53 protein-coding genes and 1 tRNA gene (2 of these 54 cut by a window edge) are annotated in these 56767 nt (G+C 65.9%); 14 read left to right on the top strand and 40 right to left on the bottom strand.

Annotated features, from left to right (window positions below; translation table 11 throughout):
• The 3 genes from speB to SBP01_RS04235 form a co-directional block, all read right to left on the bottom strand.
• Positions 1 to 650, bottom strand: the 5' portion of a protein-coding gene (gene speB, locus SBP01_RS04245) for an agmatinase (RefSeq protein WP_320537584.1). Its footprint begins 418 nt before the window's first position; 650 of the gene's 1068 nt are visible here — the first part of the coding sequence; its start codon is at positions 648 to 650; its stop codon lies off the left edge, out of view.
• A gap of 100 nt (positions 651 to 750) precedes the next feature.
• Positions 751 to 1326 (bottom strand): helix-turn-helix domain-containing protein, encoded by a 576-nt coding sequence (locus tag SBP01_RS04240; protein ID WP_275214509.1) that lies wholly within the window; start codon positions 1324 to 1326, stop codon positions 751 to 753.
• 176 nt (positions 1327 to 1502) lie between these two features.
• Positions 1503 to 1739 carry a hypothetical protein gene (locus tag SBP01_RS04235; protein ID WP_275214510.1) on the bottom strand — a complete coding sequence of 79 codons (237 nt, stop codon included), beginning with the start codon at positions 1737 to 1739 and terminating at the stop codon, positions 1503 to 1505.
• 216 nt (positions 1740 to 1955) lie between these two features.
• Between SBP01_RS04235 and SBP01_RS04230 the strand changes: the two genes are divergently transcribed.
• Positions 1956 to 3137, top strand: a complete 1182-nt coding sequence (locus tag SBP01_RS04230; RefSeq protein ID WP_414004261.1) for a VIT1/CCC1 transporter family protein — start codon at positions 1956 to 1958, stop codon at positions 3135 to 3137.
• Positions 3138 to 3149: 12 nt separating this feature from the next.
• Here SBP01_RS04230 and SBP01_RS04225 read toward each other — a convergent pair whose 3' ends face one another.
• Both SBP01_RS04225 and SBP01_RS04220 read right to left on the bottom strand, forming a co-directional pair.
• Entirely contained in the window at positions 3150 to 4283 is a 1134-nt protein-coding gene (locus tag SBP01_RS04225; RefSeq protein WP_320537582.1) for a Rossmann fold nucleotide-binding protein, read from the bottom strand.
• 9 nt (positions 4284 to 4292) lie between these two features.
• Positions 4293 to 4763, bottom strand: coding sequence for an SRPBCC family protein (locus tag SBP01_RS04220; protein ID WP_275214513.1), 471 nt, complete (start codon positions 4761 to 4763; stop codon positions 4293 to 4295).
• A gap of 266 nt (positions 4764 to 5029) precedes the next feature.
• On the opposite strand from SBP01_RS04220, the gene SBP01_RS04215 reads away from it, so the two are divergent.
• The 4 genes from SBP01_RS04215 to iolB all read left to right on the top strand — a co-directional run bounded on the left by SBP01_RS04215 (position 5030) and on the right by iolB (position 7808).
• Positions 5030 to 5389 carry a metalloregulator ArsR/SmtB family transcription factor gene (locus SBP01_RS04215; protein ID WP_320537581.1) on the top strand — a complete coding sequence of 120 codons (360 nt, stop codon included), beginning with the start codon at positions 5030 to 5032 and terminating at the stop codon, positions 5387 to 5389.
• Entirely contained in the window at positions 5386 to 5868 is a 483-nt protein-coding gene (locus SBP01_RS04210) for an SRPBCC family protein (RefSeq protein ID WP_275214517.1), read from the top strand. The genes SBP01_RS04215 and SBP01_RS04210 overlap by 4 nt, the downstream gene beginning before the upstream one ends.
• Positions 5869 to 6157: 289 nt before the next feature.
• Positions 6158 to 6898, top strand: a complete 741-nt coding sequence (locus SBP01_RS04205; protein WP_320537580.1) for a GntR family transcriptional regulator — start codon at positions 6158 to 6160, stop codon at positions 6896 to 6898.
• Positions 6899 to 6914: 16 nt separating this feature from the next.
• Positions 6915 to 7808: a 5-deoxy-glucuronate isomerase gene (gene iolB, locus SBP01_RS04200; protein ID WP_275214519.1), complete on the top strand. Its 894-nt coding sequence runs from the start codon at positions 6915 to 6917 to the stop codon at positions 7806 to 7808.
• Between the two features lie 63 nt (positions 7809 to 7871).
• On the opposite strand, the gene SBP01_RS04195 is transcribed toward iolB, so the two are convergent.
• From SBP01_RS04195 to SBP01_RS04155, 9 genes are all read right to left on the bottom strand, one after another.
• Positions 7872 to 8906 (bottom strand): Gfo/Idh/MocA family oxidoreductase, encoded by a 1035-nt coding sequence (locus SBP01_RS04195; protein WP_320537579.1) that lies wholly within the window; start codon positions 8904 to 8906, stop codon positions 7872 to 7874.
• A 24-nt stretch (positions 8907 to 8930) separates the two neighbouring features.
• Entirely contained in the window at positions 8931 to 9731 is an 801-nt protein-coding gene (locus SBP01_RS04190) for a TIM barrel protein (protein ID WP_320538282.1), read from the bottom strand.
• Complete coding sequence (locus SBP01_RS04185; protein ID WP_320537578.1) at positions 9731 to 10825, bottom strand: Gfo/Idh/MocA family oxidoreductase; 1095 nt, start codon at positions 10823 to 10825, stop codon at positions 9731 to 9733. The genes SBP01_RS04190 and SBP01_RS04185 overlap by 1 nt, the downstream gene beginning before the upstream one ends.
• 54 nt (positions 10826 to 10879) lie before the next feature.
• Positions 10880 to 11932 carry a Gfo/Idh/MocA family oxidoreductase gene (locus SBP01_RS04180; RefSeq protein ID WP_320537577.1) on the bottom strand — a complete coding sequence of 351 codons (1053 nt, stop codon included), beginning with the start codon at positions 11930 to 11932 and terminating at the stop codon, positions 10880 to 10882.
• Complete coding sequence (locus SBP01_RS04175; protein WP_320537576.1) at positions 11929 to 12927, bottom strand: Gfo/Idh/MocA family oxidoreductase; 999 nt, start codon at positions 12925 to 12927, stop codon at positions 11929 to 11931. The genes SBP01_RS04180 and SBP01_RS04175 overlap by 4 nt, the downstream gene beginning before the upstream one ends.
• Before the next feature lie 105 nt (positions 12928 to 13032).
• The gene (locus tag SBP01_RS04170; protein ID WP_275214525.1) at positions 13033 to 13959 is read right to left on the bottom strand and encodes an ATP-binding cassette domain-containing protein; all 927 of its coding nucleotides are present in this window, start codon (positions 13957 to 13959) and stop codon (positions 13033 to 13035) included.
• 14 nt (positions 13960 to 13973) lie between these two features.
• Positions 13974 to 15041: an ABC transporter permease gene (locus tag SBP01_RS04165; RefSeq protein WP_275214526.1), complete on the bottom strand. Its 1068-nt coding sequence runs from the start codon at positions 15039 to 15041 to the stop codon at positions 13974 to 13976.
• A gap of 64 nt (positions 15042 to 15105) precedes the next feature.
• Entirely contained in the window at positions 15106 to 16101 is a 996-nt protein-coding gene (locus SBP01_RS04160) for a substrate-binding domain-containing protein (RefSeq protein ID WP_320537575.1), read from the bottom strand.
• 148 nt (positions 16102 to 16249) lie between these two features.
• The gene (locus SBP01_RS04155; RefSeq protein WP_320537574.1) at positions 16250 to 17263 is read right to left on the bottom strand and encodes a LacI family DNA-binding transcriptional regulator; all 1014 of its coding nucleotides are present in this window, start codon (positions 17261 to 17263) and stop codon (positions 16250 to 16252) included.
• A gap of 147 nt (positions 17264 to 17410) precedes the next feature.
• On the opposite strand from SBP01_RS04155, the gene SBP01_RS04150 reads away from it, so the two are divergent.
• Both SBP01_RS04150 and SBP01_RS04145 read left to right on the top strand, forming a co-directional pair.
• Positions 17411 to 18589 (top strand): Gfo/Idh/MocA family oxidoreductase, encoded by a 1179-nt coding sequence (locus tag SBP01_RS04150; RefSeq protein ID WP_320537573.1) that lies wholly within the window; start codon positions 17411 to 17413, stop codon positions 18587 to 18589.
• A complete protein-coding gene (locus SBP01_RS04145) occupies positions 18586 to 19605 on the top strand; it encodes a sugar phosphate isomerase/epimerase (RefSeq protein WP_320537572.1) in 1020 nt (339 codons plus the stop codon). The genes SBP01_RS04150 and SBP01_RS04145 overlap by 4 nt, the downstream gene beginning before the upstream one ends.
• Positions 19606 to 19873: 268 nt before the next feature.
• On the opposite strand, the gene SBP01_RS04140 is transcribed toward SBP01_RS04145, so the two are convergent.
• From SBP01_RS04140 to SBP01_RS04085, 12 genes are all read right to left on the bottom strand, one after another.
• Entirely contained in the window at positions 19874 to 21340 is a 1467-nt protein-coding gene (locus tag SBP01_RS04140; RefSeq protein WP_320537571.1) for a sugar porter family MFS transporter, read from the bottom strand.
• Entirely contained in the window at positions 21340 to 22212 is an 873-nt protein-coding gene (locus SBP01_RS04135) for a sugar phosphate isomerase/epimerase (protein WP_320537570.1), read from the bottom strand. Before SBP01_RS04135 ends, SBP01_RS04140 begins: the two co-directional genes overlap by 1 nt.
• A gap of 88 nt (positions 22213 to 22300) precedes the next feature.
• Positions 22301 to 23314 (bottom strand): Gfo/Idh/MocA family protein, encoded by a 1014-nt coding sequence (locus SBP01_RS04130; RefSeq protein ID WP_275214533.1) that lies wholly within the window; start codon positions 23312 to 23314, stop codon positions 22301 to 22303.
• Positions 23315 to 23342: 28 nt separating this feature from the next.
• Complete coding sequence (locus SBP01_RS04125; RefSeq protein WP_275214534.1) at positions 23343 to 24260, bottom strand: sugar phosphate isomerase/epimerase family protein; 918 nt, start codon at positions 24258 to 24260, stop codon at positions 23343 to 23345.
• Positions 24261 to 24288: 28 nt separating this feature from the next.
• A complete protein-coding gene (locus SBP01_RS04120) occupies positions 24289 to 25803 on the bottom strand; it encodes a CoA-acylating methylmalonate-semialdehyde dehydrogenase (RefSeq protein ID WP_320537568.1) in 1515 nt (504 codons plus the stop codon).
• A 41-nt stretch (positions 25804 to 25844) separates the two neighbouring features.
• On the bottom strand, positions 25845 to 27773 hold the full coding sequence (gene iolD / locus SBP01_RS04115; RefSeq protein ID WP_320538281.1) for a 3D-(3,5/4)-trihydroxycyclohexane-1,2-dione acylhydrolase (decyclizing): 1929 nt from the start codon (positions 27771 to 27773) through the stop codon (positions 25845 to 25847).
• Positions 27774 to 27799: 26 nt separating this feature from the next.
• On the bottom strand, positions 27800 to 28723 hold the full coding sequence (locus SBP01_RS04110; protein ID WP_275214536.1) for a deoxyribose-phosphate aldolase: 924 nt from the start codon (positions 28721 to 28723) through the stop codon (positions 27800 to 27802).
• On the bottom strand, positions 28720 to 29748 hold the full coding sequence (gene iolC / locus SBP01_RS04105; RefSeq protein WP_320537567.1) for a 5-dehydro-2-deoxygluconokinase: 1029 nt from the start codon (positions 29746 to 29748) through the stop codon (positions 28720 to 28722). Before iolC ends, SBP01_RS04110 begins: the two co-directional genes overlap by 4 nt.
• Before the next feature lie 198 nt (positions 29749 to 29946).
• Positions 29947 to 30351 carry a tautomerase family protein gene (locus tag SBP01_RS04100; protein WP_320537566.1) on the bottom strand — a complete coding sequence of 135 codons (405 nt, stop codon included), beginning with the start codon at positions 30349 to 30351 and terminating at the stop codon, positions 29947 to 29949.
• A gap of 344 nt (positions 30352 to 30695) precedes the next feature.
• Positions 30696 to 31598, bottom strand: coding sequence for a succinate--CoA ligase subunit alpha (gene sucD / locus SBP01_RS04095; RefSeq protein ID WP_320537565.1), 903 nt, complete (start codon positions 31596 to 31598; stop codon positions 30696 to 30698).
• Positions 31599 to 31608: 10 nt separating this feature from the next.
• A complete protein-coding gene (gene sucC, locus SBP01_RS04090; RefSeq protein ID WP_275214540.1) occupies positions 31609 to 32778 on the bottom strand; it encodes an ADP-forming succinate--CoA ligase subunit beta in 1170 nt (389 codons plus the stop codon).
• Between the two features lie 222 nt (positions 32779 to 33000).
• Positions 33001 to 33708 (bottom strand): hypothetical protein, encoded by a 708-nt coding sequence (locus tag SBP01_RS04085; protein WP_320537564.1) that lies wholly within the window; start codon positions 33706 to 33708, stop codon positions 33001 to 33003.
• A gap of 174 nt (positions 33709 to 33882) precedes the next feature.
• Between SBP01_RS04085 and SBP01_RS04080 the strand changes: the two genes are divergently transcribed.
• Complete coding sequence (locus SBP01_RS04080) at positions 33883 to 35268, top strand: MBL fold metallo-hydrolase (protein ID WP_320537563.1); 1386 nt, start codon at positions 33883 to 33885, stop codon at positions 35266 to 35268.
• A gap of 9 nt (positions 35269 to 35277) precedes the next feature.
• Here the strand turns inward: SBP01_RS04080 and pcrA are convergent, their stop codons facing one another.
• Both pcrA and SBP01_RS04070 read right to left on the bottom strand, forming a co-directional pair.
• Positions 35278 to 37866 carry a DNA helicase PcrA gene (gene pcrA / locus SBP01_RS04075; protein WP_320537562.1) on the bottom strand — a complete coding sequence of 863 codons (2589 nt, stop codon included), beginning with the start codon at positions 37864 to 37866 and terminating at the stop codon, positions 35278 to 35280.
• A 119-nt stretch (positions 37867 to 37985) separates the two neighbouring features.
• The gene (locus tag SBP01_RS04070) at positions 37986 to 38813 is read right to left on the bottom strand and encodes an inositol monophosphatase family protein (protein WP_320537561.1); all 828 of its coding nucleotides are present in this window, start codon (positions 38811 to 38813) and stop codon (positions 37986 to 37988) included.
• A gap of 32 nt (positions 38814 to 38845) precedes the next feature.
• Between SBP01_RS04070 and SBP01_RS04065 the strand changes: the two genes are divergently transcribed.
• Positions 38846 to 39496: a hypothetical protein gene (locus SBP01_RS04065; protein WP_320537560.1), complete on the top strand. Its 651-nt coding sequence runs from the start codon at positions 38846 to 38848 to the stop codon at positions 39494 to 39496.
• Here the strand turns inward: SBP01_RS04065 and SBP01_RS04060 are convergent.
• Entirely contained in the window at positions 39468 to 40229 is a 762-nt protein-coding gene (locus SBP01_RS04060; RefSeq protein ID WP_320537559.1) for a DUF998 domain-containing protein, read from the bottom strand. The genes SBP01_RS04065 and SBP01_RS04060 overlap by 29 nt on opposite strands.
• 83 nt (positions 40230 to 40312) lie before the next feature.
• Between SBP01_RS04060 and SBP01_RS04055 the strand changes: the two genes are divergently transcribed.
• The 3 genes from SBP01_RS04055 (at position 40313) to SBP01_RS04045 (ending at position 41309) form a co-directional block, all read left to right on the top strand.
• Positions 40313 to 40385: transfer RNA gene (locus SBP01_RS04055), tRNA-Arg, on the top strand.
• Between the two features lies 1 nt (position 40386).
• The gene (locus SBP01_RS04050) at positions 40387 to 40869 is read left to right on the top strand and encodes a DUF6314 family protein (protein WP_320537558.1); all 483 of its coding nucleotides are present in this window, start codon (positions 40387 to 40389) and stop codon (positions 40867 to 40869) included.
• Complete coding sequence (locus tag SBP01_RS04045) at positions 40866 to 41309, top strand: NUDIX domain-containing protein (protein ID WP_320537557.1); 444 nt, start codon at positions 40866 to 40868, stop codon at positions 41307 to 41309. Before SBP01_RS04050 ends, SBP01_RS04045 begins: the two co-directional genes overlap by 4 nt.
• 69 nt (positions 41310 to 41378) lie before the next feature.
• On the opposite strand, the gene SBP01_RS04040 is transcribed toward SBP01_RS04045, so the two are convergent.
• A complete protein-coding gene (locus SBP01_RS04040) occupies positions 41379 to 43292 on the bottom strand; it encodes an ABC transporter ATP-binding protein (protein ID WP_275214549.1) in 1914 nt (637 codons plus the stop codon).
• On the bottom strand, positions 43289 to 44959 hold the full coding sequence (locus SBP01_RS04035; RefSeq protein ID WP_320537556.1) for an ABC-F family ATP-binding cassette domain-containing protein: 1671 nt from the start codon (positions 44957 to 44959) through the stop codon (positions 43289 to 43291). Before SBP01_RS04035 ends, SBP01_RS04040 begins: the two co-directional genes overlap by 4 nt.
• Positions 44960 to 45214: 255 nt before the next feature.
• Here SBP01_RS04035 and SBP01_RS04030 point away from each other — a divergent pair, with 255 nt between their 5' ends.
• Complete coding sequence (locus SBP01_RS04030; protein ID WP_320537555.1) at positions 45215 to 45997, top strand: hypothetical protein; 783 nt, start codon at positions 45215 to 45217, stop codon at positions 45995 to 45997.
• Positions 45994 to 46731, top strand: a complete 738-nt coding sequence (locus SBP01_RS04025; RefSeq protein ID WP_320537554.1) for a hypothetical protein — start codon at positions 45994 to 45996, stop codon at positions 46729 to 46731. The genes SBP01_RS04030 and SBP01_RS04025 overlap by 4 nt, the downstream gene beginning before the upstream one ends.
• Before the next feature lie 174 nt (positions 46732 to 46905).
• On the opposite strand, the gene SBP01_RS04020 is transcribed toward SBP01_RS04025, so the two are convergent.
• The 9 genes from SBP01_RS04020 to SBP01_RS03980 all read right to left on the bottom strand — a co-directional run.
• Positions 46906 to 48012 carry an LLM class flavin-dependent oxidoreductase gene (locus tag SBP01_RS04020; RefSeq protein WP_320537553.1) on the bottom strand — a complete coding sequence of 369 codons (1107 nt, stop codon included), beginning with the start codon at positions 48010 to 48012 and terminating at the stop codon, positions 46906 to 46908.
• A gap of 25 nt (positions 48013 to 48037) precedes the next feature.
• Positions 48038 to 51079 (bottom strand): alpha-mannosidase, encoded by a 3042-nt coding sequence (locus SBP01_RS04015; protein WP_320537552.1) that lies wholly within the window; start codon positions 51077 to 51079, stop codon positions 48038 to 48040.
• Between the two features lie 127 nt (positions 51080 to 51206).
• The gene (gene fdhD / locus SBP01_RS04010) at positions 51207 to 52106 is read right to left on the bottom strand and encodes a formate dehydrogenase accessory sulfurtransferase FdhD (protein ID WP_320537551.1); all 900 of its coding nucleotides are present in this window, start codon (positions 52104 to 52106) and stop codon (positions 51207 to 51209) included.
• Between the two features lie 83 nt (positions 52107 to 52189).
• Positions 52190 to 53599, bottom strand: coding sequence for a molybdopterin molybdotransferase MoeA (locus SBP01_RS04005; protein ID WP_320537550.1), 1410 nt, complete (start codon positions 53597 to 53599; stop codon positions 52190 to 52192).
• 10 nt (positions 53600 to 53609) lie between these two features.
• Complete coding sequence (locus SBP01_RS04000; protein ID WP_320537549.1) at positions 53610 to 53918, bottom strand: DUF6457 domain-containing protein; 309 nt, start codon at positions 53916 to 53918, stop codon at positions 53610 to 53612.
• Positions 53915 to 54592, bottom strand: coding sequence for a molybdenum cofactor guanylyltransferase (locus SBP01_RS03995; RefSeq protein ID WP_320537548.1), 678 nt, complete (start codon positions 54590 to 54592; stop codon positions 53915 to 53917). Before SBP01_RS03995 ends, SBP01_RS04000 begins: the two co-directional genes overlap by 4 nt.
• An 87-nt stretch (positions 54593 to 54679) precedes the next feature.
• Positions 54680 to 55180, bottom strand: a complete 501-nt coding sequence (locus SBP01_RS03990) for an HNH endonuclease (RefSeq protein ID WP_320537547.1) — start codon at positions 55178 to 55180, stop codon at positions 54680 to 54682.
• Between the two features lie 234 nt (positions 55181 to 55414).
• Positions 55415 to 56185, bottom strand: a complete 771-nt coding sequence (locus SBP01_RS03985) for an NlpC/P60 family protein (RefSeq protein ID WP_320537546.1) — start codon at positions 56183 to 56185, stop codon at positions 55415 to 55417.
• Between the two features lie 151 nt (positions 56186 to 56336).
• Positions 56337 to 56767, bottom strand: partial view of a C40 family peptidase gene (locus SBP01_RS03980; protein ID WP_275214560.1) — the 3' portion only. Its footprint extends 247 nt past the window's final position; 431 of the gene's 678 nt are visible here — the last part of the coding sequence; its start codon lies beyond the right edge, outside the window — the gene reads right to left on this strand; it ends in the stop codon at positions 56337 to 56339.

Here is a 56767-nt window from a genome sequence, read left to right as displayed (position 1 = left end):
GTGACGATGCCGAAACCGAAGCGGTGGTCGTCGTCGAGATCCTTCTTGCCGTAGAGCGGGCCGCGCGTGCCGATGTGGCTGATCGCTTCGGTGTCCAGAATGCCTTCTTCAACGGCCCGGCGAAACGGCGTTCCGTGCGTATATTCCGCGCCGAAGTAGGTGTCCCAGGTGTCAAGGTGCGCGTCAAAGTGCAGCATGGCCACCGGCCCGCCTGCCCGTTCGGCTGCGGCGCGGAGAAGCGGCAGCGCGATGGTGTGATCCCCGCCGAGGGTCACCAGTTTGCTTCCGGCAGCCGTGAGGTCCAGGGCGTTCTGCTGGATGGTTTCGATGGCTTCGTTGATGTTGAACGGGTTGACGGCCATGTCGCCGGCGTCGGCCACCTGCACGTTTTCGAACGGGCTCACGTCCCAGGCGGGGTTGTAGGGACGCAGCAGGCGGCTGGCTTCCCGGACATGGTTGGCGCCGAAGCGCGCGCCGGGCCGGTACGAGACGCCCGAGTCGAAGGGGACGCCCACCACCGTCACATCGGCCTTGGCCACCTGGTCCAGGCGCGGCAGCCGGGCGTACGTGGCGGCTCCGGCGTAGCGCGGGATGCGGGCGGAATCGATGGGGCCGAGGTTCCCGTTGGCTTCGATGCGCAGTTCTTCCACGGCGGGCCTCTCCTTCAAGAAATGCTGTTTGATGTGTGACTGCCATCATAGACCCGGGTTGACCTATGCGCACCAAGTGTTTACTCCACAGCCCGTCCTGTCAGCGGCTGGCGGCGGGTACCAGGACCCAGAGAACCTCCACCGGTTCGTTGGTCGGATTAACCCATGTATGGGGTTCGCGGCCCGGAAACGTCACGGTGTCGCCGGAGGTGAGGTCGAATTCCTCGTTTGTCATGATCAGGCGGATGCTGCCCTTGACCACATGCAGGACGTCAACGTCGCAGTCCACGGCATACAGTTCGGCTTCGCCCCGGCCGTGCGGCGCGATGACGGCCTGGATGATCTGGATGCGCCGTTCGGAGCGGGCAGTCAGCAACCGCTCCACGATGCCTTCGCCGCCGAGCGAGATCCGGGGACCTTCATCCCGCCTGGTCAGATGGGTTTCCGGGGCGGCGAACAGGTCGCCGATGGAGATGGAGAGAACCTGGCACAAGGTCACCAGCGAGGCCACGGAGGGGGAGGTCAGGTCCCGCTCCACGCGGCTGAGAAATCCCTTGGTCAGGCCGGTGGCGTCGGCAACCTGTTCTATGGTCAGACGCTGCGACTGCCGGGCAGCGCGGATTCTGGACCCGATGGCCACCGGAACGTTGCTCGGCTCGACTGGCAGTGCCTTCATGTGCGGACCTTTCGTGGCCGGCGGTCCGGCCCCATCTCTGGAGCAATCCTAGTGGCCAACCGCCGGCAGACCGCGGCACGCACCGCGGCAGTCAAACAGCGTCCGCAACGGCAGGCGCACGACGGCGGCACCTCGGTTCCGTCGCAGGGAAACCGAAAGTGCCGCCGTCGTCCGTTCTATTCAGTGTCCGATTCGGCCTCGCGGAATTCGTCGTCATCCAGCGGAACCACGCGTTCCTCGGCGTCTACTTCCACCGGGGGTGTGGGGATCACGGCTTCTTCGGCGTCCAGGAACTCGTCCTCGGCATCCCACTCGTCTTCGTTGATGGGGACATCCTCTGCGTAGTCGTAAGCGGGATCCGCTTCTACTGCGTCCAGGTGCGGCATGTCCGGTTGGGGTCCGGCGGTGTTCATGATTCAACCTCCGTTTGATCGCCTGACGTGCTCATGCAGTGGGAGCCACCAAGCTCCACATCTTCATCAGAGCACCGCCCGCCAGCCCGGTCAAGGGCCTTTGGCACCCCCTCGGGAGTGGCCCGTACCGCCGCCGATTTTGAGGTAAACCGAAACCCGGCAGTGAGGTCTGCCAGCCGAAAATCCGCGGTTTAACGCGGTAGTCTGGACGCTGCAATGGGGCCGAACCATGCCCTATCCAGCACAGGAGTTCCAGTGTCTCACCCCACCCATTCAAACCAATCCAAGCCGACAGACCAGGCGCCGCCGGGAACCGGCAAGCCCACCCCGGCCGACCTCCGCCGCTGGCGCCAGTACCTGGCGGATGAACGCGCAGAGGCCGCCGTCTATCGCGATCTGGCACAAAACCGTGACGGCGAAGAGCGCGACATCCTGCTGGCCCTGGCCGAAGCCGAAGGCCGGCACGAGGCCCACTGGCTCCAGCTCCTCGGTGAGCACGCAGGCAAGCCGCGGCCCGCGTCCTTCCGCAGCCAGCTGCTGGGCTTCCTGGCCCGCCACTTCGGTTCGGTCTTCGTCCTGGCACTGGCCCAGCGCGCCGAGGGCCGCTCGCCCTACGCCAAGGATCCCAACGCCACGGACGCCATGGCGGCAGATGAACAGATCCACGAGGAAGTGGTCCGCGGCCTGGCCACCCGGGGCCGCAACCGGCTTGCCGGGACTTTCCGGGCCGCCGTCTTCGGGGCAAACGACGGCCTGGTCAGCAACCTCTCGCTCGTGGTGGGCATGGCCGCTTCCGGGGTGGCCAGCGGTGTGGTGCTTCTCAGCGGCATCGCCGGACTCCTGGCCGGCGCCATGTCCATGGCGGCCGGAGAGTTCGTTTCCGTGCGCTCCCAGCGGGAGCTGCTGGCGGCCACCCGGCCCACGCAGATCACGCTCGCCGCCGCGCCGAACCTGGACCTCGAACACAACGAGCTCCTGCTTGTCTATCTGGCGCGTGGGATGTCCCGCGAAGCAGCCGAACACCGCGTTGCCGAACGCATGGGGCTGCTCAACTGCGACTGCGATCCCAGCCTGTCCCTTCAGCCCGAGCTTCCCGAGACCGAGGACGAGCACGAAGCCGTGGGGACCGCGTGGGGCGCCGCACTGTCCAGCTTCTGCTTCTTCGCCTCCGGCGCCGTGGTGCCCATCCTGCCGTTCCTGTTCGGCCTGACCGGCGTGCCCGCCCTGGCGGTGGCCGGCGTGCTCGTGGGGCTGGCGCTGCTGGTAACCGGCGGCATCGTCGGGCTGCTGTCCGGGACCTCGCCTCTGAGCCGCGGCCTGCGCCAGCTCGCCATTGGCCTGGGGGCGGCCGCCGTGACCTACGTCCTGGGCCTCGCCTTCGGCACGGTGGTGGGCTAACGCTGTGGTGGGCTAAACGCCCAGCACGGCGAGTGCTTCGGCCACGCTGTCCACAAGGAAGATCCGGTCTGCCATGGGCCTGCCTGCCGCGAGCCGGTGCAACATCGGCCACGCGGGCAGTTCCTGCTCCCAATGGCGCCTGCCAACCAGCACCATGGGAGTGACTGCTTCCCGGGAACTGTAATAGTTTTCGCATGCGTCCTGGAAGATTTCCTGCACGGTACCTGCCGCTCCGGGCAGGAAGATCACTCCGCCGTCGCACAGTTCCAGCAGGATCGCCTCCCGGATTGAATTGGCGAAGTACTTGGCGATGTGCGTGGCGAAGTAGTTGGGCGGCTCATGCCCGTAGAACCAGGTGGGGACACCCAACGAGGGGGTTCCGTCCGGATAACGTTCGACGACGGCCGCCGCCTCGCGTGCCCAGGCGGACACCGAGGGCCGGAAGCCGGGCACGGCCCCAAGCCCGGCCAGCACCTCCTGGAACCCCGCGTCGGGAATTCCGCTGAGGTAGGCGCCGAGGTTGGCGGCCTCCATGGCGCCCGGACCGCCGCCTGTTGCCACCAGCCTGCCGGTCTGGGCGAGGAGCCGTCCCAGCGCTGCGGCCTGGGCGAATTCCAGGGTGCCGCGGCGGGCTGTGTGGCCGCCCATCACCCCTACTGTGGCCCGGCCCGCGCGGAGCTCCGAGCGCATGAACTCGTCCAGTGCGTCGCCGATGGCGTGATCGTGCAGCGCCGATGCCAGGGTGGCGTCCAGCCGGTGCCGCTGCCCGGGACGGATGCTCCAGTGATACACCAGGGCATCCGGAAGTTCCTCATAGGGTGCGTGATCCAGTCCGGCGTACAGTTCCTGCGGGGTGTACAGCCCTGCCCGGTAAGGATCAAACGGCACACCTTCAAGCTTGGGAAAAATCAGGGCACCGCGGCGCCGCAGTCCTGCTTCGACGTCCTGATCGAAGGTACAGCCGAGGAAAATGGCGCCTTCCGCGTCCAGTCTTTCCAGCGCGGCCGTCCGGCCGCGCAGGTCCAGGGACTGGGCGTGCCAGCCGCGCATCGACACGGCGCCGGCCGCCACCAGGCGGTCGAAGCCCTCAAGGCTTTCGACCTCGATGGTCCGCGGGCTGGGGACCAGACCGCCGGCACGGTTCATTCCGTAAACCTAGCGGGAGAGTCCGGCAGTGCCCGTGACGTGTTGCTCCAGCCTGAGCAGGGTCTCCTCGATGCTGGCAGGGTGGCGGCGCAGGTAGCCGGCCAGCCGCAGGAAGAACTTGCCCCGGACCGCCCTGGCGTCCCACTGTTCGGTGACGCGCGTCCCGGCCGTACCGGCGGCATCCGTGGCCGGCTCAAGGAGGTAGCGCCAGATATGGCCGTAGAAGTGGCGCCAGGCAATACGCCGGCCTTCCTCGAATTCGCAGACCGTGTTGAGGATTTTGTAGTCCACTTTCATGTTCATCTCCATGCCGAACCGCGCACCGAGGACCAGCCGCTCCGGACCGCGCGGCTGGGCGCCCTTGACGGTGCCGGAGCCATCGATCACGCTGTGCAGCGCCGGCGTGGCCAGTACCTCAAAGATCTGTTCCGGTGCTGCGGGGATGAATCTCTCACGGGACACCAGGTAGCGGTTGTTCATGCCCCCAGCCTAGGGCCTCTATGGCTGGGGTAGCTGTTCCCCATGCTGCGTTCCAACCGCGTCCGACGGCGGCGTCCGCGCCTGAGCCGGAGCGTGCGCCGGCAGCGGCGCATGACATTCCGGAACTCGCAGCCCTGATCGTCCCACCCCCGCGCAGACCCCTTGACCGTAGCCTGGCGCGGGCGTAAATTTGTAATCAATCAATTAGTTGATCAACAACCAGGTTGATCAATGGGTTGAGATGGAAATGAAAGGCCCGCAGCACAATGGACTCCGACGACGGCACCCTGGACTCGGCCTTTATGGCCCTGGCCGATCCCGTGCGGCGGCAGATCGTTGCCCGGCTGAGCCGGGGGCAGGCCACAGTCAACGAACTGGCGGAACCCTTCGCGATCAGCAAACAGGCGGTCTCGAAGCACATCCAGGTCCTCGAGCAGGCCGGGCTCGTCACCCGCACGCGTGACGCCCAGCGCCGGCCCGTCCATCTGAATCCCGCACGGCTGGAGGCACTCACAGCGTGGATCGACCAGTACCGGCTGGTCCGCGAAGAGCAGTTCCGCGGCCTCGACGCCGTGCTCCGATCCGTCGCCGCAACCGGCGGCGCACACCCCAAGGAATCATCATGAGCAATCCACTGAACCTCAGCGTTCCTGAGGGACTCCCCTTCATCGACTACGACCGCGAGTTCGAGTTCCCCGTGGCGGACGTCTTCCGCGCCCACAAGGACCCCGCCCTGATTACCCAATGGCTCGGTCCGCGCGGCCTGAAGATGGAGATTGACCACTACGACTTCCGGACCGGCGGCACCTACAGCTACCTGCACACCGGGCCCGATGGCGTGGCCTACGAGTTCAGCGGCGTCTTCCACACGGTCCGGGAAAATGAGTTCGCCATCCAGACCTTCGAGTTCGGTGGCTACCCGGACGTGGTCAGCCTCGAATTCATGACTTTTGAAGACCTCGGCAACGGGCGCACGCGCTTGCGCGGCCACTCGGTTTACCCCAGCGTGGAAGCCCGCGACGGCATGGCCCAGTCCGGCATGGAAGGCGGCCTGACAGAAGGCTACGAGCGGCTTGACGAGCTGCTCAGCGGCGCGAAAGTCTAGGACCACGAAAGCACGACGGCGGACGGTTCCCTTCGGTGGAAGGCGACCGTCCGCCGTCGCGCGCACGAAGAGGCGCTCCAGGAGAGTGCCCGGATCCTGGTCTGACGTCAGGACAATACTCACGGCCGATTTTGTAGGCGGTTAGCCGATTATCCGCCCTTGACCTTCGCTGGACGCCTGATAACATCAAGAAAAGGGCTCATGTCCTATCAAAAGAACAAAGGGTGACATACTCGGCACGTCCCGGTGGGCGGCGCCCAGTTGGGCCCTGGAACACGGGGAACATTCAGTGGCGAATCAACTTGGTCTCACCATCGACCGCTCCTCCCCCATCCCCTTGTATCACCAGGTGGTTCAGGGGATAGAGGCGGCCATCCACAGCGGAGTCCTGGAACCGGGCAGCCGGCTCGACAACGAAATCGACCTCGCGGCACAGCTCAACCTGTCCCGGCCCACCATGCGCAAGGCCATGGACGAATTGGTCCGCTCCGGCCTGCTGGTCCGCAAGCGGGGCGTGGGAACGCAGGTGGTGTCCAGCCAGGTCCGCCGCCCGCTGGAACTGTCCAGCCTGTTTGACGACCTCACGAACAACGGCAAAAAACCCACCACCGAGGTGCTGAGCTTCTCCCACATGGAAGCCGACGCCGCCACCCTGGCCACCCTGCAACTGCCCGCCGGCTCGAAGGTCTACCACTTCACCCGGCTGCGCAAGGTGGGCGGCAAGCCGCTGGCTCTGATGGAGAACTGGGTCCGCGATGACATCGCCACCATGGATGAGGCCATGCTCGCCGCGGAAGGGCTCTACTCCATCCTGCGCCGGGGCGGCGTCAACTTCCGCCTGGCCACCCAGCGGATCGGCGCCATGATCGCCAACGACTATCAGGCACCGCTGCTTGAGACGGAAGTGAACGCGGCCCTGGTGACCATGGAACGCACCGCTGTGGACGATACGGGGCGGCGCGTGGAGACCGGCCACCACGTCTACCGCGCCGATTCCTACAGCTTTGAAATGACACTCGTACAGCGCTAACGCAAGGACTTTTGCCATGACCAACTGGGTCTACCCCCTGGGCTCCGCCACTGACGGCAACTGGGACATCTCCCTCGGCACCTCAGATTCCGCCACAGCCGTGGAAGGCTGGGCCCATACGGGACTGAAGGTGGCCACCCTCGCCGCGGGCGCCGCCGTCAGCCTGCCGGCGGCCGGCGAGGAACGCATCGTGATTCCGCTCAACGGCGCCTTCACCGCGACGGTGGACGGCGTGGACTACCCCCTTGCGGGGCGAACCTCGGTGTTCCACGGGCCCAGCGACGTGCTGTACTCCGGTACCGGCAAAGCCGTTACCATCAGCTCAGCCGACGGCGGCCGCGTGGCCGTCGCGACCGCCCCGGCGAAGGCCGCGTACCCCACGCGCCTGGTCACCGCCGCGGAGACACCCGTGGAACTGCGCGGCGCCGGAAACTGCTCCCGCCAGGTCCACAACTTCGGCACCCCGGCGGCCCTGGAGGCGGACCGGTTTATTGTCTGCGAAGTCCTCACTCCGGCCGGCAACTGGTCCTCCTATCCCCCGCACAAGCATGATGAGGAGAAGGACGGCGAAACAAACCTCGAGGAGATCTACTACTTCGAGACCCGGGTGTCCGCAGGCTCCGGGGCACCTGCCGACGCCGACGCCATCGGCTACCAACGCGTTTACGCCTCGGATGAGCGCCCCATCGACGTGGCCGCCGAGGTCCGCACCGGCGACGTGGTGCTGGTCCCCTACGGCTGGCACGGCCCTGCCATGGCGGCACCCGGCTACGACCTGTACTACCTCAACGTCATGGCCGGTCCCGGCCCGGTGCGGGAATGGCTCATCAGCGACGACCCCCACCACGGCTGGGTGCGGCAAAGCTGGGACGGGCAGGACATCGATCCCCGGTTGCCGTTTACGGCATAGCAGCGGAAAACAATGCCCCGCCGGAACAGGTTCCGGCGGGGCATTGTGCGTAACTGGCGGCAATCAGGTGGCCATTGGCAGCGCCACTTTGACGGGCGCGCCCGTCACCAGGGATTCCTGGGCAGCATCGGCCACGCGGGATGCGGCCACCGCGTCCTGGGGCGTGCACGGGTTTTCCCGCTCGCCCAGGATCAGCTCCACAAACGCAGCCATCTCGGACCGGTACGCCTGGTCGAAGCGCTCCGCGAAGGTCTGGTGCGGTTCGCCGTCGGGAAAGGTGATCCCGGCTTCGGCCGAGGCCAGCGCCGACTTCGAATCCAGGCCCACCATGACTGTCCGGTTGGATCCCTGGATCTCCAGACGGACATCGTGGCCGGCCCCGTTGTAGCGGCTGGCGGAGACCGTTCCCACGGTGCCGTCGTCGAACGTGATCACGGCCAAGGCCGTATCCACGTCGCCCACGTCGCCGATGGCCGGATCACCGTTGTTGGAGCCCTTCGCATAGACTTCCACAATGTCGCGGCCGGTCAGCCAGCGCAGGATGTCGAAGTCGTGGACCGAGCAGTCCCGGAACAATCCGCCGGACGTGGCCAGGAATTCCACCGGCGGGGGCGTCATGTCGCAGGTGACGGCGCGCAGCGAGTGGATCCAGCCCAGCTCGCCGGCCTGGTAGGCGCGTTTGGCTTCGAGGTAGCCGGCGTCGAAGCGGCGCTGGTGGCCGATCTGCACCACGCCATTGTTGTTCCCGATATAGTCCAGCACCGGCAACGCGTCGGCTACGTTCATGGCTACCGGCTTCTCGCAGAACACCGGAATGCCGGCATCCACTCCGGCCCTGATGAGTTCGGGGTGGGTCGCGGTTCCGGTGGCAATCACCAGGCCGTCCACGCCCGAGGCGATCAGGTCCGCCACGGAGGGCAGGAACTCCGCGCCGAGGCCTCCGGCGATGTTGCGTGCGTGATCTTCCGCAACATCCGTGAGCCTGAGCCGGGCGCTGATCCCCTGCGGGTTCAGCACCCCGTTGAGCGAGGCAATGTTGTTGGCGTGCATCACGCCGATGCGTCCCACCCCCACCAGGCCGAGAATGACATCCTTCATAGTGTTCCTTCGTAGGTTGAAGTGCTAAGGGATCGTGACCGGCCGGACGGGTGCCGGCCGGTCGGTGAAGGCTGCCCGGAACGCTGCCAGGGCGGCCTCACTGTCGCCGCTGGCCCATGCTTCCAGTCCGACGGTGCCGTCGTAGCCGGCGTCGGCGAGCGCCCGGGCGACAGCCTGGTAGTTGACTTCGCCGGTGCCGGGCTCACAGCGGCCAGGGACATCCGCCACCTGGATCTCGCCGATGTGCGGCAGGGCGGTCCGCACCAGTTCAATCAGGTTCCCCTCGCCCAGCTGCGCGTGGTAGAGGTCCAGCATGAGCTTCACGTTGGGGTGCCCGGTCGCTTCCACCAGGGCCAGCGTGTCCTTGGCACGGGCCAGCGGGATGCCGGGGTGGTCCAGGACCGTGTTGAGGTTCTCCAGACAAAAAGTCACCCGGTGCTTCGCTCCCAGCGCTCCCAGGCGCTCCAGGGTCCTGGCCCCCGTGATCCACATGCGGCCGGTGGACCTGAAGACGGGATGTGCGGCCTTCCCGTCCACCAGTTCCGCGGAGTGCACCACCAAGCGGCTGACACCGAGCTCCAGGGCCGTGGGGATCAGTGACTCAGCCGTACGGACGACGTCGTCGGCAGTGTCCGGATCCACCAGGCTGCCCGCGGTGTATCCCGTCATGGAGGAAAAGACCGCGCCGCTTGCCGCCAGCGCCTTCACGTCCTTGGTGCGGGAGTCCCACAGTTCAACGTCGAACCCGGCATCGTGGATCCGCCGCACGCGCTCGGTGAAAGGCAGGTCCGTGAACACCATCTCCGCGCAGACAGCCAGCCGCATCATGGCCTCACCTTCGCCGCCGAAGGAACAGCCGCGGGAGCGCCCTGCTTCACGGAATCGATGCAGGCCAGTGCCATGGCGAGGGCACGGCGCGCGTCTGCCGGTCCCGGGGTCAGCGTGAAATCGGCCGACGGCGGCGGCGTACCGTCGCGCCGTGACCGCACCGCGGCGGTGAAGTCGGCGAGTTCATCCGTATAGGCCTGGCGGAAGAGTTCCACGTTGAGCCGCGGAGTGTCCGCGGAGAGGCCGTCGGCCGTGTAGCGGCGGGCCGCTGTTTCGGTGGACCGGCCGGCCTGGACCATGCCCTTTGAACCGAAGACCTCACCCCGGACGTCGTAGCCATAGAGGGCGCTGAAGTTCGCTTCCGCCACGGCGATGGCGCCGTTGCTGTAGCGGACGGTGACCACGGCGGTGTCCAGGAAGCCTTGGTCGCGCAGGGCGGGTTCCACCAGGGCGTCGGCCACGGCGTAGACCTCCACGGGCTCAGCGCCCTCATTGAACCAGTTCAGGGTGTCGAAGTCGTGGATGAGGGTTTCCAGGAAAATGGTCCAGGCCGGTACCCTCGCGGCGTTCGGGATGCTGCCGGTCCCCGGATCGCGCGTGAGCGAGCGCAGGAGCTGCGGCGTGCCCGCCGTCCCTGCGGCAAGGTCCTTCTTGGCCGCCTGGAAGTCGTCGGCGTAGCGGCGGTTGAAGCCTATTTGGAAGTGCACCCCGGCGGCCTCCACGGCGGCAAGGGCGGCGTCGAGCTCGTCAAGGTCCTGCGCCGCAGGCTTTTCGCAGAACACGTGTTTCCCGGCGGCGGCTGCCTTGCTGGTCAGGGCGGCATGAAAACGGGCCGGACTGGCGATGATCACGGCATCGATCGCGGGATCGGCCAGGATGTCCTCGGCACTGGCCGTGACTTTGGTTGTGCCGAGCGAGGCGGCGAGCGCCTGGGCAGATTCAACGTTTGGGTCGGCGATGGCGGCGAGCACCGCATCCGGGACCCGGCGGGCAATGCTTTCAGCGTGGAACGCGCCCATCCAGCCCGAGCCGATGAGGCCGATCCGTACCGGGGCCGGGTTGGGGGCGGGGGTGGGGGTGAGATAAGCCATGGGCTGGTCCTTTCATGGGGCTGGCGCGTGGATGGTGTCGCTGGTTTGGGAGAATTAGTGCCGGGCCGCGGCCGTGGTTGCTTCGCCGCGGAACACCAGGCCGAGCTGGCTGCGGATCTGATCGGCCACTTCCAAGGTGCGGATGGAGGCAGCCAGTGTCCGTTGGCTGGCTTCCCGGCTGCCTGCGCCGATGGCCCGTGCAACGGCCGCGGCCTCATAGTGCAGGCCTTCGAAGTGGCCGCCCGCGGGTTCGTCATGGCGAAGGCGGGTGCCGTCGGGGAAGCGGACCTCGAAGCCGCCGGGCATGTTGAAGGGCCCGTCGATGGTCAGTGTCGCCTTTGAGCCCACCACTATGGCTGCCGTGGGCGTGAAGTTGTGCACGTGAGTGTTCACCATGGCCTGCGCGCTGCCGTCGAACGTCATCATCGCGGACAGCTGGGCATTCACGCCGGACTGGTGCGGCTGACCCATGGCAGCCAGTTGCTGCGGGCTGCCCAGCACCTCGGTCACCAGTGCCAGTGGATACGTGCCCAGGTCCAGCAGCGGGCCGCCGGCGAGGTCAGGATTGAAGATGCGGTGGGCGGGGTCGAAGTGCTCGCCATACTCCGCAACCACTGTGGTGATGGTCCCCAGGGTGCCGGCGTCGAGGATCTGGCGGATCACATCGAACTTCGGCAGGAAGAACGTCCACATGGCCTCCGCGGCGAACACGCCGGCGGCCTCGGCCCGGCCGGCAATATCGCGTGCCTGGTCCGCGTTGAGGCCGAGCGGTTTCTCGACCAGCACGTGCTTGCCCGCCTCGATGGCCAGCAGTGCGGCGGCGTGGTGGCCGGTGTGCGGCGTGCACACGTAGACGATGTCGATGTCCGGGGCCGCGGCCAGTTCCTCATAGCTCCCGTACGCGGCCGGCACGTTGAACGTGTCCGCGAAGGCCTTGGACCTGTTCAGTGACCGGGACCCGACGGCGCCAATCACCTGTCCGGTGTGCGCCTGGAGGGATTCGGTGAAGCGTTCGGCGATCCAGCCCGGGCCCATGATGCCCCAGCGCAGCACGGGGGCGTCACGGGAGTCCGGGACCCTGGACGACGGGAGGGCGGTGGCGGTCATAGATACTTGACCTTCGTGGCCGTCCCGTCGCTGTGCAGCGACTGGATCATGGCTTGGGCGACGAGTGCGGCGTTCAGTCCGTCCTGGGCACCGGCGAGGGAAGGCTTGTCTCCCGCGGCAAGCGCAGAGATCCAGGCCTGCAGCTGCAGCCGGTACGCGTCGGCGAAGCGGGGTCGCCAGTCCGCAGGGATCTGCTCCTGCCTGGTTCCTTCCTGCTCGATGCCCAGCAGGGCGGAGTTCTGCAGTGCCGTGATGCCGCGCTCCGAAACAACCTCGCAACGGGTGGTGTAGCCGTACTGGGCATTCAGGAACAGTTCCAGGGTGGTGAGGGTTCCGTCGGCGGTCCGGAGCGTCATGAATGCCGGGTCCGGCAGACCGGCCTCCGCGTGCCGGGTGCTGTTGCCGGCCTGCCAGGACACTTCCGTGATGGGAGAGCCCAGCAGCCAGGGAATGATGTCCAGCTCATGGATGGCCGAGTTGGTGATGGCCGATTCCGCCGTGGTGCCGGGAGCCGCGGCGGCGTTCCGGCTGATGCAGTGGACCATCAGCGGCCCGCCCTGCGCCCGTCCCCGCACGGCCTGCCGCAGTGCCACGTAGCCCGGGTCGAAGCGCCGCATGAAACCGAGCGAAAGCAGGGACGCTCCCGTCGCGGCCACCATATCGGCGTCCGCAGCCACCACTTCCAGGCTTTCCAGGACGGTGGGTGCCAGCGGCTTTTCGCACAGCACCGGCGTCATCGTCTCGAAGCACTCCAGGACCAGGCCGGCGTGGGTGGAGTCGTGTGAGGCCACCACCACGGCGTCCACCTCGCTGGAGTGGATCAGCTCCGAGGGGTCGGTGGTGATGCGTGCCGACGACGGCGCTGCCGCAGCGGCGCGGTCAGCATCCAGATCTGCCACGAAGGTGACCTCGGCACCACCGATGTTGGAGGAGAGGTTCCTGATGTGGTCCGCGCCCATGATTCCGGCGCCAATGACACCTACCCGGATCGGCATGATGTTCCCTTCGTTGATGTTCGTGTGTCTCGTCCCGAAGCAGGGCGCAGGCGCACAACGGGGTACTCCCGGGGTGTCCGGAGTACCCCCCGGGGTCGCTCTGCCCTAAGCGTGCTTCGGGCCCCCTGGCGGGGCGGTGTCGGTGACGTCGGCGACTTCGGCCTGGACTTCCTTGAGGGCCTCGTTGTGGCCGCCGAGTTGTTCGAGTTCGTGGGCGAGTTCGGCGAGTTCGGCACCGCCTGCCATCTGGGCGGTGAGTTCGTCCAGGGTGATGTCTTTTTTGTCGTAGTAGCCGATTGACTTGCCGCGCTTGAGCAGCAGGAACCGGTCCCCCACGGGAAAGGCGTGGTGCGGGTTGTGGGTGATGAAGATGACCCCGAGGCCGCGGTCGCGGGCCTGCAGGATGTAGCGCAGGACCACGCCGGACTGCTTCACACCCAGGGCCGCCGTGGGCTCGTCCAGGATCAGGACCTTCGCCCCGAAGTACACGGCCCGGGCGATCGCCACGCACTGGCGCTCACCGCCGGAGAGCTGGCCGATGGGCTGCTCCACGTCGCGCAGGTCAATGCCCATGTCCGCGAGTTCCTTCTTGGTGATGTCCTTCATCTGCTGGACATCCAGGCTCTTGAACGGCCCGAACCCGGAGGTCAGTTCCGAGCCGAGGAAGAAGTTCCGCCAGATCGGCATCAGGGGCACGACGGCCAGGTCCTGGTAGACGGTGGCGATCCCGACGTCGAGGGCGTCACGGGGCGAACTGAACTTCCGTTCCTCACCCATGATGTTCAGCACGCCCTCGTCATGCTGGTGCAGGCCGGCGATGATTTTGATCAGCGTGGACTTGCCGGCGCCGTTATCTCCCAGCACGCAGGTGACACGGCCGTTATCGACCGCCATGGTCACATCACTCAAGGCGATGATATTCCCGTAGTGCTTGCCCACGCCCTCCAGGGAGAGCAGGTGGACCGGGGTGTGGGTCAGCGGATCCGTTTCATTGTGCAGCAGGGTCTGCTGGTCGATCTGGTTGGCGTTCATTCTCTCCGGCCCCTTTACTTGAGTTCCGCGCGGCGCTTGACGATGAGGTTCACGATGGTGGCCAGCAGCAGCATCAGGCCCAGGAAGAACTTGAACCAGTCCGGGTTCCACTGCGCATACACGATGCCCTTGTTGGCCATGCCGAAGATAAACGCGCCGATCGCGCCGCCCACCGCCGAGCCGTAGCCGCCGGTCAGCAGGCAGCCGCCGATCACCGCGGCGATGATGTACAGGAACTCGTTGCCCACACCCTCCCCTGACTGCACCGCATCGAAGGCGAACAGGTTGTGCATGCCCAGGATCCAGCCGCAAAAACCCACTGCCATGAACAGGCCGATCTTGGTCTTGGTGACGGGGACACCGACAGCGCGGGCAGCATTCGCGTCGCCGCCGGCCGCGAAGATCCAGTTCCCCACCTTCGTGCGCAGCAGCACCCACGAGGCCACCGCGACCAGGATGATCCAGAAAAACACGGTGATCTTGACCTCGACGCCACCCACACTGATCGAGGAAGCAAACACCGCCCGGGCCGAGTCGAAACCGTCCAGCTTCGAAATCGACGGCGAAGACACCGAGCCGCCGATCAGCCGGGTCAGGGCCAGGTTCAACCCGGTCAGCATCAGGAACGTCGCCAGGGTCACGATGAAGCTGGGCAGCTTCGTCTTGATCAGGATCCAGCCGTTAATAAACCCGATCCCGAGCGAGACGACGAGCGCCAGGCCAACACCGACCCACGCATTCATCGAGAAATTCCAGCTAAACAGGGACGCCGTCAGAGCCGAGGAAATCACCGCGACGCCGGTCGAAAGGTCGAACTCGCCGCCGATCATCAGCAGCGATACCCCCACCGCCATGATCCCGATCGTGGAACTGCCATACAGGATGGTCGCCAACGCGTTCGGCTGGGTGAAGGTCTGGGACACCAACGCGAAGAAGATAAATAGAACCACAGCTCCTACGAGCGCGCCAACCTCAGGGCGGCCCAGGAGTTTTTGGAACGGGCTACGTTGCCCAATGCGCTCGTCACCACGTGTCCCGGCCGCTGGGGCCGGTGCCGGTGGCAGGGTTGCTGTATTTGCCATAGGAATAACTCCTTGTTGGTCGGGCTGTGCGGCGGTCATCCGCCGCACAGCCCGAGGCCTGGATCTAGCGGACGCCCTGCTGGGCGAATTTGAGAACGTTGGAGGCGTTTGCCTTGTCCACGATGGTGGGACCGGTCAGAACCGGCTGTCCGCCGCCAAGCTTGAACCCGCCGCGCTTGGCCTGCCAGAGAGAGTCAACGGACATGTAGCCCTGGAGCCACGGCTGCTGGTCAACCGTGAAGAGTACGGTTCCATCCACGATCTTCTGGGCAAGGTCGGCGTTGAGGTCGAAGCTGGCCACCTTTGCGGAGCTGCTGGCGTCCGTGACCGATTTGAGGAGGGTCAGCGTGATCGGGGCGCCGAGGCCGATGATCACATCGGCATCCTTCGCGGCCTGGAGCTTCGCCGTTGCCGTGGACTGGACCGAGGTCATGTCCTTGCCGTCAACGTAGAGGATCTCTGTGCCGGGCACCTTCGCCTTGACACCTGCACAGCGTGCTTCAAGGCCCACGTGGCCCTGCTGCTGGATAACGCAGACGGGGTGCTTGAAGCCCTGCTCCGCGAGCTTGCCGCCCACGGCCTGGCCTGCCAACTGCTCATTGGAACCGAAGTGGGTGAAGGCGCCAAGCTGCGCCGAGACGGACTCGCCCGCGTTGAGGCTCACTACGGGAATGCCTGCGTCGGTGGCCTTCTTCAGCACGTCCTTGAGGGCGTCCGGGGTGGCAAGGGTGACCGCGATGCCGTCAACCTTCTGGTCTATGGCCTGCTGGACAAGCTGCGCCTGCCGCCCTGCTTCGGGATCGCTGGTGTAGAGCAGCTCCACGTTGTCTTTCGAGGAAGCCTCCTCGGCGCCCTTGCGGACAATGTCCCAGAACGTATCGCCCGCCGCAGCGTGGGTGATGAGGGCCACCTTGATCCGGTCCGTGCTGGCGACCTGGCCGCCGCCGGCCGCGTTGCCGGTGTCGACGGCTTTGCCGCCCTGGCTGGAACAAGCACTGAGAGCCATCATCGGAACGACGGCCGCCACCAGGGCCGCCTTCCGCCACGAAAAGTTCTTCACGATTTATCTCCTTTGATCGGGGTTACGGCCCTGCAGCTCCGCAGGTGCTCAAAGCCCTCTACACCGATCATGGTGACTCAACTCACAGATGTCAATACTTTGTCCTGACATTAGGATGTTTGTACGTAATTTTACTTCCCGGGCACATTCACCGGGCGGGCCGGGATGTAGTGCCGCGGACCACCAGGCTCGGGTCAATCAGCCTCCGCTGCGGGCTGACCGAAGGGCCCGCAATGCGCTCCAGCAGCACTTTTGCCACCTCCACGCCCACCAGGTCGCTCCGGTTGTCCACGGAGGTCAGCTCCAGATAGCGTGACTTCGCCAGGACGGAGTTGTCGTAGCCGATTACGGAAATGTCCGCCGGAACTGCCCGGCCGCGGGCCTTGATGGCACCGAAGGCCCCCAAGGCCATCGTGTCGTTGGCGGCAAAGATCGCCGTGGTCTCCGGGTGGTGATCCAACAGCCAGCACGCAGAGGCGTAGCCATCCTCCTCCGAGGTACCACCCGAGTCCCCCGCGATCCGCAAATCAGCGCCGGAGTCCCGGGCCCTGGCTTCGAAGCCCGCCCTGCGATGGGCTGCGGCGCCGCCCGCCCCCGTGAGGTGTCCGATTTTCGTGTGCCCGAGCCCGAGTAAGTGTTCGGCCGCCAGGGCGCCGCCGGCGTCGTCGTCGTTGGTAATGAGGTCCACCTCGGCCGGCACGCCGTTCCGCCAGCCGGCCACAAGGGTGGGAACCCCGGTGCCGGTCAGCACGGTTCCAGCCGGCTCCGCTGCGATCACCAGCCCATCGACATGCATGGCCAGCAACCCGTCAGCCGCTTCCCTGATGCGATTTTCCCCCGGCCGGGAATCGGCAAGCATTACCTGGTAGCCGTGTTCCGTGAGTGCCGATTCCATCCCGCGAAGCAGGTCCACAAACCAAAGGTTCCGGTAATCGTCGATGACCAGGCCGATGCTTTTGGTCCTGTTACTCGCCAGGGCGGTGGCGGCCCTGCTGGGCCGGTAGCCGAGCTCAGCTATGGCGCTGCGCACGGCCGCGCGGCGCTTCTCACTCACCCTGTCCGGATTCTGCAGCACCAATGACACCAACGACGGCGAAACACCCGCCAGCTTCGCCACGTCGTACAGCGTTGGGCGCCGAGCCTGGGCATTAGGGGGTGCCATCGCGGCCACCTTTCTGTTCTTCGTGAACCTCAAAGAATGATTGACAGGACATATAGACATGACTACGCTCGAGTCAGCCTACAAAATTGTAGCGCTACAAAAAGCCGTTGGACGTCCCGCCACGGCTGAATTTCAAAGGAGAAATCAATGGCTGAAAGCCTTGGCGTCGCAGTCATCGGCGCCGGAATGGCCGGCAAGGCCCATGCGGCGGCCTACCGGACAGCGTCCACCCTCTACAGCCCGGTCCTCCCCGAGGTGCGACTGGTCTCCATTGGTGACGTGAATGCCGAGTTCGGCTCGCTGGCTGCCCGCCGCTTTGGCTACGAGCGCCACGACACCTCCTGGCAGGCCATCGCTGAGGCTGACGACATCGACGTGGTCAGCGTGGTCATTGCGAACTCCCTGCACCGCGAAGTCGTGGAGGGCCTGCTGGCCGCCGGCAAGCACGTGTTGTGCGAGAAGCCGCTCAGTGATTCACTCGACGACGCCCGCGCCATGGCGGAGGCCGCCCGCAATGCCAGTTCCATTGCGCGCATCGGGTTCACCTTCCGCCGCACGCCGGGCATCGCCTATATCCGCGATCTCATCCGCACCGGTGTCCTGGGCAACGTCCTGCACTTCAGCGGCCGGTACTGGACCGACTACGGGTTCAGCCCGTCCGCACCCATGAGTTGGCGCTACAAGGGCGGCCCCGGCTCGGGTGCGCTGGCCGACGTCGGAAGCCACCTGGCATACGTTGCCGAGTTCCTCTGCGGGGACATCCAGTCAGTCACCGGTGGCCGGCTCAGCACAGTCATCGGCAAACGGCCCCTGCCGCTGGGTGCCGTCATGGGACACGATCATGCAGCCGTCAGCGACATTTTTGAGGCTGTGGAGAACGATGACTACGCAGCATTTTCCGCCGAGTTCGAAAACGGCGCGGGCAGCTTCGAGGTCTCCCGGGTTGCGGCCGGGCATGCCAACAGCCTGAACTTCGAAGTGTTCTGCGAGAACGGAGCGGCCAAATTCGACCAGCGCCGCCCTGCTGAAATCCAACTGTTCCTCAACGACGGCTCCGGCAACGAAAACGGGTACCGCCAGGTCATCCTCGGTCCGGGCCACCCGTACATTTCCGGCGGCCTGGCCATGGATGCCCCTGAAGTGGGTTTCGGCCAGAACGACGCCTTTGGCTACCAGGCCCGCGCGTTCCTTGAGGAAGTGGCCGGCCTCAGCGAAGCCGAGTCGCTTCCCCGCTGCGCCACCTTCGACGAGGGCGTCCGCAACATGGAACTGCTGGGCGCCGTCAGCGAATCGGCCCTGAACCACGGGAAGAAGGTCACGCTATGAAACTCGGCGTCTACAACGCAATCCTGCACGACCGGCCGCTGCCCGAGGCCCTCAAGGTCATCGCGGACCTGGGCCTGACGGGCATCGAAATCAACACCGGCGGCTTCCTGCCCGCTGTCCACGTGCCCACCTTTGATGACATCCTCACCAGCGACGCCGCCCGGGACGACTACCTGGCTGTCTTCGAGGGGACGGGGGTTTCGATCGCCGGCCTGAACTGCAACGGCAACCCGCTGCACCCCAAGCGGGAGATCGGCGAAAAGCATGCCGAGGATATCCGCCGCTCCATCCGGCTGGCGCACCGGCTGGGACAGAACCGCGTGGTGACCATGTCCGGCCTGCCCGGCGGCGAGCCCGGTGCGACCGTGACCAACTGGGTGGTCAACGCGTGGAATTCCGCAGCGCTGGACGTATTGGACTACCAATGGGACGTGGCGGCGGAGTTTTGGAAGGAAACCGACCGGCTCGCGGCGGACCACGGCGTCAAGGTTGCCCTTGAACTGCACCCGCAAAACATCGTCTTCAACACCGCGGACGTCTACAAGCTCATCGAGCTGACCGGCGCCACGCACGTGGGTGTGGAGCTGGATGCTTCGCACCTCTTCTGGCAGCAGATGGACCCGGTGGCGGTGGTCCGCGAACTCGGCCCACTGGTCTTCCAGGCGGCCGCCAAGGACGTCCGGGTCAACACGGCCAACGCCGCCCTCTACGGAGTGCTGGATAACAGCTTCCGCCGGCTGGCTCCGGACGAGAACCGCACCAACCTCGGCGGCGACGAGTGGGCCAACGAATGGCCCAAAAACTCTGCGTGGGACTTCGTGGCCCTGGGCCGCGGGCACAATACGGCCTTCTGGACCGAGTTCCTGCGCGCGCTGCACGAGGTGGACCCGAACATGCTGGTCAACATCGAACATGAGGATACGTCCCTCGGCCGGATCGAAGGGCTGCAGGTGGCAGCGAAGGTCCTGCTCGACGCTGACGCCGCACTTGCCGCGTCACTGAACCCGACGGCCTAGCCACACCCGGCCCGCAGCCCGACAGCAGGGGCGTCGCTTTCGCGGCGTCCCTGCTGTTGTGTCTCCTGAGCAGTCCCCCAACGCCTGTAGCACCGTCTCTCACTTAATGCGGGTTTTCCCGCATCCCTCTCTCACCAGTGAGAGAGGGATGCCGTTTTTCCTGCGTTAAGTGAGAGAGCGTCCTGGGCCCCCGCACCCGCTGGAGACAAAAACGCCCGACGCCGGCCGGCGTCGGGCGTTTTTGCGTCACCCTGGTTCTTGCGTCACCTTAGGCGGATACGCCGGAGCGCTGCTTGAACAGGTGCTCCAGCTCCTCCAGGGATTTGTCCTTGGTTTCCGGGACGACGCGCTTGACCCAGAGAATGGCACCCAGCTGCAGTCCCACGAAGATGAAGAACGTGGCCGAGACGCCGATCCACGAAACCATCTGCGGGAAGAAGAACCCGATCAGGAAGTTGATCATCCACAGCACAAAGACGCAGATGCCCATGGCGATGCCCCGGACGTGCATGGGGAAGATCTCCGACATGGTCAGCCAGGTGACGGTGCCGATGCAGCCCTGCATGGAAGCCAGGAACGTCACCATGAACAGCAGCACCAGGTAGCCGCGCAGCGTACTCTCCGGCAGCGCCATGGAGATGACAGCGATGGCCGTCAGGGACGACGCCGTGCCGCACAGTCCCACAATCAGCATGGGTTTGCGGGGCACTCGCGCCATCAGATACATGCCGACGACGACGGCGGCCACCGACGTGATGCCGTTGAGCACGTTGGCAATCAGGGCGCCCCGGTCACCGAATCCGGACGAAGACAGGATGGAGGTCCCGTAGTACATGATGGCGTTGACGCCGCTGATCTGGTTGATGATGGCCATGCCGAGGCCCACCACGAAGATCCTGCGGATCCACGGAACGGTGAGGTCCTTGAATGTGCCCATCTTGGCCTGGTAATCCTCGCGGGCTGCCTGCCGGACCTCGTCGAACTCCGCTGAGACGTCGCCGGCGGCGCGGGTGGAACGCAGTACTTCCAGCACTGCCCCGAAGCGGCCGGCCGAGGCCAGCCAGCGCGGGCTCTCCGGCAGCACCAGCATCCCGAACCACAGGATGACGGCAGGGAGTGTGGCGATCACCAGCATCCAGCGCCAGACGTGGGTTTCGTCGGGAAAGAGGTTGCCCAGTACTGCGTTGAAGGTGAAGGCGAGGAACTGGCCGGTGACGATCATCAGTTCGTTTTGGGTGACGATGCGGCCGCGCTGGGCCGCCGGCGACATTTCCGCGAGGTACACCGGGACAATCACGGACGCGCCGCCCACCGCGAGGCCCAGCAGGGTCCGGGCCGCAATGAGCAGTTCGGTGCTTGGTGAGACGGTGCAGGCGATGGTGGCCACAATGAAGATCAGGGCCAGGCCCATGATGGTTCTGCGTCTGCCGAAGCGGTCGGAGAGCCGGCCTGCGCTGATGGCGCCGAAGGCTGCGCCGAACAGGAGGGTGGAGGTGACCAGTCCTTCGGTCAGCGGCGTCAATCCCAGGTCCCGCTGCATGAACGGCAGGGCGCCGTTGATCACCCCCGTGTCATAGCCGAAGAGCAGTCCGCCGAAGGTGGAGAAGAGTGCCACCTTCCGCATGAACTTTTTCGGGTTGGCGGGCCTGGCCGGCTGGTTCTGTTTGGAGCTGCCGGCGGCGTCGGCTTGGACTGTGCCGGGATTCGTCAGGGTTTGCTTCGCGTCGCCCGCCACTACTTGACCTTGTCGATGTACTGGCCCATCGTCTCGAGCTGGTAGCGGGAGACCTCCTCGGCGTTGTCGTCCTCGGCGAAGACGCTGGAAACCATCACGGTGTTGTCCTTGTCCAGGAAGCCGATCTCCCTCAGCCCGCCAAAGAACTCGTCCCAGTTGACGTCGCCGTCGCCGATTTTCAGGTGCTGGTGGACGCGCACGGCGTTTCCGGGCGGGTTGGTGATGTAGCGGAGCCCGTGCGAGGCGTGGTGGTCCATCGTGTCAGAGACGTGGACCAGGCGGAGTCTGTCCCCGGCGGCCCGCATGATCTCCAGCGGCTTATTGCCCATGTGGAAGGTGTGCGAGGCCACGTAGACCATGCCGATGTTGGGCGAGTTGACGCCCCTGATCACGCGGATGGCGGCCAGGCCGTCTTCGACGAAGTCGTCCGGGTGCGGGTCGATCAGGACGTCCATTCCTTCACGCTCGATGATCGGCAGCAGTTCCTCCATGGAGCGGTAGAAGGCGCGCTCGGACTCTTCGGCTTTCTCGGGCCGGCCGCTGAATTCGGTGTTCATGGTGCTGACGCCGAGGTCCACGGCAATCTGGATGGCACGCTTCCAGTAGCGCACGGCCGCCTCGCGGGCATCCTCATCCGGGCCGGACCAGCGCAGGACCGGAAGAACCGAGGCGATCTCCACACCGGCGTCCTTGCAGGCCTTGTTCAGCTGGACCACCAGTTCATCGTCGGCCTTGGGGTGGTTGTAGAACGGGATCATATCTGCGTGCGGGGTCAGCTGCAGGTACTTGTAGCCAAGGTCGGCGGCCACGCGCGGAAATTCCAGCAGGCTGTGGCTGTGGTGGAACGGGGTGGGGTCCAGGGCGATTTTCATGGTCACTCCTTTGTGGTTCGGAAAACTTCGGTGCTGAATGCAGGGGCGGCCTGCCAGGCTGCTGCCGGCAGGCCGCCCCTGGTTTCAGCTAGCTGTAGAGGTCCGGCTTGGTGTTGAGCTGGACCTTGACCTTCTCGCCTGACTTCTGGGCCTCCACACCGGCTTCGCAGCAGGCCGCGGTGGCGTAGCCGTCCCAGGCGTTGGGGCCGCCGATTTCACCGCGGAGCGCGGCGTCCGCCCAGGCCTGGACCTCGACGTCGTAGGCCGCGCCGAAGCGCTCCTCGAACCCGGGAGTGACGTTGCCGCCCCATTTGCCGGCGGACTGGACGTACGGTCCGCTGTCCCCGCCGATGCTGACAATGCCGTCCTCGAACGACGCCTGCGTGGCCACCTGGTAGCCGAACTTGGCGTTGACATAGATCTCGACGTCGGCCAGGACACCGGATTCGGTTTCCAGCAGGACGTGCTGGGGGTCGTGCTGGCCGTTGGGGGCGTTGCGGGTCGGCTTGCCAAGACGGACCTGGACCGAGGTGATTTCCTCACCGGTGAAGTAGCGGATCGCGTCGAACTCGTGGACCACGGAGTCGTTGATGAGCATCTCGTTGGTGAAGCCCTCGGGGGTGCTGGGGTTGCGGTGCTGGTGGTGCAGCATCAGCAGCTCCCCCAGTTCGCTGGTACGGATGATCGAGCCCAGTGCCGCGTACTCGGCGTCGAAGCGGCGCATGAAGCCGACTTGGATGCGCTTACGGCCGGCAGCGACCTCGGCCTGGACCACCTTCCACGCACTCTCCGCATCCGGCGTCAGCGGCTTCTCACAGAGAATCGGGAAGTCCTTCTCCAGTGCTTTGTACAGGATTTCCTCGTGCAGGAAACCCGGGGTGGCGATCAGCACGGCGTTCACGTCACCGTTGTTCAGCGCTTCGTCGGCGCTTGCCAGCGCCACGGCGCCGTCGATCCCTTCGATGGCGGCCTGTGCCCGCGCAAGATCAACGTCGACGACGGCGGCTACTTCAGCGCCGTGGATGCGCGTGCTGAGGCGCTTGATGTGGTCCGCACCCATGCGGCCGGCGCCGATAACGGCTACGCGGAGAGTCTTGGTCACTGTTCTGTCCTTCGTGAGTTCGGTTGAGTTACTGGACGCGGGTGCGGGAACCGCAGGAGAGCAGGTAGTTGCGGGTGCGCTTGGCGATGGGCATCGGCACGTCGAAGGCGACCGGGTACATGTCCTGCTCCACGATGCCGAAGATCGGACGGTTGAGCGCCTCGACGGCTTCGATGACGGCCCGGAGGTCCGGCAGTCCGTTGGGCGGCTCGGTCATCACGCCGGCGAGGTTCGCCGCAGCCCAGGTCATGTTTTCCGCGTTGACCTTTTTGAGGACGTCCGGGTTGATCTGCTTCAGGTGCAGGTAGCCGATGCGGTCCGGGTAGTTTTTGATCAGTTCCAGGCTGGAGGCCCCGCAGTATTCGGCGTGGCCGGTGTCCAGGCACAGGTTCAGGTACGTCGGGTCCGTGGCGGCCAGCAGGGTTTCGATGTCCTGCTGCGCACCGACGTGCGAGTCCGCATGGGAATGGAACTGCTGCTTCAGGCCGAAGTCCTCCAGCAGGACCTTCCCCATGCGGTTGTGGCCCGCAAACAGGTCCGCCCAGCCTTTCTCCGTGAGCTCACCGCTTTCGACGGCCTCGCCGGTGACATCGTCACGCCACATCGCCGGGATGACCACGATGTGTTCGCCGCCCATGGCGGCCGTCAGTTCGGCAACCTTGCGGGCGGGCTCCCAGGCTTCGTCGTACTGTTCGGCGCCCCGGTGGAACGCGGTGAAGACCGTTCCGGCCGTGACCTTCAGGTCGCGGGCCTTGAGCTCTTCGGCAAGGCGGGAGGGATCAGTGGGCAGGTAGCCGTACGGGCCCAGTTCGATCCACTTGTACCCGGACTCCGCAACCTCGTCCAGGAAACGCTCCCACGGGGTCTGCCGGGGGTCGTCCGGAAACCAGACACCCCAGGAGTCGGGGGCGGTGCCGATGATCAGTTTGTTCTCGACGTCTGTCATGACAGCGTTGTCTTTCTGCAAGGAAGTGTCAGTTGGAAGGGAAGTTGTAGCTTGCGCCGGAGGCGTGGGTGGGTTCGGGCCAGCGGGAGGTGACCACCTTGCCGCGGGTGTAGAAGGACACGCCTTCGGGGCCGTAGATGTGTTTGTCGCCGAACAGTGAGGCCTTCCAGCCGCCGAAGGAGTGGTAGGCGACCGGGACGGGCAGGGGCACGTTGATGCCGATCATGCCCACCGTGACGGAGCGCTGGAACGTGCGGGCGTTGGCGCCGGAGGAGGTGAAGATGGCGGTGCCGTTGCCGTACGGGTTGGCGTTGATCAGGTTGATGCCGTCTTCGAGGGTGTCAACGCGGACCACGACGAGGACCGGTCCGAAGATTTCCTCGGTGTACGCAGTCATTTCCGTCTTGACGTGGTCCAGGACGGTGGGGCCCACCCAGAAGCCGTCCTCGTGGCCGGGGACGACGAGGTCGCGGCCGTCCACCACCATCGCGGCGCCTGCGGTTTCCGCCTCGGTGACGATCTTTACGATGCGTTCCTTGGACGCCGGGGTGATGACGGGGCCCATTTCGGCGCCGGGTGCGGTGCCGTTATTGACTTTGACGGCGAGGGCGCGTTCCTCGACCTTTTTGACGATCAGGTCTGCAGCATCGCCGACGGCGACCGCCACGGAGATGGCCATGCAGCGTTCCCCGGCGGAACCGAAGGCGGCGGCGGCGAGGTGGTCGGCGGCGTTGTCCAGGTCGGCGTCGGGCATCACGATGGCGTGGTTCTTCGCCCCGCCGAGGGCCTGGACGCGTTTGCCGTGCTTGGTGGCGGTTTCGTGGACGTACTGGGCGATCGGGGTGGAGCCGACGAAGGAGATGCCGTCGACGTCCGGGTGGGTCAGGAGCCCGTCCACGGTTTCCTTGTCACCGTGCAGGACCTGGAACACGCCGTCGGGCAGGCCGGCTCGCTTCCACAGCTTGGCCAGCAGCATGGAGGCTGAAGGATCCCGCTCGGAGGGCTTGAGGATGAAGGCGTTGCCGGTGGCGATGGCCATTGGAGCCATCCACAGCGGCACCATCACGGGGAAGTTGAACGGCGTGATACCGGCGACGACGCCGAGCGGTTCGCGGAAGGAGAAGACGTCGATGCCGGTGGAGACCTGGTCCGAGTAGTCGCCCTTGAGCAGCTGCGGGATGCCGCAGGCGAACTCGATGACTTCCAGGCCGCGGCCGATTTCGCCCTTGGCGTCGGAGAGGACCTTGCCGTGCTCGGCCGTGATCAGTTCGGCAAGATCATCCACGTGCGCGGCGACGAGCTCGCGGAACTTGAACAGCACCGCGGTGCGCTTGGCCAGGGAAATGTCGCCCCAGCTGTCGGCTGCCTTGCGGGCCGCGGCCACGGTGGCATCCAGGTCGGCCCGGTTGGCCAGGCGGAGTTCACCGGACACGGCGCCGGTGGCCGGGTTGTACACCGGCTGGGTACGGGCGCCCTCGCCGGCGGATTCGGCGCCGTTGATGAAGTGGTTGATGGTGGTGGTCTCAGTGGAGATGGCAGTCATGGGACTCTTCCTTGAGTGGTCGAAGGATGAAGTGAAGGGCTTTAGCCGAGCAGCTTGCGCTGACGCTTCTTGTGGTCGGTGTAGGTCTGGTAAGCCTGCCTCGTCGAGTCGAGGACCGAGACCTGCGAGACGGGCACGTCCCACCAGGATTCGGAGCTCGGCGCGTCCAGCAGCGGGTCGGATTCGACGTGGATAAGGATGGGACCGCCCCGCTCCGGGGCCGCCTTGGCGTCGCGGATGGCCTGCTCGAGTTCGGCGATGACCTTCTCCCCCGGCTCGATCCGGATGACCTTCACGCCCAGGGATTCGGCGTTCAGTGCCAGGTCCACGGGCAGGGTTTCGCCTTCGTCGAAGCTGTGTTGCTCCTCGTTCAGGGCCCGGTACTGGGTCCCGAACCGCTGCGAACCCAGCATCTCGGACAGGGAGCCGATGGAGGCGTAACCGTGGTTCTGGATCAGGACCACAATGAGTTTGATGCGTTCGGCGACGGCGGTGACCAGTTCAGTGTGCATCATCAGGTAGGAGCCGTCCCCCACCATGACGACGACGTCGCGCTGCTCGCCGCCGCGTGCGGCTTCGGCCAGCGCAGCGCGTTTGACGCCGAGTCCGCCGGGGATTTCGTAGCCCATGCAGGAGTAGGCGTATTCCACGTGGTAGCCGAACGGGTCACGCACGCGCCACATCTTGTGCAGGTCACCGGGCAGCGATCCGGCGGCACAGATCACGACGTCGGCGGCGTCCATGGCCCGGGACGTGGCGCCGATGATTTCGTTCTGCGCCGGCAACGGGGTGTAGCGGGTATCGAAGGCCTCGTCCACGGTGGCATCCCAGCGCTTCTTCTCGGCCGCGATCTGCTGCTCGAGGTCTGCTCCCACCCGGTAACCGCCCAGGGCTGCGTTGAGTTTGACCAGGGCCTTGCGGGCATCGGCCACGATGGGCAGGGTGCTGCCGTGCTTGTACGCATCGATCGGCGCGACATTGATGTTGATGAAGCGCACGTCCGGGTTCTGGAACGCGGTCCGCGACGCGGTGGTGAAGTCCTCGTAGCGCGTGCCGATCCCGATGATCAGGTCCGCCTCGGCAGCAATGGCGTTCGCCGCCGTCGTGCCCGTGGAACCGATCGCACCGAGCGAGAACTGGTGGTCCCACGGCAGGACGCCGACACCGGCCTGAGTGTTGCCCACCGGGATGCCGGTCAGCTCCACAATCTTCGCGAGTTCGTCGTTGGCGTAGGCGTACAGAACGCCGCCGCCGGCGATGATCAGCGGACGCTTCGCGGCGCGGATGGCCTCAGCGGCGCGGCGGACGTCCTCGTCGTCGGCGTCGGGGCGGCGGATGCGCCACTCCCGTTCGGCCAGGAATTCCTCGGGGACGTCGAAGGCCTCGGCCTGGACGTCCTGGGGCAGCGAGATGGTCACCGCGCCCGTCTCGGCCGGGTCGGTCAGGACACGCAGGCCGTGATGGAACGCCGAGAACAGCTGCTCCGGCCGGGAGACCCTGTCAAAGAACTTGGACAGCGGCCGGAACGCGTCGTTGACGGTGATGTCATAGGCGTAGGGCTGCTCCAATTGCTGCAGCACGGGGTCCGCGGCCCGGGTGGCAAACGTGTCGGACGGCAGCAGCAACACCGGCAAACGGTTCGTCGTCGCCAGCGCAGCACCGGTCAGCAGGTTGGAGGAACCCGGTCCGATCGAGGTGCTGATGGCGAAGGTCTGCCGGCGGCGGGTGTGCCGTGCGTAGCCCACGGCCTGGTGCGCCTGCGCCTGCTCGTTCCGGCCCTGGTAGTACGGCATGATGCTCGGGTCCTGCTGCTGGTACTGCTTCAGCGCCTGGCCGACGCCGGCCACGTTGCCGTGCCCGAAGATGCCGAACGTGCCGGGGATCAGGCGTTCCCGGTAGTCCACTCCGTTGATCGAGTCCACGGTGTACTGCTTGGACAAATACTCGACGACGGCCTGGGCCACCGTCATTCGGCGGGTTGCTGTTCCCACGATAATTACTCCGATACTTTCGCTGATGACTGCAGCACAGGCGTCTTGAGCAGGGACGCGGCGGTCGCGACTGCTCCGGCAACGTCGCCGTCGGCCGGGTAGAGCAGTGTCCGTCCCACGGTCAGGCCTTGGACCCCGGGCAAAGCCAGGGCTGCCTGCCAGCTGGCAAACACCTCGTCCTGCGTGCCGTCCGGGTCCCCGCCCAACAGCACGGTGGGCAGCGTGGTGGCCGCCATGACCCGCTCCATCTCCGCAACCACCGGGAGTTTCATCCAGGTGTACGCGCTGGTGGAACCCAGGCCTTCGGCGATGGCCACCGACTTGATCACGGCATCCGTGCTCAGGTCATTGCGGACCCTGCCGTTCTGCCACGAGGAGAGAAATGGCTCCACCATGGCGATCAGCTTGCGCTCGGCCAGTGAATCGATGACCTTGGCCGTGGCTTCCAGCATGGGCACCGTGTCCGGGTCGCCCAGGCAGATGCGCGTGAGCATCTTCCCGCCGTCGGCCCCCAGCGCCGCTAGCGCAGCCGCGGTATGGCCGGTGAAACGGTCATCAATTTCGTTCACCAGGCCGGACAGTCCGCCGCGGTTCATGGAACCGAAAAGGAGCTTGCCTTCCAAGGCACCGAGGAGGAGCAGGTCATCCATGACGTCCGGAGATGCCAGGACGCCGTCGACGGCGGGGTTGGAAAGGGCGATCTGCAGGCGGTCCAACAGGCCACGCCGGTCCGCCATGGCCACGGGATCGCTGCCGACCGCGAGGGCGCCGCGGGCGGGGTGGTCAGCGGCGACAATGAAGTTCTGGACGCCGTACTTGAGGCCTGGATGGCGGCGGCGCGAGGCGGCTGCCCGGGCTACGGCGTCGGGGTCTTCCAGCCGCAGCGCACTGAGGTGCTCATAGCGGCGGGGATCGTCGTTGAGGTTCAAGACGCTGCTCCTTCGGAAACTGCTTCAGGGGATGTGCCGGCGCCGGCGAACTCGGGGACAAGGCGGCCGCGTTCGGCCAGCAGCGAGGTGACTTCCTCCGGCGTCGGCATTGCATCGGCACAGGAGAGGCGCGAGGCCACGATGGCACCCGCCGCGTTGGCGAAGTCCAGCACCTGGGCGAGCGGCCAGCCGGACAGCAGCCCATGGCAGAACGCACCGCCGAACGAATCACCGGCGCCCAGCCCGTTGACGGTCTCCACCGGCACCGGTGCGGAAACGACGCGCTCCGTGCGTGTCTTCGCCATCACGCCCTCTGCGCCAAGCTTGACCACGGCAATCTCGACGCCGGCGGCCAGCAAACGGTCGGCCTGCTCATCGGGGGTTCCCGCCCCGACGGCGACGGCACACTCCTTGTCGTTGCCGATCGCCACCGTCACGTGGGGCAGAATCCTGGCGACCTGTTCCCGGGCTTCCGTTTCGGAAGCCCAGAACATGGGCCGGTAGTCCAGGTCCAGGACGGTGAACTGGCCGATTTTCAGTTGGTCGCGGTCCCGGGCCTCATGGGCGGCGAGGTGCGCTTCCCGGCTGGGCTCCTGGCACAAGCCGGTCACGGTGGACCAGAAGATCCGGGCGTTCCGGATGGCGTCCAGGTCAAGCTCTTCGGCGTGGATCTGGAGGTCCGGTGCGGTGGGGAAACGGCCGTAGAAGTAGAGCGGAAACTCGTCCGTGGCCGGCTTGATGGCGCAGAACGTCACAGCGGTGGGCCATTCTTTGACCGGGGTGACGAAGGAGTCGTCCACGCCGAACTTGCGCAGTTCGCGGTGCAGGTAGGTGCCAAAGGCGTCATCGCCGGTGCGGGTGATCACTCCGGTCCGCCGGCCATGCCGGGCGGCTGCCACCGCTACGTTCGAGGGCGAGCCTCCGAGGTACTTGCCGAAGGACTGCACGTCCTCCAGATCCACACCGATGTCGTTCGGGTAGATATCAACGCTGATGCGCCCGATCGTGAGCAGTTCGTGGTTCACGGTGATCGCGGACCTTTCTGTTGTGAACTCTTGCGGGACTGAGCTCCGGTGCCTGGGGGCCGTACGTGAGCGGGGCCACAACCACTACTCTGCACCAGATTTCATGTCCTGTCAAAGGTTTGTACTGACATAACTACAACGAAACGTAGTCTTTGAAAAAAGTACTCCGGGCAGTCCGCCAAGAGCCGGGCGAGGCCGCTATTTACCGGGCACTGCCAGTTCTCCCGTGACATACTGCGCGCGGCCGAAGCCGAACGACCAGTCGCTGGCCGTGTTTTCCACGTAACCCAGGAAGACGTCCTCCCCGGCAACGCCAACTTCGGCCAACCGCTCGGCGATGGCCGCAAAGAGTGACTGCTTGGCCTCCGGGCCTCGGCCGCCCTGGGTAAAAATCTGGATCATCACCACTTCCGAAGACCGCTCAAACCCAAGGCCTGCATCCTGGGCGACAATTTGGCCCGGCGCGTGCTCGGTGACGATGTGGAAGTAGTCCCGCTCAGGAATGCCATACTCCGCCAGGATGGCGTCGTGGATCCCGCGGCTGAGGCGTCCCAACTCCTCAGGGCTTCGGCCTGCGTTGACATCGATTCGAACCAGCGGCATAGAACTTCTCCTTGATCTAGTTTGTCCTGACATACTAGCAAACAACCGAAAGTGAAAGCAACGCCTTTGGACCAGCTCCTCCCACAGAGCAACGCGGGGTCACTTGATGCCGGATTTCACGTCTTAATCGGCCAGGAAGTGACCCCGCGTTGCGGTGCGGCGGGGCGCTGAAGGTGGCCGGACGGAGTTAACGACGACGGCGCCCGCCGCCTTCGGGATGAAGGTGACGGGCGCCGTCGTACTTGAGTCAGCACGCGTTAAAGGCCAGCGCGGGGTCACTCCGCGCCCGATCCAACCTCTGGATGGGGCGGGGAGTGACCCCGCGTTGTGGTGGTGCTGTGAACCTAGAGCGCTGCGTAAACTTCGCGCAGCAGCGTGGCGGTCTCGGACGGCGTCTTGCCGACCTTCACGCCAGCAGCCTCAAGGGCTTCCTTCTTGGCCTGCGCGGTACCTGCGGAACCGGAGACGATGGCGCCGGCGTGGCCCATGGTCTTGCCTTCGGGAGCGGTGAAGCCGGCCACGTAGCCGACAACCGGCTTGGTGACGTGTGCCTTGATGTACTCGGCGGCACGCTCTTCGGCGTCGCCGCCGATTTCGCCGATCATCACGATCGCCTTGGTCTCGGGGTCAGCCTCGAACGCGGCCAGGGCGTCGATGTGCGTGGTGCCGATGACGGGGTCGCCACCGATGCCGATGGCGGTGGAGAAGCCGAGGTCGCGCAGTTCGTACATCATCTGGTAGGTCAGGGTGCCGGACTTGGAAACCAGTCCGATGGGGCCCTTGCCGGTGATGTTGTTCGGCGTGATGCCGACCAGTGCTTCGCCGGGGGTGATGATGCCGGGGCAGTTCGGGCCGATGATGCGGGTGACCTGCTTGCCGTCGGCGTCAACCTTGGACTGGGCGAGGGCCCAGAACTCGGCGGAATCCTGGACGGGCACGCCTTCGGTGATGACAACTACGAGGCCGATGCCGGCTTCGATGGCTTCAACCACGGCGTTCTTGGTGAATGCCGGCGGGACGAAGACGATGGAGACGTCGGCGCCGGTTTCGGCCATGGCTTCCTTGACGGTGCCGTAGACGTTGATTTCAGCGTCGCCGTGCAGGACCGTGGTACCGGCCTTGCGGGCGTTGACGCCACCCACAATGTTGGTGCCGGCCTTCAGCATCAGGGCGGTGTGCTTGGTGCCTTCGCCGCCGGTGATGCCCTGGACGATGACCTTGGAGTCCTTGTTCAGATAGATAGACATGGTGCGTCCCTTACTTAGCTGCGTTGGCGAGCTCGGCGGCCTTGTCGGCGCCCTCGTCCATGGTGGCGGCCAGGGTAACCAGCGGGTGGTTGGCCTCGGCCAGGATGCGGCGGCCTTCCTCAACGTTGTTGCCGTCGAGGCGGACTACCAGCGGCTTGTTGGCGTTGTGGCCCAGCTCGGCCAGCGCACCGACGATGCCCTTGGCGACGGCGTCACACGCGGTGATGCCACCGAAGACGTTCACGAACACGGACTTGACCTGCTCGTCTCCGAGGATGACGTCGAGGCCGGCAGCCATGACCTCGGCGGAAGCTCCACCGCCGATGTCCAGGAAGTTGGCGGGCTTGACGTTGCCGTGGTTTTCACCGGCGTAGGCAACAACGTCCAGGGTGGACATGACCAGGCCTGCACCGTTACCGATGATGCCCACCTCGCCGTCCAGCTTGACGTAGTTCAGGTCCTGTGCCTTGGCCTTGGCCTCGAGCGGGTCCGCAGCGTCCTTGTCTTCAAGGAGGGCGTGCTTGGCGTGGCGGAACTCGGCGTTCTCATCCAGCGTCACCTTGCCATCGAGTGCCACGATGTCGCCTGCGCCGGTCTTGACCAGCGGGTTGACCTCCACGAGGGTGGCGTCTTCCTTCTTGAAGACGTCCCAGAGCTTGAGGATCACGGCGGCGACCTTGCCGCGCAGTTCCTCGGAGAAGCCTGCGGCTGCGACGATTTCGTCTGCCTTGGCCTGGTCGATTCCAACGGCGGGATCGATTGCGACCTTCGCCAGCGCGTCAGGGCGTTCGACGGCGAGCTGTTCGATTTCCATGCCGCCTTCAACCGAGCACATGGCCAGGTAGTTGCGGTTGGCGCGGTCCAGCAGCACGGAGAAGTAGTACTCCTCGGCGATGTCGGCACCCTGGGCAATCATCACCTTTTTGACGGTGTGGCCCTTGATGTCCATGCCCAGGATGTTGGTGGCGTGCTCAAGTGCTTCGTCAGCTGACTTGGCTACCTTGACGCCGCCGGCCTTGCCGCGACCGCCTACCTTTACCTGTGCTTTAACAACAGTCACGCCGCCGATTTTTTCGGCTGCTGCTTTTGCTTCTTCTGGGGTGTACGCCACGATGCCGGCAAGCACGGGTACACCGTGCGCCTCGAACATATCGCGCGCCTGGTATTCAAACAGGTCCACGGTTTAGTGTCCTTCTACGTCGAAGTAGTTTCTGTACAGTCGGGCACCGCCGAAGACGATGACCGGGCTGCGGATTGCAAGCACCTGCGGCCAGTCCTAGAACGGGCCACCGTGCGTAATGCTCCACTCGGAACTCTAGTCCTCTCTGAGGACCGGCCCGTTCCACAGTACCCCTTATGTGAGTAAGCACACTATTCTATGGAACGTAGAAAAAGCCCTAGATTACGGGGTTTTTGGGGTGCCGGCAGGGGTTGGGACGGCGGTTCCGGGAGGCTTGGAAATGGCTTCGTAATGATCCCTGGCAACGAAGAACGCGACGCCGCCGGAGACATTTCCGCACGCTACACCATGGTTGTACGGCGAGCAGCGGAGACCGTTCCGTTCCAGGTTGGCGCCGTCAGCCAGGACAGGCAGTTCGCTGAGCGGGCCGCGCCTGGTACCCCGGGGCCCGTATGCGGCCTCCATGAGTGTGACGCCTGAACGGCATTCGCCGTAGGTGGCCTTCTTCGGGGTAAGCAGGACGGTGCCGCCGAGGTAGCCCAAACCGGTTCCCGCGCAATCGTCCGTGATATCCGCCGCGCCAGGTTTCGGGTAGGCCGCCAGTTCACAGTGGGCCACAGGCACGGTGGCCAGCTTGGCGTTCGCGGGGGCGCTGAAGCTGTTCGGCTCGTACGGGAGGTTGAGGTGCTCACCCCTGGCGGACGTCAGCGAGCACACGATGTTCCGGTCCTCGGTGATGAAGGAAAGGACGTCCTGGCTGCTACCAAACTGCGCCGGGTCCACCAGGGCCGCCTGTTCCAGCTGCTCCAGGGGCGGCCGCGGCGGCGGAGCCACATAACCGGGGTCAGCCGTGGTGATGGTGCAGGCCGTGGCCGCCGGCAGAATGAAGGCGGCGAAGATCCCCAGTACAGTCCGTCGCATGGTCCCCATTATGCTTCATGGCTGCGGCTGGACCCGGGGGCGGCCACCGCTGGCAGCGCGCGAAACCGTCCGCCGTGCACCTAACGTGGCCATATAAATCTGCGGGGCGTAGGCTGTTGCCACTTGGGCTCCGCGCAGGCGCCCCAAGGGTATTCCCGGAATCCCGCACCCAAGGAGCGCCCCGTGGAGAAACATCAGTCGGCGAGGCTGAGGTTTCTCGGCGCAACGGACACGGTGACCGGATCCAGGTATCTGGTCGAGTCACCGGAACGGCGGATTCTGGTCGAGTGCGGGCTCTTCCAGGGCTATAAACGGATCCGGGACCGAAACCGCGTGTCATTTCCCGTCAGTCCGGCCAACCTTGATGCCGTCATCCTCACCCACGCCCATCTGGACCACACGGGCTACGTTCCGGCGCTGGTCCGGGACGGCTTCCGCGGCCCGATCTATGCGACACCGGGAACCACCGAGTTGTGCACCCTGCTTTTGCCTGACAGCGGTTACCTGCAGGAGGAAGAGGCCCGCCACGCGGATGACCGGGGTTCTTCCCAACACCACCCCCCGCAGCCGCTCTATACGGCAGAAGACGCTGTTCGTTCGCTCAACAGTTTCAAAACCCGGGACTTCGACACTCCGTTCGAACTGGGAAACGGCATCGAGGCAACCTTCCTTCCCGCCGGCCATATCCTCGGCGCTGCCCAAATTCAGCTCACCGTCGGCGGCCGGTCCGTGCACTTCACCGGTGACCTCGGCCGCGCCAACGACCCCCTCATGTATCCGCCAAGAAACCTGCAGTCTGTCGACGTGCTGGTGACTGAATCCACCTACGGGAACCGGGCACACCCCGCCGGGAACCCGGAGGCCGAACTGGGCGAGATCATCAGGCGCGTGGCAAAGAGGCAGGGCGTCATCATGATCGCAGCCTTCGCCGTGGGACGGGCCGAGACGGTATTGCTGCACCTGTCACGGCTGATGAGGAAGAAGGCGGTCCCGGATATCCCTGTCTATCTCAACAGTCCCATGGCCATTGATGCCTCCGGCATGTATCAGCGCCACCGCGAGGAACACCGGCTCGAACAGCACGAATTTGAGGCGATGTATAAGCTGGCCACCCCTGTCCGGAGCGCCGACGATTCCAAACTGCTCAACCTCCGGGGCGGTCCGATGATCATCCTTTCCGCCAGCGGCATGCTCACCGGAGGCCGGATTCTGCACCACCTTGAGAACTACGGGCCCGACCCGCGCAACGCGATCATCCTCAACGGATACCAGGCCGCGGGAACCAGGGGCGCTTCACTCGCAGCCGGCGAGCATCATCTGCGCATCTACGGACAGGACATCCGGATCGGGGCCGAAGTCATCCAGATGGAAGGCCTGTCCGCCCATGCCGACGCCGACGAGCTGATCCAATGGATGCGGACCGCCCCCACAGCACCGTCAATGACCTATATCACCCACGGCGAAGCCGACTCGTCCGACGCCCTCCGCATCCGGATCAAACGCGAACTCGGCTGGAAGGCCCGGGTGCCCGAATACCTGGAATCCGTCTCAATGGACCATCCCGGCTAGGAGCTCTTCTCAGGCGTCCAGTTTGGTCAGGGGCGCGTAGCGCAGCAGGAGCCGCTTCTCGCCGACGTCGAACTTGACCTTGGCCACGGTCTTGTCTCCGGCGCCTTCCAGTGCCAGCACGGTTCCGTTGCCGAAGCTCGTGTGGTTGACCTTGTCGCCCACACTGACGGCCACGATTTCCTTCTGCGGCTGCACCCGGTTCTTGGCGAGAGCGGCGGGAACATCAGCGTTGAACCCGGCCGAGGAGTCTGCCGCCGCTCCCCGCGGCGTGCCGGCGCCCCAGAAGGATCCGCCATACCGGCTTGAGCCGATTGACCCGCCGCTCCCCCAGCCGCCGGACTGCCGGCTGGTTCCTTCACGTTTCCAATCGACCAGTTCGGCCGGGATTTCTTCGAGGAACTGGCTGGCGGGGTTGTACTGGCTCTGGCCCCACATGCTGCGGACTTCAGACCGCGTGACGTACAACCGTTTGCGGGCGCGGGTCAGGCCCACGTACGCCAGCCGGCGTTCTTCGGCGAGTTCCTTGGGATCCGTGGCGGAGCGCTGGTGCGGGAAAAGCCCGTGCTCCATGCCGGTGAGGAACACCACCGGGAACTCGAGGCCCTTGGCTGTGTGGAGGGTCATCAGCGTGACCACGCCCAGGCGTTTGGCCTCGGCCACCGCGGCGTCGATGTCGGCACCGGGGGCATCAGGGATCTGGTCCGCGTCAGCCACCAGGGACACCTGCTCCAGGAAGGCGCCCAGGGACCCCTCCGGATTCTCCTGTTCGTATTCACGCACGACGGCGACCAGTTCCGCCAGGTTCTCCACGCGGGACTCGTCCTGTGGATCAGTGCTGGAACGCAGCCCGGCGAGGTAGCCGGTCTGTTCGAGGACCGCTTCCAGCGCTGCGGCGGCACCGGAACCGGTAGCCACTTCGGCGAGATCGTCCAGCAGTTTCACAAACCCCAGGACGGCGTTGACGGAGCGGGTCGCCATGCCGGGGGCTTCCTCGGCCCGCCGCGCCGCCGCCATGAAGGACATCCGCTCCCGCTGGGCGAACGCCGCCACGGCACCCTCGGCGCGGTCGCCGATGCCGCGCTTGGGTTCGTTGAGCACCCGGCGCAGGTTGACGTCGTCGTCAGGGTTGACCAGCACCCGCAGGTAGGCGAGGGCATCCTTGATTTCCTTGCGTTCGTAGAACCGCGTGCCGCCCACCACCTTGTACGGCAGCCCCACCCGGACCAGGACGTCCTCGATGGAGCGGGACTGCGCGTTGGTGCGGTAGAAGATGGCCACATCCCCCGGGCGCAGGTTGTCCTCGTCCTGGAGCCGGTCAATTTCCTTGGCGATGAACTGGGCTTCGTCGTGCTCGTTCTCACCCACGTAGCCAACAATCTTGTGGCCCTCACCCTCGGCCGTCCACAGCCGCTTTTCGGGGCGGTTGGGGTTGCGTGAGATCACGGAGTTGGCGGCAGTGAGGATGTTTTGGGTGGAACGGTAGTTCTGTTCCAACTTGATGGTCCGGGCTTCCGGGTAGTCCTTTTCGAACTCCACGATGTTGCGGATATCGGCACCGCGGAAAGCGTAGATGGACTGGTCCGAGTCCCCCACCACCGTGAGCTCCGACGCGCCGGGGCCCTCGCCAACAATCTCCCGGACCAGGGCGTACTGGGCGTGGTTGGTGTCCTGGTATTCGTCCACCAGGACGTGCCGGAACCGGCGGCGGTAAGAGTCCGCGAGCGCCGGGAAGGCCCGGAAAATATAGACGGTCTCGGCGATGAGGTCATCGAAGTCCATGGCGTTGGCCTGGCGCAGCCGCTGGGTGTAACCCTTGAAGACATCCGCCACGGCGCTTTCGAAGGGGTCGTTGAAGTTAGCGGCGGAGGCGAACGAATCGGCGTCGATGAGTTCGTTCTTCAGCGCTGAAATCTTGTGCTGGATGGCCTTGGGCGCGAATTTCTTGGGGTCCAGGTCCAGGCCCTTGGACACCTGGGTGACCAGCCGCAGGGAGTCCGCGGAGTCGTAGATGGAGAAGTTGGACTTCAGGCCCACGTTGGCCGCTTCCTGGCGCAGGATCCGCACGCAGGAGGAGTGGAACGTGGAGATCCACATGATCTTGGCCCGGCCGCCCACCAGGGCCGCGATGCGCTCCCGCATTTCGGCGGCGGCCTTGTTGGTGAAGGTGATGGCCAGGATCTCGCCGTAATGGGCCCGGTGCGTGGCGATGAGGTACGCGATCCTGTTGCTGAGCACCCGGGTCTTGCCCGAGCCGGCGCCGGCCACAATCAGCAGGGCGCTCCCGGCATGCTTGACGGCCTCCTCCTGCTGCGGGTTCAGCCCCTGCAGCAGCTCCGCAGCATTCGGCCGGAGGTGGGCGTGGTCCCCGGGACCTTCACCGTGGGGCTGCTGGCTGGCCCAGCCGCCGCCGCGCTGGATGCCCGGTTCAGCACCCTGCCCGCCACCTTGGAGGGAGCTGTTTCCGGTGCCGCCGCTGCCGCTGCCGCCCCCGGATTCGCCCGCCTCGGCGAAACCTTCCGGGCGCGACTTTGTGCGGGTGGAGGCTGCCGGGGCGGCCTTGAACGGTCCGTCAGAGTACGGGTCAAACAACATATCCATGGTGCCTACAAGTCTAGGCGGTGGGGCCGACACTCACGTTCAGCCTGTGGATAACGCCATCCACCGGGACCGTTCGGACCGGCGGCCGGCCGTTGGGCGAGCGGCGGGCCTGCCCGGGCTCAGGTCACCGAGCCGGCCAGGAGGGCCGCGCGCAACTCCCGCACCGCCGTCGTGCCTCCCGCCATGAACCACTGCAGCCCGTTGACCTGGACCGTGTCCGCGGCACCGCCGGCCGCCCGGACAATCGCCTTGCCCGGCAGCCAGTCCCATTCCGGGCAGCTGTGCTGGAACCAGCAACCCAGCTCTCCGTCGGCAACGCGGCCCAGGTCGCAGGACCCTGAGCCGAACATCCGCAGCGCGGCGGCGGACGTGGCCGCGGAGTGCCAGGGCATGGCGCACAGGGGATCCATCAGCCAGGTGGGGTGGATGTAGGTTGCCGCGCCGAATTCCGCGAGGGCGGTGCCGTTGCGCGCGCCGCCGTCCTGGTACGCGGTCAGGGCCTCGCCGTTGAGGGTGGCGGGGCGGGACGTTCCGCCAAGCCACAACTTATCCTCCTCCGGCTGGAAGATCGCACCCAGCAGCACGTCCGAGGAGTCCTTGAGGGCGATGGCGGAGCACCAGTACGTGGAGCCGTGCAGGAAGTTGTAGGTCCCGTCCACCGGGTCGATCACCCAGGTCCGGCCGCTGGTCCCGGCCACCGAGGCGCCCTCCTCGCCCAGGATGCCGTCGTCGGGCCTGCACCGCTGGAGCTGCTCCAGCACGTACGCCTCGGCAGCGTGGTCCGCGGCCGTCACAACATCCGAAATGGACGTCTTCTGCTGCGACTGCAGGCCGGCCATGCGCATCAGCAGTGCAAGCTGCCCCGCTTCGCGCACCAGTGCCGAGGCCAGCTGGTAGTCGTCCAGGGCGGGGTCAAGTTCGAGGGCGCTGTGCCTGCCTGTGGTCATGGCACCAGTCTATGCAGCGCCATAATGGTGCCATGGCCAAAACTCCAGCGCAGCGGATCAAGAAGCACGGCTCCAAGGCTGTCGTTCCACAGCACAGCCTCCCGCCGGTGATCAACCCCACCACCGCCCGTTCACCGCAGAAGGCCCAGAGCAACTCCAGGCTGATTGTGATCGCCGGGGTGGTGGCCAGCCTCTTCCTGTTCTGGTACCTGCACCTGCTCGCGCTGGACCAGATGACCCAGCTGTCCGCGGGGCTGGCCATGCCGGATTCCCTGGTGGGCGGCTTCGACGCGTCCTATGTTGGCCAGTTGCACGCGGCAATGGATGACGACGCCCGCGGCCAGCTCAACTACGTCCACAAAACGGCCGGGACGCTGTTCCCGCTCATCTTCGGCTTCACGTGGCTGCTGCTGATCGGCACCAACGTGGCCAGGAAATCGCTCCGCTGGGCCCTGTGGGCCGTCCCGCTGCTGTTTGTGGTGGTCCGGTTGTGGGGCAACGTCACCATCGATTCCGTGCTGGCCGCGGAAACGGCCGACGCCGGCCAGGTCGCCCTGGCGTCCGGGCTGACCGTTGCGGGCTGGGTCCTGTTCGTTGTGAGCCTGCTCGCCGGTGCCGCCGCGGTGTTCCTGGGTAAAAAGTCCGCCGAGGCAGCTAAGCCCGGGCCGCGGAAAGAGCCCTGACCTCCCGCCGGTGCCGGTGCACGCGCTGGGCAATCACCAGCCCGGTGGCCGCCACGCCCACCGTGACCGGGTACCCCATCAAGCGTTCCAGCGTGCCCGGCTCGGGGACATGCATCCTGGTAAGACCGCCTGTCACCAGTGCGGCGAATGAGGCCAGCCCGCACACCAGGACGAACCATCCGAGCGGTGTCTGCTGCAGCCACAGCACACCCAGCACCAGCACCGCGAGCGAGCCCGCAATGAAGTACATCAGCGCGCCGGTGTAGTGCCAGGCGGAGCCCAGGTCCTCGGGCACCAGTCCCACGATCATGGTCCCGGCACCCGCGGTGCCGGCCAGGAGCCGGACCCAGAGTGCGGCCAGCCACGGTTTCCGCCGCCCACGGTGGACCGTTGCTCCCGGCCGGGCCGCCACGCACAGCAGTCCCGAGCTCAGCAGCAACGCGCCCAGGAGCATGCCTAAACCCTGGACCACAAAGGACAGGTTCATCAGCCAGTGCAGCGGAGAACAGACATCCCGGCCGTCAAATATCCCGCAGTGCAACGCACCAAGATCGCTGATGTACCCGGTCCGGCGGCTGTAGGGCTGCGGCCCGGCCCAGCCTCCAATCACGGCTGTTTCGGCCACAAAATACTGCAGGACGCTCAGGACGGACCAGGCGCCGATGTAGTGGCGGGTGGACGCCGTGTCCGGGATGAAGACCGCTGCGGGCGAGGACATCGGGGCTGAACTCATGCCAAGAGCGTAGTACGGCCTCCCACCTTGTATGCTTGTATCCGTGTCCGGACGGACCGGCCCTGCCGGCCCAACGGACACCCGCCCTCGTAGCTCAGTGGATAGAGCACGGCTCTCCTAAAGCCGGTGTCGTTGGTTCGATTCCAATCGAGGGCACTTGAACCGTCCTGTTCCGGAGTTCAGCCTCCGCGCCTACCTGCTCGGCCCGGTGCAGCCGCCCGGCGCCGTGGCGGGAACGTGGGCCGTCGAACGCCAACTGCTGGACCGGTCCGCAGGCACCCGCGGAACCTTTACCGGCGTCGTACGTTTTGCCGTGACGGACGACGACGACGTGTCCTTCCGCGAAGAAGGCACCATGCGCTGGCCTACTTTCACCGGCCCCGCCTCCCGCGCCTATCTTCTGCGCCGCGCCGACCGGACAGACGCCCTGGACGTCTTCTTTGAGGACGGGCGCCCCTTCCACCGGATGAGCTTTAGCCCGGAAGCCAACCTGGACCGGCACTGGTGTGATCCCGATACCTACCGTGTGGCGTACACCTACGCGGGTCCCGATGCCTTCAGTTATTCGTGGGACGTGAGCGGGCCGCGCAAGGACCTCCTGCTGACCACGGAGCTGACGCGGCTAGGCTCGAACCCGTGAAAGCCCGCATTGTTGTCTCCGCCGTCTGCGTGTTCGACGACGCCGGGCGGCTCCTGACGGTCCGCAAACGCGGAACCACCATGTTTATGCACCCCGGCGGCAAGCCCGAACCCGGCGAGACGGCCGTGCAGGCCGCTTCCCGGGAGTTGGCCGAGGAGGTGGGGATCATTGTTGCCCCGGAGGACCTCCAGTTGATGGGCGTCTGGATTGCCGACGCCGCCAACGAGGCCGCCACCGACATCGAAGCCACGGTGTACCTCGCCCCCGGCACGTGGACGGCCGGCGCGTCAGCCGAGATCGCCGAGATCCGCTGGCTGGACCTTGCCGCGCTGGACCGGGACCGTGAGCGGGGCGTGCCGCTGCCCGCGGATCTCGCCCCGCTCCTGACCGATTACATCCTGCCCGAGCTGGCCGCCAAAGTAGGCCCCCACCCGAAGTAGGTAGCAGCAGGTGTCGTTTTGACGGCTCAAAAGGACACCTGCTGCTACCCAGTTGGGGAATCTAAAGCTCTAGTACTCGGGCACGGCTTCCTCCGCAACCGCGGTTGCCTCGGCGAACTGCGTCCGGTACAGCTCGGCGTAACGCCCCTCGGCCGCGAGCAGCTCGGTGTGCGTGCCACGTTCCACGATCCGGCCGTCCTCCACCACCAGGATGACGTCGGCGGCGCGGATTGTGGAGAGCCGGTGGGCAATCACGACGGCGGTGCGCCCCTCGAGCGCTGCGCCCAGTGCTTCCTGGACGGCGGCCTCGTTGGTGGAGTCCAGCGCCGCGGTGGCCTCGTCGAGGATGACCACCCGCGGCTGGGCGATGAGGAGGCGGGCGATGGTGAGCCGCTGGCGTTCGCCGCCGGAAAGCCGGTAGCCGCGCTCCCCCACCACAGTGTCCAGGCCGTCGGGGAGGGACCGGACCATGGTCTCCAGCCGGGCCTGCCGCAGGACATCCCACATGAGCTCGTCGCTGGCTTCCGGACGGGCCAGCCGCAGGTTGGAGGCAATGCTTTCATGGAACAGGTGACCGTCCTGGGTCACCATGCCCAGGGTCTGGCGCATCGAATCGAAGGTGAGGTCGCGGACGTCAACACCGCTTCCGGCCGTGGCCCCGCCAAAGCGGACCGCCCCTGAATCCACGTCGTACAGCCGCGAGAGCAGCTGCGCGATGGTTGACTTTCCAGCCCCGGAGGAGCCCACGAGGGCAACGGTCTGGCCGGGCTCCACCCGGAAGCTGATACCGTGCAGCACTTCTTCGCCGCCGCGGGTGTCCAGGGTTGAAACGTCCTCCAGCGAGGCGAGTGAAACCTTGTCCGCCGAAGGGTAGGAGAAGCGGACGTTATCGAACTCCACGGACAACGGACCGGCCGGGGAGGACACAGCATCGGGCTTCTGCTGGATGAGGGGTTTGAGGTCCAGGATTTCAAAGACCCGTTCGAAGCTGACCAGGGCGCTCATGATCTCCACCCGGGCGTTGGAGAGCGCCGTGAGCGGGGCGTAGAGGCGGGTGAGCAGCAGTGCCAGCACCACGACGTCGCCCGCGGCCAGTTGCCCCTGCAGCGCCAGGAAGCCGCCGAGGCCGTAGACCAGTGCGAGGGCCAGCGCCGAAACCAGTGTCAGGGCGGTCACGAAGGTGAACTGCAGCATCGCCGTCCGGATGCCGATGTCCCGCACCCGGCCTGCCCGCATGGCGAACTCGCGGGATTCCTCATCCGGCCGGCCGAAGAGCTTTACCAGCGTGGCGCCAGGGGCGGAGAACCGCTCGGTCATCTGGGTGCCCATGGAGGCGTTGTGCTCGGCAGCTTCACGGCGCAGGTCGGCCAGCTTCGAGCCCATCCGCCGTGCGGGGATCAGGAAGAGCGGCAGCAGGATCATGGCAAGCACGGTGATGAGCCAGGACTTCCCCAGCATCACCACAAGGGTCAGGGCGAGGGCCACAACGTTGCTGACTACCCCGGACAGTGTGCCGGCGAAGGCGGACTGGGCACCGATCACGTCATTGTTGAGCCGGCTGACCAGAGCACCGGTGCGGGTGCGGGTGAAGAAGGCGATGGGCATCTTCTGCACGTGGTCGAAGACCTTGGTGCGGAGGTCCACAATGACGCCTTCGCCGATGGTGGAGGAAAGCCAGCGCGTGACCAGTCCCAGCCCTGCTTCGGCGACAGCAACGATGGCGATCAGCACGGCCAGCCAGACCACCACGCCGGTGCCCGCGCCGGCGATGATGGCATCAACAACCTGGCCTGCCAGGACCGGGGTGGCAACGGCGAGGACGGCCATCACGATGGACAGCAGGACGAAGGCGATCAGCTTGCCCTTGTGCGGCCGGGCGAAGCCGAAAACACGCTTAAGCGTCTCCTTTGAGAAAGGCTTGGAGCCGCTCGAAGCGCGCGTGATGTTGTACAGGGAGCTCCAGGCCACCCGGTCCATACTCATGATTTATTGCCTTTCGGGGCGCCGTGGCCCAGCAGTTCGGTAACGACGCCGTTGTCCACATTCCACCGGACATCCAGCTGGACGTTCTCCAGCAGCCTCCGGTCATGGGTTACCAACAACAAAGCGCCCTCATAACTTCCCAGCGCCTCCTCCAGCTGCTCGATGGCAGGCAGGTCAAGGTGGTTAGTGGGTTCGTCCAGCACCAGCAGGTTCACGCCGCGTGCCTGCAGCAATGCCAGTGCGGCCCGGGTGCGCTCGCCCGGCGAAAGGGAATCCACCGGCCGGGCCGTGTGGTCAGCTTTGAGCCCGAACTTGGCCAGCAGCGTGCGGACCTCCGCCGGCGTCAGCTCGGGCAGGACCGCTTCCACAGCGTCCGCGAGGTTTAGATGGCCGGCCAGCAGTCCACGGGCCTGATCGATTTCGCCGATGGCCACCGAGGCGCCCATGGCGGCGTTGCCGGAGTCGGGAGCCTGCACACCCAGCAGCAGGCGCAGCAGCGTGGATTTGCCGGCACCGTTGGGCCCGGTGATTCCGACCCGCTCCCCCGCGTTCAGCTGCAGGTTCACCGGGCCGAGGGTGAAGCTGCCCTGGCTGACGACGGCGTCACGCAGCGTGGCCACCACGGCACTGGACTTCGGCGCCAGGCCGATGCTGAACTGCAGCTGCCATTCCTTCCGCGGCTCTTCCACCACGTCCAGCCGGGCGATCCGGGATTCCATCTGCCGGACCTTTTGCGCCTGTTTCTCCGACGATTCGGTGCTGGCCGCGCGGCGGATTTTGTCATTGTCGGGGCTCTTTTTCATGGCGTTCCGCACGCCTTGGGAACTCCACTCACGCTGGGTCCGGGCCCGGGAGACCAGGTCCGCCTTGGTGGACGCGAACTCCTCGAACTTTTCGCGGGCATGCCGCCGCGCCACGGCGCGTTCCTCCAGGAACGCCTCGTAGCCGCCGTCGTATACCGCAACGGAATTTTGGGCCAGGTCCAGCTCCACGATGGTGGTCACGCAGCGGGCCAGGAACTCGCGGTCGTGGGATACCAGCACCGCGCCGCCGCGCAGGCCCTGGACGAAGGCTTCCAGCTTCGCCAGGCCGGCCAGGTCCAGGTCGTTTGTGGGCTCATCCAGGAGCACCACGTCGAAGCGGCTGAGTAACAGGGCAGCCAGAGCGACGCGCGCGGCCTGGCCGCCGGAGAGCCCGGTCATGGGGGCTTCCGGCCCGGTTTCCAGCCCCAGATCAGCCAGGACGGCCGGGATGCGTTCGTCGAGGTCCGCTGCGCCGGACGCCATCCAGCGGTCAAAGGCGAGGGAGTAGGCGTCGTCGGAGCCGGGAGCCCCGGAACCCAGCGCTTCTGCCGTGGACTCCATCTCGGCGGTTGCCTGCGCGCAGCCGGTGCGGCGGGCGATGTAGCCCGCCACCGTCTCACCCGTCACCCGCTCGTGCTCCTGGGGAAGCCAGCCCACAAACGCATCAGCGGGGGCCAGGTTCACGCTGCCGGACTGGGGCTGGTCCACTCCGGCCAGCAGGCGCAGGAGGGTGGATTTGCCGGCGCCGTTGGCACCCACCACGCCCACAACGTCACCGGGAGCCACGGTGAGGGAGAGCTTCGAGAAAAGTGTCCGGTGGTCGTGGCCACCGGAAAGGTCTTTGGCAACAAGGGTTGCTGTCATGGCTAGGTCTGTCCTCTCGCCCGGCCGGCGGAAGGCCGGATGACCCCGCCTGAATCAGGCAGAATGCTGTGAAATCCGCAGCATGCCCGCCAGCAAAAGTGCCCGGGCACTAAAGAGCCCGCCGGTCCGGACTTGGGGGGTGTGCGGACCAACGGGCTCGACCATCAAGCATAGTCGACTCTGTCGGCTGCATCAAACCACCGGCCGCGGACACGCTAAAATCAAAAGCAATCATCCGTTCAGCAGAGAGCAGATATGCCCATTCCTGCCAAGGCGTTCCAACGCTGGCTGCACGGTATCGCACCCGACGCGAGCACTTCCGATGTTTGCCGGGCTGCCGGCATCAAACGGAGCACCCTGGCTCAGCAACTGGTGCGTGGCAAGGTTGCAGGGGCGACGGTGGTGAGCGTCAGCCGCGCTTACAACATCAACCCCGTCACCGCACTGGCCGGCTTTGACGACTTCCGGCAACTCGCCGGGCCGCCGCTGCAGCCCACCCGCTCCGAGCTGGTCAGCCAGATTTCCACGGCTGATCTCCTGCGGGCGCTGCTGCTCCGGGGCGTCGCCGAACCCGGCGGACCGGGAGAGTCCGGTGGGGGCGCCGCAGGGGTTCCGCTTGCCGGCCGTCCCGACCCGGGGCCAACGGTCCTGGTCCCGCCGCCGCATGCCACGTCCGTGCGGGACTGGGTGGAGGCAATCGACGACGGCGAACTGCGGCACCGCGTCTCCACCGCCACCGGGATCGCGCCGCAGAACTATTCGGCGCAGTTGACCGCCAACCGGCTCACCCCGGAGCTGGCCCTGGCTACGGCCCTGGCAGCCGGTGTGGCCGCGTCCGGTGGCCTGGTGGCAACCGGGCTGATCACGGAGGCCGAGGCCGGCTGGCCGCCCGGGGCCCGCCAGGCGGCGTTGGACAGTATGACCGACGGCGAACTGACCACCCTGGCCGGAGAACGGCTGCAGACGCTGGGCCGGGCCCTCCGCCGGCAGGAACATGACCAAGAACGAACCGACAAGATCTGGGAGAACCTGGGATGATCGAGACCCTGCAGTGGTGCACCCTGGGTATTTGCGGCCTGGTTGCCGCGGCCCGCGTGCCCAGCGCTCTCCGCGGGAACAACAGGACACTCTTTTATATCTTTGCCCTCATAACGCTGGCCATCCTGCTCAGTATCGAAGCGCCGTACGTGGCCATCGATCGGGCATTGGGGGGCCTCAACGTAGCCAACCTCATTCTTCGGCTGGTCATCTTCGCCACCATCTATTTCGTGGGGATCCGCATCGCCAAGGGCTTTGGGGCCACTGGCGCCTACCGGCTCATTACGGGACGGATGGGGATGGTCGCCCTGGGGCTGACCTCGCTGATTGTGCTTGTCTTCTTTCTCATGATGGATACTGCCGGTTCCTCGGCAGGCCTGGTGTCGGTATCGGTCAAGGACAGCCGCAATGGACTGCTGGTTGAGTACTACGGTGCCGCCGGCCGCGCGTACCCGGCCTATGTGTCACTTGTTCTGCTGCCAGCCATGGCGAGCGCAGTCCGCGGCACCTTACCGGGGCTGGTTCGGGTTTCGGCCTTTCTGTTGGCCGTCGGCTCCGCCGCCGTTGGCCTGACCCTGCTGTTCCCGCTCATACCACCGGAGTCCGGCTTTGTGGAGGCTGTTATCAATTACACGGCAGTGCTCTGCTTTGTAATGGGGCTGGCCGTAATCGGAGTCGCCGGAGTCGTTTACAGGCGACGAGACCCGCGGCAAAAGACTTCTACTGCAAAGTAGCTTTGCCGACTTTCACAAAATCATTAGACATGCCATAATCATGAATGTGTGAAGGTTGCGCGCGGGTGTTTACGAACGGGGATAACTTCTTGAACGCCGCATTGCCCTAAGCCATTACACGCATTGGGGGGATGAGTGGTGGCGGCCGTTGGGGACCGCCCCCACTCAGCCTGCTTAAGGGCCCTTTTCCCACCCGCGGCCATCGGCAGTGTTGCCACCCGCTGACGCCAGTTCCATCTGAACGCGCGGAAGCACCTCAGTGCCCAGCATCTCGATCGCTTCCAGTACGGTCCGCTGCGGGACGGACGAGAGATCCAGCTGGAAGATCTGCCTGTCATGCTGCAGATGCCCGTGCATCCTCAAGATCTTTTCAGCCACCTGCTCCGGGTTGCCCACAAACAAGGCGCCGCCGGGAGCGGACTCCATATTGTAGGAAACCCCGCTCGGAGTAGGGAATCCCCGCTCGGCAGAGATCCGGCGCATGGTGTCCAACCAATAAGGCCGGAAGACGTCTTTGGCCCGCCCTTTGCCGGAAGCGCCGTCAGCCAGCACCAGGCCGGGTGCGCTGACGCCCACCTTCAGGGGGGCGTCGCCGTGACCGTGTTCGACGGCGGTCTGCCGGTACAGGGCGGCATGCCGTTCGAAGTTCCGGACGGACCCGCCCAGCAGCGCATACATGACATTCAGCCCCAAGGTCGCGGCGCGGACCGATGAGTTGGGAGTTCCCCCGGTGGCAATCCAGATGTCCAGTTCGCGCTTGTCCTCCGCAGCGGGGAACGGGCGGGGCAGGATGAGGGCGTCGTCCAGGCCGGCGCGGAACCGGCCTGTCCAGGTCACGCGTTCCTGCGCATTGAGTTGGAGGAGCAGCCCCAGTTTCTCCTCGTAGAGAGCGTCATAGTCCTCCAGCCGGGCCCCGAACAGTGGATATGACTCGATGAAGCTCCCGCGCCCTGCCGTCAGCTCGGCGCGGCCCTGGCTGATGAGGTCGATGGTGGCGAACTGCTGGAAAACCCGCACCGGGTCCTCCGTGCTGAGGACGGTGACAGCACTGCCCACCTTGATCTGCCGGGTCTGTGCCGCGACGGCCGCCAGAACGGTCGCGGGCGACGTGACGGAATAGTCCGCACGATGATGCTCTCCCACCCCGAAATACTGGAGCCCCACCTGGTCCGCCAGCCGGGCACGCTCCAGGAGATCCTGCGTGTTCTGCTCCGGAGACACCCGTACGCCGCTGACGGGATCGCGGTGGATGTCCCCGAACGTAAATACTCCCAGCTCCATGAGTCCTACCGGTTGTCCATGAGCGCTACCGGGCGAACCGCAACGTGATCAGCTGGAACGGGCGCAGGGCAAGGTGGACGCTGCCCTGCCCTGCCGGTGTTACCCCGGGGGCCTCAGCCGGGCGCTCCAGGAGATCGGTCGCCTGCACGTCCAGGACGGGGAATGTTGCTTTGATGATTCCGGCCGAGCGCTGGCCCAGGGACTCGTAGAGGCGCACCACCACGTCGCCCGAACCGTCCTCCGCCAGCTTGACGGCTTCAACCACCAGGGCGGCGTTGTCCACCGTGAACAACGGCTCCACCCCGTGACCACCGCGAACCAGGCGCGGCGCCAGGTTGGTGCGGTACCCCTCCTCGACGGCTTCGGCGATTCCCGCCCCGGGGCGGACAGTAACCGTCAGTTCGTGGTGCCCGCGATCCGCCGACGGGTCAGGGAACTTCGGTGCCCGCAGCAGGGAGAGACGCACCGAGGTGGTGGTCCCGCCGTCGTCCTCCCGGACATTCCTGGTGACATCGTGGCCGTAGGTGGCCGAGTTTGAGATCGCGACGCCGTAGCCGGGTTCGGCCACGTGGATCCAGCGGTGCGCGCAGATCTCGAACTTCGCCGCCTCCCAGGAGGTGTTGTTGTGCGTGGGCCGGAATACGTGTCCGAACTGTGTTTCGGCAGCTGAGCGGTCGGCTTTGACGTCCAGCGGGAACCCCAGCTTGAGGAGTTTCTCACTCTCCTGCCACTCAACCGCAGTGGTGAAAGCCAGGGAGTCACTGCCAACGTCCAGCGTGATGCTTTGGGTCACCGGCGAGGAACCGGCCATCCGCTCAACCACCACCCTGGCGCCGCTTTCCGCGGGCTCCAGCCGGACGTCCTGCGCGTCCGTCAGGGCCGTGACGTTGCGGCGGTAGAACTCATCAATGTCCCAGGCGTCCCACTCGTTGGGGGTGTCCCGGTGCAGCTCCAGCAGGTTGCCGCGCGCGCCGGGCGCAATGGCTTCGCGTCCTGTGGCGTAGTCAGTTAGCGATGTGATGAGGCCGTCCGAGTCCAGGACAGCCCTGATAATGCCGTTATCCAGCACAAAACCGCCGTCCACTCCGTCGCCGTCCACTTCGTGGGACTGGACGGCGGGGCCCGCCACGGACGGCTCAGCCGCCCCGAGAGCCGGGACCCCGTTGCGCCCATGGGGAGCGGCATTGAGCAGGAACAGCCGCGAACCTTCCCCCAGCAGTGCGGCCGCGGCCTGGCCAATGAGGGCTTCCAAACCGGAACTGATGGCGGCGTAGTTCCGTTCGGCGTCCTGATGGACCCAGGCGATGGAACTGCCGGGCAGGATGTCGTGGAACTGCTGCAGGAGCACCAGTCGCCAGAGGCGCTTCAGCTCGGCGGCCGGGTAGGTAAAGGAGCTTCGGACGGCGGCCGTGGCGCACCAGAGTTCAGCCTCCCGCAGCAGGTGTTCACTCCGCCGGTTCCCGGCCTTGGTCTTGGCCTGGCTGGTGTACGTGCCCCGGTGGAGTTCCAGGTACATCTCCCCCACCCACACCGGAAGGGCCGCATAGCCCTCCTCGGCCTGGGTGAAGAAACTTTCGGCCGAACCGATCCGGACCTTGGGCGAGCCCTCCAGGTCGGCGGTGCGGTGGGCAGCGGCCAGCATCTCACGCGTGGGTCCGCCGCCGCCGTCGCCATAACCAAAGGGCACCAGCGAGGTGTTGGCACGGCCATGATCACGGAAATTCCGTTCTGCATGCGCCAGTTCCCGGCCCGTCAGTTCGGCGTTGTAGGTGTCCACCGGCGGGAAATGGGTGAAGAGCCGGGTACCGTCGATGCCTTCCCAGTTGAAGGTGTGGTGCGGCATCCGGTTGACCTGGTTCCACGAAATCTTCTGTGTGAGGAACCACCGGCTTCCGGCCGACTTCACAATCTGCGGCAGAGCGGCGGAGTACCCGAACGAATCCGGCAGCCAGGCTTCGCGGCACTCGACACCAAACTCCTGCAGGAAGTAGCTTTTGCCCTCCACGAACTGGCGGGCCATGGCCTCGCCGCCGGGCATGTTGGTGTCCGACTCGACCCACATGCCCCCCACCGGAACAAATTGGCCGGCCTTGACCTTTTCCCGGATCCTGCCGAAGAGCTCGGGGTAGAACTCCTTCATCCAGGCAAACTGCTGGGCCGAGGAGCAGGAAAATACAAAGCCCGGGTCCTCGTCCATCAGTGCCACCACGTTGGAGAAGGTCCTGGCACACTTGCGGATGGTCTCGCGAACCGGCCACAGCCAGGCGGAATCGATGTGGGCATGACCGGTGGCCACCAGCTGGTGCGCGGACGCATAGGCGGGCCGGGACAGGACCTCGGCCAGGGCAGCGCGGCCGGCGGCGGCAGTTCCCGGGACATCGTCGGGGTCCATCAGGTCCATCATGCGTTCCAGCGCACGGAGAATCTCGTGGCGCCGGGGCTGCTCCACCGGCAGCTCATGCATCAGCCCGGAGAGCGTCCAAACGTCCTGCTGGAGCTCCCAGACCGTCTGGTTCAGCTCCGCAATGGCGATCCTGCCCAGCCGGTACTGCGGGGCGGTGCCCGCCGTCGCCTTGTCCCCCAGTGGCGTGGCGGCGAACGTCCAGCCCTGCGCCATGTCAGGGTTGGCCGCCGCCTCCACATAGAAGTCAACGGCCATGCCGCTGCCGAGCAGCTTGAGCGGGATGTATTGGTTCCGCGGCGAAATCGCCTTGATGATGGTGCCGTCCGGGCGCCACGCGATGCCCTCGCACTGGAAGCCGGGGGCTTCGTTGATGAATCCAAGGTCCACGACGATCTCCACGGCCGTGTCCGCGCCGGTACCCCAGGCCTCGGGCACATCGCCTTGAAGCCGCAGCCATTTGGTGCCCCACGGCTGACCCCATGCTGCGCCGTGTTCCTGCGGGAGGAAGTCATGCCGCAGTGCTTCCATCACCGTGACGGGTTCGCCGGGAGCATCCCAGCTGGTCAGGGTCAGGGGGACGCTGCGGGGATATACGGCGGGATCGATCCGCTCTCGGACAAACCGGGCCAGTCGGACTTCGGTAATCCGGCGGTCGTCGTGCACTCTAAACCCTCTTAATAGGTGAATTGGACTGATCGAATCCGGACAACACAGTCCAATCGATGGATAAAATCTACCGGCTGGTCGACCAATAGCCAAGCACCTTCGTCCCCCCTGAGGCTGTGGCTGGCTATCCCGCGACCCGGGCTGCGGCGTCTTCCGCCTTGTTCGACGCGGCCAGGGTGACCCTTTCCTGACCGGCATAGATATTCATGCTTGTGCCGCGGCTGAACCCGGCCAGGGTCATGCCACTGGCCTGTGCGAGCTCTGCGGCGAGGCTGGAAGGGGCACTGACTGCCGCCAGGACCGGGATCCCGGCCAGCGCGGCTTTCTGGACGAGTTCAAACGATGCCCGCCCCGATACCTGCAGGACCAGCCCGGTCAACGGCAGCAGCCCCTCCCGCAGCGCCCAGCCCACTACCTTGTCCACGGCGTTGTGGCGGCCCACGTCCTCCCGGAGACACAAAAGCTCCACGCCGCCGTCGTCCGTTATCCGGAAAAGGCCCGCGGCGTGCACACCACCGGTGGTGTCAAAAACTGCCTGCGCTTCCCTCAGCCGGTCCGGCAGGACTGCCAGCACCTCCGCCGGGATGGTCAGCGGATCCGCGGCAGGGCTGTAGCGGGAAGATTTTTGCACAGCCTCGATTGAGTCCGTACCGCAGATGCCACATGAGCTCGAGGTGAAGACGTTCCGCCCCCTGGCCGGAAGTTCCACGTCAGGCCGCAACTGGGCTTCCACAACGTTGAACGTCTGAACGCCATTTTCATCCTCGCCGGCACAGAACCGGAGTGAAACAAGCTGTTCGGGCGCCCAAATGATTCCCTCGGACACCAGGAACCCGGCCACCAGGTCAAAGTCGTCACCGGGAGTCCGCATTGTGACCGAGAACGAAAGCTGACCGAGACGGATCTCCAGCGGCTCTTCCACGGCGAGGACGTCCTCACGGTGCCGGATGGGGAATTCCTGGGCAGCAGGCGAGCCGTCCAGGACGTATTTGTGGACCTTGCGGCGCTGGGTGACGCGTCCCATCAGCGGACTACCATGCTGTTCATAGGTCCATCATCGCACCACCCATAGGCTCGCGCAGTACCGTGGTGCCGTCCGGCCGCCCGTCAGCCGAGCAGGGCACTCCAGTCCACCGGACCGGCAGGCTTCGCGGCATCCTTGCCCGCGGTTCTGGTGGCACCCTTGGCTCCGGCCCGGGTTTTCGGCTTGGCGCCGGCCGGTTCGGGGACGGGAAGCGGCGGCCCCCACGGCAGCGCGAAGGCGGCCACAGGCTCGCCGAGCTGGACTCCGTGGGGCGGGACAACCATCACCCCATCTGCCGACGCCAGTCCGCGCATCATTCCGGGGCCGGTGTGCTTTGCCGGTGACGCCATTCCATAGAGGAGCCGGAAGGGCATCAGGCGGGTGCGGCCCGGTTCGGGTTCAATGGTGGTGCCGCAGGGGACGTGCTGGATGGGCGGCATGGTGCCGTGGCCCAGCGCGGCAAGCAACGGCGCACCCACCGTGGACAGCGCCATCATGGCGGCCAGCGGATTACCCGGCAGTCCCAGGACAAAACGTCCATCGGGGAGTTCGGCAAGCACAGCAGGGTGGCCGGGGCGCATAGCGATGCCGTCGATGACCAGCCTGCCGCCCAGCTCCGCCACGGCCCGGCGCAGGTGATCCGTGTGGGAGACTCCCGTCCCGCCGGTGGTGATAACGACGTCGGCGGGAAGCGCGGCAGGGTCCGGAACCTCCGGGGGGAGGTCCTCCAGCCCCGCCAACCATTCGGGGTAGGAATCGCCGATCCTTTCCTGACCGGCGTAGATGCCACCGAGCATGTCCACCACTGATGCCAGCTGAGGGCCGAACGTATCGCGGACCTGGCCCGGGGCGGGCAATCCGTGGGCCACCACCTCGGATCCCGTCAGCAGGAGCTTCACCACGGGCTTCCCGCGGACCAGCAGGTCGTCGTGCCCGGCCAGGGCGGCGACGGCCAGGTGCGCCGGGTTCAGGGTCACCCCGGCTTTGACCAGGACATCCCCTTCAACCGCTTCCTCGCCGGCTTTCCGGATGTGCTGACCGTTCCTGGGTTCACCGGGACGGGCGGTGCCGCCTGTTTGCAGCAGCGGCAGCCCGTCCTCGTCAGTGCCAAGCACGGCGCTTTCGCTGCGCAGCACCGCCCTTGCCCCGGGCGGGATCAATCCTCCCGTGACAATGGGACTGGCCTGATGCGGCGCGAGCCGCTGGCCGGGCTCCGACACAATCCACGGACCGCTGCCGTTAACTGCCCAGCCGTCCATGGCCGAGGACGCGTAGTGCGGCATGTCGTGGAGCGCGGCAATGTCTTCCACCAGGACCCGGCCCAAGGCCTGGCCGAGCGGAACACGTCCGGGCGGGATCGGGGTGGCGCCATCAAAGGCTGCTTTGCGTGCTTCTTCCCATGTATGGGCCAGGTGCACCGGGCCGGTCTCCGGCGTTGGCGGGGCGTGCAGCGGGTCGGGGCTCCCGGCTTCATCGCCGGGGGCGGTGGTCATTCGACGGTGATCATTCGACGGGGGCCCCGGCTGATTTCGGTTCTGTGGCCGCAGAGTCGTAGTCGGCGGCCAGGGTCCTGGCACGGTCCAGGGCTGCGTTCATGGCGGCGGCATCAGGTGCTTGCCCCGGGCCGGCAGCCAGGCCCGCGGCGAGGCCGGCAATAAAGGTGGTCAGTGGTGCGGCCGGGCGCACTACCGAGTGTGCCGCCACTCCGGCCAACGAAAGGATGGCGTTGACGTCAATCTGCACGTCTTCCAAGTCATACGCCTGCAGCAGCGACCTGCTCCACTCTTCCAGCGTCTCGTCCTGACTTTTCACGCTCTGCCTCCCAATTCATCTGCGGCCGCTTTGCTCCGGGAGCCACCAAGTGGACCAGGGCCGCCCACCCCGAGTGTGGCGGCGTCGTCCCAGGTGTCCACGTCTGCCGTGGACCGGGCCGGAACGGCAACAGGCTTTACGTCAAGACTAGCAAGGAGTGCCCGAACCGACCCGTTGATCAGTTGACCCCTGGCCGCAAGTTCAGCCGCCGAGCGTTGTAGCGCGGGCGTGCTATAAAAGCCCACCAGGGGCTGCCGGCGGCCATCCTCCGAGACAGCCACCACGCCGTCGCACGTTGTCAGGGGACCGGCGGCCAGCAGCCCCTCCCGAAGTGCCGTCACCGCCTGCCGCACATTCGGCATGTCGCAGGCAAGAACAAGGGTCACCGGCGGCCGGCTTCCACCGGCCTTCGCCAGCGCCGCAAGCCCGGCGGCAATGGCCGCGGCCGGACCGCCGAAGGCGGGCTCCTCGCGGCAGCTGAGGATGCCGGCCGGATGTTCCGCGGGCTCAGGACCCACCACAACCACGGCCCGGGCACCTCCGGCAGCGGCGATGGAGCGGCCCAACAAGGTGTCGCCGTCGTACTTCAGCCCCTGCTTGGGCACGCCGCCCAGGCGTTCCGAACGGCCGCCGGCAAGAATGACGGCATCAAAATCGAACGAGTCTGCATCCACCAGCCCAGCCTAGCCGCGCCGGAACGTCCGTGGGCATGCGCGACTGTTACTCCTCGCGCGCGCCCGAAACCGGCAGTCCGGAAGCGTTCAGGCCGCCCGTTCAGGCAGCAAAAACGGATCCCAGGCAGGCGTCGGCTTCTCCAGTTCCTTGATCTGCCAGATGGTGCCGTGCGGCGCTTCCGGCACAAACCTCAGCTTCCAGCCCATCTCGGCCGGGGTGTGGTCACCTTTGCTGTTGTTGCATCGGAGGCAGGCGGCCACCAGGTTCTCCCACGAATCGGCACCGCCACGCGATTTGGGCTGCACGTGGTCGATGGTGTGGGCACCTTTGCCGCAGTAGGCACACCGGTGACCGTCGCGCCGGAGGACGCCGCGGCGGCTTACCGCGGTGCTCTGGTTATATCTGGGACGGATGTAACGGTTCAGGAGAATCACAGACGGGCGGCCCAGAATCTCCTGCGGCCCCACCACGGGGTCATCGCCCTCGGCAATAACACTGGCCTTGCCCGTGAGCACAAGCACCAGCGCCCGGCGGAAGGTGACTACCGCCAGCGGTTCATATCCAGCATTCAGAACGAGAGTGCGCATGCACTTACCTCTTTGTGGCCGCACCCGTCAGGGGCACGAGGGCCGGCTGCCCCCGGCATATCCGGGCTATGGATCGACACCACAAGAGTAAACAAAAAATGCCCGGATAAACTAATCGCTCGGTCCGGCCGTTTCCGGGATGCCCGGCCTGGCGGCTGCCGCCGCGTCCCTGAGGGAACAGACAGCAAAGGACCCCCGCCACCAGGCAGGGGTCCTTTGAAGGCTCAACAGCTGTTAGGACACGCGGATGAAAACCGGTCCTGATCCAACATTGGCGCTGAACACAACGGTCTGGTTGCCGTTGTAGCCGCCGTGCACGGCCTGGCCGTTGCCTGCGTAAACGGCAATGTGGGCCATGCCCGCGCCACCGTTTGCGTAGTAGATCAGGTCGCCGGGCTTTGCTTCTGCTGCACTGACGGTGCGGCCCAGGGAGAGGTAGCCTGCGGGCCAGTCATGGAAGTTGATGCCTACGGCGGCCAGTGAGTTGGTCACGAGCATGGTGCAGTCCTGGTTGACGCCCAGCTGGGCGTACGCTGCGGACAGGATGGCCTGGCCCTTGCCGCTGGCAGCGACCGGGGCGGCCGGAGCCGCGGGGGCGGACGAAGCAACCTTGATGGCGGCCGCAGGCGCCGCGGCGGGAGCGGCCGCGGCTGCCGGGGCTGCCTCAACAACGGGCTCGGGCTCCGGCTCTGCGACGGGAGCCGGCGTGGTGGTTACTGCCGGCTTCTCGTAGGAGATGGCGATCGTGGATTCAGCCGAAATAACGGCCGGCGCGGCCGTTCCAATTTCAAAGCTGGCCGTCGAAGCGGCTTCGCGCTGCACATTGGTATCAGCGGCGTTGGCCGCGATACCGCTGGTCAGGACCAGGCCGGAGGCAGCAGCGATAACCGCAGCCTGACGGCCCATGCCGCCGGCGTTGTCGCCGACAGCCTTGGCAATGACAGCCAGCGAGTTGGTCTTGGTGACCTCGGCGCGGTGCCGTGCAACAGTTGCACGTGTCGTCATCAATTTTTCTCTCTTTCGTGTTCCTCGGGACCGCGAGGGCAGCCCAAGGTCTTTGGACGCGCCGGCATCTTGGGGGTACGCCGGCACGCCCCGAACGGGGATTTAGCGAAGAGTTTCCAGGAAAGAAACGGGAGGAAGTCCGGAGTTAGGACTAGCCCAGGGTGTAGAAGGAGGACGTGCCCGTTGCTGCAGCGGCGTGCAGCAGGGTGCCTTGGGAGGGGTTGAGCGCGCTGATCATCATGCCGTTGCCCACGTAGATGCCCACGTGTGCGCCACCGTTCTGCATGACCAGGTCACCGGGGGACGGCGTGGAGGTGGGCCGCATGGCGTTCCAGGCATTGGTGCGGGGAATGCTGATGCCGGCCTGGGCGTAGACCCACTGGGTAAAGCCTGAGCAGTCCCAGCCATTGGGAGTGGTGCCGCCCCAGAGGTAGGGGTGGCCGATGCCGGTGTAGGCGATAGCTGCCAGGCCCGACGCGGCTGCCGAAGAAACGGCAGCTGCAGGCTTGGCTGCGGCATCCTTGGTTACGTCAGCAGCACGGCTTGCCGTTGCTGTTTCCGTTGCCGTGGACTGAGCACGGA

The sequence above is a fragment of the Pseudarthrobacter sp. IC2-21 genome, from assembly GCF_034048115.1.
GTDB classification, from domain to species: domain Bacteria; phylum Actinomycetota; class Actinomycetes; order Actinomycetales; family Micrococcaceae; genus Arthrobacter; species Arthrobacter naphthalenicus.
The sequence above is the reverse complement of the archived record's forward strand: the minus strand, read 5'-3'. Positions and strand labels throughout refer to the sequence as shown.

Excerpts from the sequence above, each read along its gene's own strand:
- SBP01_RS04035 (WP_320537556.1), bottom strand. The coding sequence starts at position 44,959 with ATGACAGCAACCCTTGTTGCCAAAGACCTTTCCGGTGGCCACGACCAC.
- SBP01_RS04135 (WP_320537570.1), bottom strand. The coding sequence starts at position 22,212 with ATGAAAATCGCCCTGGACCCCACCCCGTTCCACCACAGCCACAGCCTG.
- SBP01_RS04240 (WP_275214509.1), bottom strand. The coding sequence starts at position 1,326 with ATGAAGGCACTGCCAGTCGAGCCGAGCAACGTTCCGGTGGCCATCGGG.
- SBP01_RS04210 (WP_275214517.1), top strand. The coding sequence starts at position 5,386 with ATGAGCAATCCACTGAACCTCAGCGTTCCTGAGGGACTCCCCTTCATC.
- SBP01_RS04155 (WP_320537574.1), bottom strand. The coding sequence starts at position 17,263 with ATGGCACCCCCTAATGCCCAGGCTCGGCGCCCAACGCTGTACGACGTG.
- fdhD (WP_320537551.1), bottom strand. The coding sequence starts at position 52,106 with ATGGGACGCGTCACCCAGCGCCGCAAGGTCCACAAATACGTCCTGGAC.
- SBP01_RS04120 (WP_320537568.1), bottom strand. The coding sequence starts at position 25,803 with ATGACTGCCATCTCCACTGAGACCACCACCATCAACCACTTCATCAAC.
- SBP01_RS04235 (WP_275214510.1), bottom strand. The coding sequence starts at position 1,739 with ATGAACACCGCCGGACCCCAACCGGACATGCCGCACCTGGACGCAGTA.
- pcrA (WP_320537562.1), bottom strand. The coding sequence starts at position 37,866 with ATGGATATGTTGTTTGACCCGTACTCTGACGGACCGTTCAAGGCCGCC.
- SBP01_RS04175 (WP_320537576.1), bottom strand. The coding sequence starts at position 12,927 with ATGCCGATCCGGGTAGGTGTCATTGGCGCCGGAATCATGGGCGCGGAC.
- SBP01_RS04020 (WP_320537553.1), bottom strand. The coding sequence starts at position 48,012 with ATGGAGCTGGGAGTATTTACGTTCGGGGACATCCACCGCGATCCCGTC.
- SBP01_RS04005 (WP_320537550.1), bottom strand. The coding sequence starts at position 53,599 with ATGACCACCGCCCCCGGCGATGAAGCCGGGAGCCCCGACCCGCTGCAC.
- SBP01_RS04125 (WP_275214534.1), bottom strand. The coding sequence starts at position 24,260 with ATGACAGACGTCGAGAACAAACTGATCATCGGCACCGCCCCCGACTCC.
- SBP01_RS04165 (WP_275214526.1), bottom strand. The coding sequence starts at position 15,041 with ATGGCAAATACAGCAACCCTGCCACCGGCACCGGCCCCAGCGGCCGGG.
- SBP01_RS04195 (WP_320537579.1), bottom strand. The coding sequence starts at position 8,906 with ATGAAGGATGTCATTCTCGGCCTGGTGGGGGTGGGACGCATCGGCGTG.
- sucD (WP_320537565.1), bottom strand. The coding sequence starts at position 31,598 with ATGTCTATCTATCTGAACAAGGACTCCAAGGTCATCGTCCAGGGCATC.
- SBP01_RS04025 (WP_320537554.1), top strand. The coding sequence starts at position 45,994 with ATGATCGAGACCCTGCAGTGGTGCACCCTGGGTATTTGCGGCCTGGTT.
- SBP01_RS04190 (WP_320538282.1), bottom strand. The coding sequence starts at position 9,731 with ATGCGGCTGGCTGTCTGCGCGGAGATGGTGTTCACGGACCTGCCTTTC.
- SBP01_RS04225 (WP_320537582.1), bottom strand. The coding sequence starts at position 4,283 with ATGAACCGTGCCGGCGGTCTGGTCCCCAGCCCGCGGACCATCGAGGTC.
- SBP01_RS04040 (WP_275214549.1), bottom strand. The coding sequence starts at position 43,292 with ATGAGTATGGACCGGGTGGCCTGGAGCTCCCTGTACAACATCACGCGC.
- SBP01_RS03985 (WP_320537546.1), bottom strand. The coding sequence starts at position 56,185 with ATGACGACACGTGCAACTGTTGCACGGCACCGCGCCGAGGTCACCAAG.
- SBP01_RS04085 (WP_320537564.1), bottom strand. The coding sequence starts at position 33,708 with ATGGGGACCATGCGACGGACTGTACTGGGGATCTTCGCCGCCTTCATT.
- SBP01_RS04150 (WP_320537573.1), top strand. The coding sequence starts at position 17,411 with ATGGCTGAAAGCCTTGGCGTCGCAGTCATCGGCGCCGGAATGGCCGGC.
- SBP01_RS04215 (WP_320537581.1), top strand. The coding sequence starts at position 5,030 with ATGGACTCCGACGACGGCACCCTGGACTCGGCCTTTATGGCCCTGGCC.
- SBP01_RS04100 (WP_320537566.1), bottom strand. The coding sequence starts at position 30,351 with ATGCCGCTGGTTCGAATCGATGTCAACGCAGGCCGAAGCCCTGAGGAG.
- SBP01_RS04170 (WP_275214525.1), bottom strand. The coding sequence starts at position 13,959 with ATGAACGCCAACCAGATCGACCAGCAGACCCTGCTGCACAATGAAACG.
- SBP01_RS03990 (WP_320537547.1), bottom strand. The coding sequence starts at position 55,180 with ATGCGCACTCTCGTTCTGAATGCTGGATATGAACCGCTGGCGGTAGTC.
- SBP01_RS04145 (WP_320537572.1), top strand. The coding sequence starts at position 18,586 with ATGAAACTCGGCGTCTACAACGCAATCCTGCACGACCGGCCGCTGCCC.
- SBP01_RS04185 (WP_320537578.1), bottom strand. The coding sequence starts at position 10,825 with ATGGCTTATCTCACCCCCACCCCCGCCCCCAACCCGGCCCCGGTACGG.
- iolB (WP_275214519.1), top strand. The coding sequence starts at position 6,915 with ATGACCAACTGGGTCTACCCCCTGGGCTCCGCCACTGACGGCAACTGG.
- SBP01_RS04070 (WP_320537561.1), bottom strand. The coding sequence starts at position 38,813 with ATGACCACAGGCAGGCACAGCGCCCTCGAACTTGACCCCGCCCTGGAC.
- SBP01_RS04030 (WP_320537555.1), top strand. The coding sequence starts at position 45,215 with ATGCCCATTCCTGCCAAGGCGTTCCAACGCTGGCTGCACGGTATCGCA.
- SBP01_RS04180 (WP_320537577.1), bottom strand. The coding sequence starts at position 11,932 with ATGACCGCCACCGCCCTCCCGTCGTCCAGGGTCCCGGACTCCCGTGAC.
- iolD (WP_320538281.1), bottom strand. The coding sequence starts at position 27,773 with ATGACGGTGGCCCAGGCCGTCGTCGAGTATTTGTCCAAGCAGTACACC.
- SBP01_RS04060 (WP_320537559.1), bottom strand. The coding sequence starts at position 40,229 with ATGAGTTCAGCCCCGATGTCCTCGCCCGCAGCGGTCTTCATCCCGGAC.
- SBP01_RS04065 (WP_320537560.1), top strand. The coding sequence starts at position 38,846 with ATGGCCAAAACTCCAGCGCAGCGGATCAAGAAGCACGGCTCCAAGGCT.
- SBP01_RS04230 (WP_414004261.1), top strand. The coding sequence starts at position 1,956 with ATGGGGCCGAACCATGCCCTATCCAGCACAGGAGTTCCAGTGTCTCAC.
- SBP01_RS04220 (WP_275214513.1), bottom strand. The coding sequence starts at position 4,763 with ATGAACAACCGCTACCTGGTGTCCCGTGAGAGATTCATCCCCGCAGCA.